Source organism: Achromobacter sp. PD1, assembly GCF_048541815.1.
GTDB classification, from domain to species: Bacteria; Pseudomonadota; Gammaproteobacteria; order Burkholderiales; family Burkholderiaceae_B; genus Achromobacter; species Achromobacter bronchisepticus_A.
Genome location: NZ_CP183349.1, coordinates 959118 through 1015555 on the forward strand (window position 1 = coordinate 959118; position 56438 = coordinate 1015555).

Here is a 56438-nt window from a genome sequence, read left to right on the forward strand (position 1 = left end):
GTCACTCGGGTGCAGGGTTCTGTGTCCAGCCAGTTCCTCACCGCCTTGCTGATGGCCGCGCCGCTGCAAGCCGGCCGCAGCGGCAAGCCGGTCACGATCGAAGTGCTGGGCGAGCTCATCTCCAAGCCCTACATCGAGATCACGCTGAACCTGATGGCGCGCTTCGGCGTGCAGGTGCGGCGCGACGGCTGGAGCCGTTTCGTCATCGACGGCGGGGCCGCCTATCGCAGCCCCGGGCGGATCGCGGTCGAAGGCGACGCCTCGACGGCTTCCTATTTCCTGGCGCTGGGCGCGATCGGCGGCGGGCCGCTGCGCGTGACCGGCGTGGGCGCGGACAGCATCCAGGGCGATGTCGCCTTTGCCGACACGCTGGCCGAGATGGGCGCCACCGTGACCTACGGCCCCGACTGGATCGAAGTGTCGGGCGCGCGCGTCGCCCAGGGCGAACGCCTGAAGGCCTTCGACACCGATTTCAACCTGATCCCGGATGCCGCCATGACCGCGGCGGCCCTGGCGCTGTATGCCGACGGCCCGTGCCGCCTGCGCAACATCGGCAGCTGGCGCGTCAAGGAAACCGACCGCATCCACGCCATGCAGACCGAGCTGGAAAAGCTGGGTGCGCGGGTGGAATCGGGGCCGGATTGGCTGCGCGTGACGCCGCCGGCGCAGGACGCCTGGCGCGACGCGCACATCGGCACCTGGGACGACCACCGCATGGCGATGTGCTTCTCGCTGGCGGCTTTCGGGCCGGCGGCCGTCCGTATCCTCGACCCGGGCTGCGTCAGCAAGACCTTCCCGGGTTACTTTGATGTTTACGCGGGCCTGGTAGCGGCCTAGCGAAGAATCGCCCATGACTTCGATTTCCCCTGCAACTTCTTCCACTGTCCCCGTCATCACGATCGACGGCCCCACCGCGTCCGGCAAGGGCACGGTGGCCCACCGCGTCGCCAAGGCCCTGGGCTGGGCCGTGCTCGACAGCGGCGCGCTCTATCGCCTGACCGCGCTGGCGGCGCTCAATCGCGGCTTGTCCCCCGAGGACGAACCCGCCGTCGCGCGCGTGGCTGAAACCCTGGACGTGCGTTTCGAGGGGCCTCATGTCTACCTCGAAGGCGTGGACGTCGGCCACGACATCCGCCGCGAGGAAGTCGGCAATTTCGCCTCGCGCGTGGCCGCCTTCCCGGGCGTGCGCCAGGCGTTGCTCGAGCGCCAGCGCGCCTTCCGGCTGGCTCCGGGCCTGGTTGCGGACGGGCGCGACATGGGTACGGTGGTGTTTCCCGATGCGCCCCTGAAGGTGTTCCTGGTCGCCGATGTGGTCGCGCGGGCGCAGAGGCGCTGTAAGCAGTTGATCGAAAAGGGAATTTCTGCTAATCTTGATGACCTCCTACGGGATATGCGCGAGCGGGACGCCCGCGATATGGGGCGGACTACCGCTCCCTTGGCTCCCGCAGCGGATGCACACGTACTGGATTCGTCTGATTTGACGATTGCGGAAACGGTGCAGGCAATACTGGATTTCTGGAAGAACGCCGCCGCGGATTGAAGTACCGGTCCCGGACTTTCCCCTCGAATCCTCCGCAGTTTTCTGTTTTTTTTATCGGCCCTGTTCAAGCCAGGCGCAGCCCCCACGGGACACCCCGCAAGGGTAAACCGGCAAGCAGGCATTTTGACTCCACTGTGGCGGGCAATCCGCTGCGGTGTGTTTTTAACGGCCATTTCGGCCCAATGGATTTCAACCCCATGTCTTCCGTTTCCACTACCGCCACCGGCGGCGAAAGCTTCGCCGACCTTTTCGCACAAAGCCTCAAGAGCCAGGACATGAAGTCCGGCGAGGTCATCAGCGCCGAAGTCGTGCGCGTCGACCACAACTTCGTCGTCGTCAACGCCGGCCTGAAGTCCGAAGCGCTGATCCCCCTGGAAGAGTTCCTGAACGACCAGGGCGAGCTCGAAGTGCAACCTGGCGATTTCGTCTCGGTGGCCATCGATTCCCTGGAAAACGGCTACGGCGACACCATCCTGTCGCGTGACCGCGCCAAGCGCCTGTCGGCCTGGCTGCAACTGGAAAAGGCCCTGGAAAACGGCGAACTGGTTACCGGCACCATCACCGGCAAGGTGAAGGGCGGCCTGACCGTCATGACCAACGGCATCCGCGCGTTCCTGCCGGGTTCGCTGGTGGACCTGCGTCCGGTCAAGGACACCACCCCGTACGAAGGCAAGACCCTCGAATTCAAGGTCATCAAGCTCGACCGCAAGCGCAACAACGTCGTTCTGTCGCGTCGCCAGGTGCTGGAAGCCAGCATGGGCGAAGAGCGCCAGAAGCTGCTCGAAACCCTGCACGAAGGTGCTGTGGTCAAGGGCGTGGTCAAGAACATCACCGACTACGGCGCGTTCGTGGACCTGGGCGGCATCGACGGCCTGCTGCACATCACCGACATGGCCTGGCGCCGTGTGCGTCACCCCTCCGAAGTCCTGCAAGTGGGTCAGGAAGTCGAAGCCAAGGTGCTCAAGTTCGACCAGGAAAAGAGCCGCGTCTCCCTGGGCGTCAAGCAGCTGGGCGAAGATCCGTGGGTGGGCCTGGCTCGCCGCTACCCGCAAGGCACCCGCCTGTTCGGCAAGGTCACCAACCTGACCGACTACGGCGCGTTCGTTGAAGTCGAAGCCGGCATCGAAGGCCTGGTGCACGTCTCCGAAATGGACTGGACCAACAAGAACGTCGATCCGCGCAAGGTCGTGACCCTGGGCGAAGAAGTCGAAGTCATGGTCCTGGAAATCGACGAAGACCGTCGTCGCATTTCGCTGGGCATGAAGCAGTGCCGCCAGAACCCGTGGGAAGAGTTCGCCACCAACTTCAAGCGTGGTGACAAGGTCCGCGGCGCCATCAAGTCGATCACCGACTTCGGCGTGTTCGTCGGCCTGCCCGGCGGCATCGATGGCCTGGTTCACCTGTCCGACCTGTCGTGGACGGAAACCGGCGAAGAAGCCGTGCGCAACTTCAAGAAGGGCGACGAGATCGAAGCCGTGGTTCTGGGCATCGATACCGACAAGGAACGCATCTCGCTGGGCATCAAGCAGCTGGAAGGCGACCCCTTCAACAACTTCGTTGCCACCTTCGACAAGGGCGCCGTTGTTCCGGGCACCATCAAGTCGGTCGAAGCCAAGGGCGCTGTTGTCACGCTGTCCGTGGACGTTGAAGGCTACCTGCGCGCTTCCGAGATCTCCTCGGGCCGCGTTGAAGACGCCACCACCGTTCTGACCGCCGGCGAGAACATCGAAGCCATGATCGTCAACATCGACCGCAAGACGCGTTCGATCCAGCTGTCGATCAAGGCCCGCGACAACGCCGAAACCGCCGAAACGATCCAGCGCATGTCCGACGCCAGCGCTTCGTCCGGCACCACCAACCTCGGCGCGCTGCTGAAGGCCAAGCTGGACCAACAGCGCAACGACGGTTAATTCGTGACCAAGTCGGAGCTGATCGCCGCCTTGGCGGCCCGCTATCCTCAGCTGGCCGCCCGCGACACCGATTACGCGGTCAAGACCGTGCTCGACGCAATGACCCAGGCCCTGGCCTCGGGTCAGCGCATCGAGATCCGCGGTTTTGGCAGCTTCTCGTTGTCGCAGCGGTCTCCCCGCATCGGTCGCAATCCGAAATCCGGCGAACAGGTGCTGGTGCCTGGCAAACAGGTGCCGCACTTCAAGGCGGGCAAGGAATTGCGCGAGCGGGTGGACTTGGCCGGCGGCAATGACGAGGACGCTCAATCCTCTGGATCGAGTGAACCGATGCCGTCGATGGTGAGTCTGCACGCCATGCATTGACGGCACGGCAGTAAGGCCGCCTTCGGGCGGATCGGACCGAGAACCTAGCCCCTTGAGCAATCAAGGGGCTTTGTTTTTTGGCGCCAGGAGGGATCCGTCGCTTACAATTGATAGTCTTGAATTCTTTGGAGCATGCGCCATGCGCTACCTAGTCTGGGCCCTGCGATTGCTCGTGTTTGTTGCAGTTCTGATGTTTGCGTTGAAAAACACGGATCCGGTCGCCGTGAAGTTCTACGCCGATTACGTGGTGCAGGATGTGCCCCTCATCGTCGTGATGCTGGTCGTGTTCGTCTTGGGCGCCTTGTTCGGCCTGTTGCTGACCGTGCCCGCCGCCATGCGCCGCCGCCGCGAAGCCATGCGCCTGCGCCGCGAGCTGGACCGTGTCCAGGCCGCCGTGGCCGGCACCACGCCCGCCGTGCCGCCGGAGGCCGTGGCCCCGATGTCGCCGCTGTGATGCCGTTGCGCCAGCACTGAATCCCTTTCCGCACTGAATTACCGCAAGAGCCCGCATAGTGGATTTTGAACCTTGGTGGTTGATTTTCGTGCCGGTATTGTTCGCGCTGGGCTGGCTGGCCGCGCGCTTCGATATCCGGCAAATGCTGCGGGAAACCCGCAGCCTGCCCGATTCCTATTTCCGCGGGCTGAACTTCCTGCTCAATGAAGAGCCGGACCGCGCCATCGACGCCTTCGTCGAAGTGGCCAAGCTGGACCCGGAAACCACCGAGCTGCACTTCGCGCTGGGCAGCCTGTTCCGCCGCCGGGGCGAAATGGAGCGCGCCATCCGCGTGCACCAAAGCCTCCTGAACCGTTCCGACCTGCCCGCCGCCGAACGCGAGCATGCGCAGCACGAGCTGGCGCAGGATTTTCTCAAGGCCGGCATGCTGGATCGCGCCGAAAACGGCTTCGAGCAGCTCAAGGACACCCGCTACGCCTTGCCCGCGCTGCGTTCGCTGATCCGGATCTACGAATCGGAACACGACTGGCCGCGCGCCATCGAAGCCGTGAAGACGCTGCAGGGCCTGGTCGACGAGCCGGTGCCGCAGCTTGTGCACTATTACTGCGAACAGGCGCAGACCGCGCTGTCGGCCAAGCCTGCCGATATCGACGCGGCCCACAAGGCGCTGGATGCCGCCGACCATGCCTTGTCGACCATCGATCCGGCGTCGAGCAAGGGCGCCATGGTGCGCACCGCGATGCTGCGCGCCCGTCTGGCCCTGATCGAACAGGACCCGAAGCGCGAACGCCTGTACCTGGAGTCGATCATGACCGACGCTCCCGAGTACGCCGGCCTGGTCGCCGAGCAGGTGCTGGCGAACTACCGTGCCGCCAATCAGGAAGCGGCCGGGCTCGACGTGCTGCAGAAGCAGTATGCGCGCCACGCGTCGCTGGACCTGTTCAACGTGCTGTTCCGCGAGCTGCGCGCCCAGCAGGGCGCAGCGACGTCATGGGCATTTGCCCGCAACGCGCTGCGCAGCCATCCGTCGCTGCTGGGGCTGGACCGACTGCTGGAGGCCGAGCTGGCCAATCCGGAAAGCGGCGCCGAGCAGGCGCCGGTGCCGGGCGCCGACCTGACGCTGTTGCGCAGCCTGATACACAAGCATACGCAGCGGCTGGACCGCTACGCCTGCCGCAGTTGCGGATTTCAGGCGCGTCGCTTTTACTGGCAATGTCCCGGCTGCAATGCCTGGGAAACCTACGCGCCGCGCCGCTTGGAAGAACTTGAATGAATGCATTTCCCGCCGAAGCCATTTCGCATAGCCGCGTCCTAGTGGTGGGCGATGTGATGCTGGACCGGTACTGGTTCGGCGAAGTCGAACGCATTTCGCCGGAAGCGCCGGTACCCGTGGTGCGCGTGGCGCGCCGCGAAGACCGCCTGGGCGGCGCGGCGAACGTCGCGCGCAACGTGGCGGCCCTGGGCGGCCACGTGACCTTGGTCGGCGTGCTGGGCGAAGACGAGGCCGGCGACAGCGTCCGGCGTTTGTCCGCCGAAGCCGGCATACAGGCCGAGCTGGTCGCCGATCCGTCCCTGCACACGACCTTGAAGATGCGCGTGTTGGGCCGCCAGCAGCAGCTCCTGCGCGTGGACTTCGAACAGCATCCGGCACAGCCCGCGCTGGATAACGTCGATGCCGCATTCGCGCGCCACCTGGCCAACCACGACATCGTCGTGTTGTCCGACTATGCCAAGGGCGTGCTGGCGCGGGTCGAATCGCTGATCGCCCTGGCCCGCAACGCCGGCGTGCCGGTGCTGGTGGACCCGAAGGGCCACGATTACACCCGTTACCGCGGGGCGACGCTCGTCACCCCCAACCGCTCGGAAATGCAGGAGGCCGTGGGCCGCTGGAGTTCCGAGGCCGAACTTACCGATCGCGCGCAGCGCCTGCGCGCCGACCTGGATCTGGAAGCCTTGCTCGTGACGCGTTCCGAGCAGGGCATGACTTTGTTTACCGACGCGGGACGCGACCACATCGACGCGCAGGCGCACGAAGTCTTCGACGTGTCCGGCGCGGGCGATACCGTGCTGGCGACGCTGGCCGTGTCGCGCGCCATCGATCTGCCGTGGGTCGACGCGATGGGCTGGGCCAACAAGGCCGGCGGCATCGCCGTGGGCAAGCTCGGCACGTCCATCGTCACCGCTGCGGAATTGGCAGGAGAACTCTCATGATCGTCGTTACCGGAGCCGCGGGCTTCATAGGCAGCAACCTGGTGCGCGGGCTCAACCGCCGCGGCATCAAGGACATCATCGCGGTCGATGACCTGACCGAAGGCGACAAGTTCGTCAACCTGGTCGATTGCCAGATCGCGGACTACATGGACAAGGACGACTTCCGCCGCCGCGTCCTCGACGGCAGCCTGCGCGAAGTGCGCGCCGTGCTGCACCAGGGCGCGTGCTCGGACACGACCGAGCGCAACGGCCGCTACATGCTCGACAACAACTACCGCGTCACGCTGGAGCTGTTCGAGTTCTGCCAGGAGCGCCGCATTCCGTTCCTCTACGCCTCGTCGGCGGCGGTCTACGGCGGTTCCTCGATCTACGTGGAAGACCCTGCCAATGAAGGCCCGCTCAACGTCTACGGCTATTCCAAGCTGCTGTTCGATCAGGTCCTGCGCCAGCGCATGGACAGCCTGACCGCACAGGTCGTGGGCCTGCGCTACTTCAACGTCTACGGTCCGCACGAACAGCACAAGGGCCGCATGGCCTCGGTGGCGTTCCACAACATGAACCAGTTCCTGGAGCATGGGCATGTGCGCCTGTTCGCGGGCTGGGACGGCTACGTGGATGGCGGCCAGAGCCGCGACTTCATTTCCGTCGAAGACGTGGTCGCGGTCAACCTGCATTTCCTGGATCACCCCGAGCAATCCGGAATCTTCAATTGCGGCACCGGCCGCGCGCAGCCCTTCAACGATGTGGCGGCCGGCGTGGTCAATGCGCTGCGCGCGGAGCGCGGCGAAGCCGAGCTGACGCTGGCGCAACTGGTGGAACTGGATCTGATCCGCTATATCCCGTTCCCGGACGACCTGAAAGGGCGCTATCAGAGCTACACGCAGGCCGACGTCACGCGCCTGCGCGCGGCAGGGTTCCAGGCGCCGATGCGCGATGTGCGGACCGGCGTTACCGAGTACGTGCGTTATTGGCGCGCCCGCAAGTAAGTCTGCACAGGCGCCGTGCATAGAAGAAAGCCACCGTCCGCGGTGGCTTTTTTTCGTCTGGCGGTTTGCCGGGGCGGATGTTTCCATTCACAGGGCCTCCGTGACAGAGCGCGCCGCCCGCATGATCTGAGCGTGCGTGACAGCCGTTGCGCCAGACTCCAGGGAGATCATCCATGAATCCATTCCTTCAATCCGCCGCCGCCCACCCGGCGCCCTTTGCCAGATGGCGCAGGGCGCGCGCCGCCCTTGCTTCCGGCGCCCGGCCGCGGCCTTTGCGGCAGGCCTTGGGCGCGCTGCTGGTAACGGCGGGCCTGGGCCTGGCCGCGCCGCTGGCGCACGCGGTGGACCTCAATCAGGCCAATGCCCAGCAGCTCGAAGGTGTCCGGGGCATCGGCCCGCGCATGGCGGAAATAATCATCAAGGAACGCGAGCGGGGCGGCAAGTTCGAATCCTTGAACGACCTGGCTGAACGAGTGCGCGGCATCGGCCCGAAGAAGGCGCAGGCCCTGCAAGAGGCAGGCCTGCAGGTGGGAGGGGCGGGTTCGCAGGCCGGGCAGGGCGAGACGGCGGCCAAGCCGGCGCAGGGCAAACCGGTTGCGGGCAAGGCCGAAGCCAAATCCGAAGCGAAACCGGCGGCGTCCCAGCCCGCCGCCCGCGCCCGGCCCTGAGCGCGTAGCGGCCTGCGCCGTTAGCCCTGGCGGGAGCGCGGCTTTTGGCGGCGCGCGCCGCCAGGCGGGGTTATCATCGTCCGCATGACTACTACCTATCCCACTATCGAGCAAACCGTCGGCAACACGCCGCTGGTGCGCCTGCAGCGCATTCCCGGGGCCGCGGGCGCCGCCCGGGGCAATGTCATCCTGGCCAAGCTGGAGGGCAACAACCCTGCCGGCTCCGTGAAGGACCGTCCGGCCCTGTCGATGATCGCTCGCGCGGAAGAGCGCGGCGACATCAAGCCGGGCGACACCCTCATCGAGGCGACCAGCGGCAATACCGGCATTGCGCTGGCCATGGCCGCCGCCATGCGCGGCTACCGCATGATTCTGATCATGCCGGACAATCTTTCGGTGGAGCGCCGCGCGGCCATGACGGCCTATGGCGCCGAGCTGATCCTGACGCCGGCGGACAAGGGCGGCATGGAATATGCCCGCGACCTGGCATCCGCCATGCAGGCGGACGGCCGCGGGCTGGTGCTGGACCAGTTCGCCAACCCCGACAATCCCCGCGCCCACATCGAAACCACCGGGCCGGAAATCTGGAACCAGACTGAAGGCCGCGTCACCCACTTCGTGAGCGCCATGGGCACCACCGGCACCATCATGGGCGTGTCGACCTACCTGAAATCGCGCAATCCCGCGGTGCAGGTGGTGGGCGCGCAGCCCGCCGAAGGATCGTCGATCCCGGGCATCCGCAAGTGGCCCGAAGCCTACCTGCCCAAGATCTTCGATCGCAGCCGGGTGGACGCCTACGAATCCATCGAACAGGCCGAGGCCGAACAGATGGCGCGCCGGCTGGCGGCGGAAGAGGGCATCTTCGGTGGAATTTCCTCGGCGGGCGCGCTGATCGCCGCCCTGCGCGTGGCCGAACGCGTCAACGACGCCACCATCGTGTTCATCGTATGCGACCGCGGCGACCGCTACCTGTCCACGGGCGTCTTCAACTGAACGCCTGATCGCCTTCGGGCAGAATAAAACCGCCATGCCGGGTTTGCCGGGCATGGCGGTTTTTCATTGGACGGGCGCGCCGGGCGCCCTCGTTTCTTGCGCGCTTATTCGGGCTGGATGCCGGCGTCCTGCATCACCTTGATCCAACGCTCGCTTTCCGCGAGGTTGAAGGCTTCGGCTTCCTGGTAGCTCATGGTGCTGGGCAGGGTGCCTTGCGACTTCAGCGCTTCAACCACCTTGGGCGATTGCGAGGCTTCGATCATGACCTTGTTCAGCTTGGCGATGATGGGCTGCGGCGTATCTTTCGGGGCCCACATGCCGTACCAGGTGACGATGTCGAAACCGGGCAGGACGCTTTCCGCGATGGTCGGCACGTCGGGCAGTTCGGCCAGGCGGGTCTTGGTCGTCACGGCGATCGGGCGGATCTTGCCGCTCTGGATCAGCGGCAAGGCCGGCGCCAGCGGCGCGTACATCAGGTCCACATGGCCGCCCGCGACGTCGGTCAGGGCCGGGCTGCTGCCGCGGTAGCCGACGTGGGTGATCTTGGCCTTGGTGGAGGTATTGATCAGCTCGCCCGCCAGGTGCGGCAAGGTGGCGACGCCGGGGGAGGCGAAGGTCAGCGAGCCGGGCTGGGCCTGGCCCTGCTTGATCAGTTCGCCGAAGGTCTTGAACTTGGAGTTGGGCGGGACGACGGCCACCATCGGCACCGTGCCCAGCACGCCCACCATCTTGAAGTCCTTGATCGGGTCGAAGCTCAGATTCTTGAATTGAGCCGGATAGATGCCCTGCACCGACGGGTTCATCAGCAAGGTGTAGCCGTCGGCCGGCGCCTTGGCAACCTGGGCCGTGCCTATGGTGCCGCTGGCCCCGGCGCGGGTTTCGATCACCAGCGGCTGACCCAGGATCTCGCCCATCTGGACCGCGATCAGGCGGCCGACCACGTCCGTCGGTCCTCCTGCCGCCCAAGGCATGATCACGCGGATGGGCTTGTCCGGATAGTCCGCCTGAGCATAGGCGGTCGCTGCCGGCAAGGCCGCCGTGGCGATGGCCGAGCAGGCCGCGGCGAGGAAGGTGCGTTTGTTCATCTACTGTCTACTCCTACAAAGGTGAGATTGGCCGAGGGCAGCGCTGCTTGCAGCATCGCCTTGACCTCGGCCAGCTGTTTCCCCGTGGTGGCTTCGTTCTTCAGCATCCGGCTCAGCGGGCCGGCCACCACGATGGCAAAGGGTTGTTCGTATGCCCGGAATCCGAGCGAAATGGACATCACGTCTTCCACGTTCTCGCCCACCGAGCGCTGCCAGCCGCGCGCCACGCCCGCTTCCAGGTCGCGGTCGAAGGCCTCCTGGCTGGTGAGCGTGCTGTCCGTATAGGCGGCAAAGCCGCTGTAGGCCTTGAACCATTTCTGCCGCTCTTCCTGCGACAGCACCGATAGCAGCGCCTTGCCGGAGCTGGTGGCGTGCACCGCCTTGAAGCCGCCCGGCTGGTGCGAGAAGCGGATGGTCTGCTTGGACTCGGCAACGATCAGGTACACGACCTTGTCGTCGGCCAGCTTGGCCAGCAAGGCCGTCTCGCCCGTCAGGTCCCGCACCCGGGCCAGCACCGGCTCGATCACCGCGTTCAGCGGGTCGCTATGGCAGATCAGGGTGGCCACGTGGATCAGTTTCTGGGTCGGGTAATAGCCGTGCTTCTTGCCGATTTCATAGAGATAGCCGCGCGCCACCATGGTCTTCAGCAGCCCATGACAGCTCGACAGCGGTATCCCCATCTGGGCAGCGATCTCGCTGTACAGCAGGGGCTTCTGCGCCTCGGCGAAGAGGTTCAGCACATCCAGCACTCGGCCAGCAGTTTTCACATCCATGATGTTAGTATCCTATACGTGATAAATTTATGTCAAACAGCATTCAATCGACCAGGAGTTGCAACGCATGAGATGGAAGAACCGTCCTGAGGGATCGAACTGGGGAGATTTCGGGCCTGACGACCAGCGAGGCTGCCTGAATTACATCACCCCCGCGAACGTGCTGAGCGGCATGCGGGAAGTCCGCGAAGGACTGAGCTTTTGCCTGTCGCTGCCGCTGGATTACCCGGGCGGCAACGGCGTGAACGTGCGGCGTCATCCGCCCAAGCTGCGGCCTACCGAGAGGGACGGCGACCAGTATCTGAATTTTCCGCTGGGGCGCCTGCGCCCCGGCTGCGTCGACGTGCTCAGCGATGACATCGTCGAAATGAGCCTGCAGTATTCGACGCAATGGGATTCGCTGGCTCACGTGGGCGCGCTGTTCGACGCCAACGGCGACGGCCTGCCCGAGCGCGTCTACTACAACGGCTACCGGCCCAACGAGCACGTGGTGGGGCCGGTGGACTACGACGTGGACAATGGCTACGCCAAGACCGACCTGGGTCAGGGGCCGGCCTCCAACGCCAAGAAGCTGGACATCACCCAACTGGCCGAATCCTGCCTTCAGACTCGGGGCGTGATGGTTGACCTGGCGCGCCATTACGGCCGGGAGCAGAAGTCGGTCGGCTACGACGATCTGATGCGCATCCTGGAAGCAGACCGGATCGAGATCGAGCAGGGCGATATCGTGCTGTTCCATACGGAATTCGGCGACGCCCTGCTGGAAAAGAACCGCGAGCCGGATCCCCATACGCTGCACGAGATCTGCGCCGGCCTGGACGGCAGCGACGAGAAGCTGCTGCAGTGGATCACCGACTCGAAGGTGGCGGCCATGGCTTCGGACAACCACGCGCTGGAAATCTATCCCACGCGGAAGCCCAATGCCTGCTGCGCGGCGCTGCCCTTGCACCACCACTGCATCTTCAAGCTGGGCCTGCCGATAGGCGAGATGTGGTACCTGGGGGCGCTTGCGCGCTGGCTCACGGCCAACGGCCGCAGCCGCTTCCTGCTGACGGCGCCGCCGCTGAACCTGCCTGGCGCCGTGGGTTCGCCCGTGACGCCCGTCGCGACGGTGTAAAGCAGACCGCGGCGCTTGGCGCCGCGGTCCCAGGGCCGTCAGCGGCCTACGCGCGCTTCGATCTCGCTTGCCAGATCCGCCACGGAGGTCGCGTAGAAGTAGCTGCGGTTGTACTTGGTGAGCGCGAAGAAGTTGGGCGTGCCGACGCGGTATTGCGCCGTGCCCCGGGCTTCCTCGACCAGGTCGACCACGCCCAGCGGCTGGCTGCCCCAGCCAGCGGCCGATGCGCCAGGCTGCAGGCGGGCGCCGGCCGCGGTGAGCGTGCCCCAGCTTTGCTTGGGTTCCAGTCCGCCGTCGACCAGGGGCGCGGGATCCGCGGGCAGCACCACCGGAGCGAACACCGGCAGGCCGCGCTGCCAGCCGTGCTGCGACAGGAAGCTGCCCACGGACATGATGGCGTCGCGGGTGTTGTTGCTCAGGTCGATGTGGCCGTTGTCGTCGCCGTCCACCGCGTAATGCATGACGCTGGTGGGCATGAACTGGGGCATGCCGATGGCGCCCGCGTACGAGCCGCGGGTTTCCAGGTCCAGCTTGTCTTTCATGACCAGGGTCAGGAAGTCGGCGAGTTGGCCGCGGAACATGGTGGCGCGTTCGGGTTTGGCGGGGTCCGGATAGTCGAAGGCCAGCGTGGTCAGCGCATCCAGCACGCGGAAATTGCCCATATTGCGGCCGTACAGCGTTTCCACGCCGATGATGGACGCGATCACCGGCGCCGGCACGCCGAAGCGCTGCGCCGCCTGATTGAGCAGGTCGCGGTTCTCGTTGTAGAACTCCACGCCCCAGCCGATGCGCTTGGGTTCGACAAAGCGCGAGCGGTAGGTCAGCCAACTGCGCCAGATCTTTTTGCCCGGGGGCGATGGCGCGATCAGGCGCGCGACGGTGGCGTTGTAGCGCGACCCGGCCAGCGCGGCGACCATGGGGTCCAGCGGCAGCTGGCGCTCGGTGGCCAGGTTTTCCACGAAAGTGCGGACTTCAGGCCGCAACGTGCCATTGGCGGCCAGCGCGGCGGGAGCGTCGTCCGCCAGTTCGGATCCAGGTGTCGGCGCACTGGGTCCGATGCGGATGGGGGCCGGGGTTGATTCGGCAGCCGGCTGGCCGGCGACGGTGTTGGGTGCAGAGGGGGCGGTGGTGGAGCAGCCCGCCAGCAGGGCGGAGAGCGTTCCGAGTTGCAGTAATCGCCGACAGATGAACATAATCTTCCTTATGGAGACCATGTATCTTACCCACCCGGCATGCCGCCTGCATGAAATGGGCAGTTGGCATCCCGAAAGCCCCCAGAGGCTGGACGCCATTTCAGACCAGTTGCTGGCCAGCGGCTTGATGCCTTACCTGGACGACCGCCAGGCGCCGCAGGCATCCCGCCATGACATATTGCGGGTGCACACTGTCCAGTATCTGAACAGTTTGCGCGAACATACACCGGAGCAAGGGTATTTCCCTATCGATCCGGATACGCTGATGAACCCCCACACCTACGAAGCCGCGCTTTACGCGGCTGGGGCAGGGGTGGCCGCGGTGGACGCGGTGATGGGCGGAGAGGCCCGCACGGCCTTCTGCGCGGTGAGGCCCCCAGGGCATCACGCCTGCCGTTCCCAGGCCATGGGATTCTGCTTTCTGAACAACGTCGCTATTGCGGCGCAGCATGCGCTGGACTTCCACGGCCTGTCGCGGGTCGCCATCGTCGATTTCGACGTGCACCACGGCAACGGCACCGAAGACATCTTCGCCGGCAACGACCGCGTGCTGATGTGCAGCTTCTTCCAGCACCCGTTCTTTCCCAATAGCGGCGCCGAGAATCCCGCTTCGAACATGCTGAACGTGCCCGTGGCCGCGTATACCGGCGGGGCCGCGGTCAGGGCCATCGTCACCGATACCTGGCTGCCGGCGCTGGAAGCGCACCGGCCCGAGCTGATCCTGGTATCGGCCGGTTTCGACGCGCACCGCGAGGACGACATGGGCCAGATGGGCCTGGTCGAGGCCGATTACGCCTGGATAACAGAACAGCTCGTGGAGGTGGCCGAGCGCCACTGCCAGGGGCGCATCGTCAGCACGCTGGAAGGCGGTTACAACTTGTCCGCCCTGGGCCGCAGCGTGGTCGCCCATATACGAGCGCTGGCGAAGCTGTAGAATCGAGAAAAAATTGTGCAATGCGATCCCGGCGCATGCCGGGTAATTATTTTCCATTTGGAGGCAGCGGGATGAAGGTTTTGGTACCTGTCAAACGCGTCGTTGACTACAACGTCAAGGTGCGCGTCAAGTCTGATCAAACCGGCGTGGATATCGCCAATGTGAAGATGTCCATGAACCCCTTTGACGAAATCGCCGTCGAAGAAGCGACCCGCCTGAAGGAAAAGGGCGCCGTGGCTGAAGTCGTGGCGGTTTCTTGCGGCGTTGCGCAATGCCAGGAAACGCTGCGCACGGCCATGGCCATCGGCGCCGACCGCGGCGTGCTGGTCCAGACCGATGCCGAACTGCAGCCGCTGGCCGTGGCCAAGCTGCTGAAGGCGCTGGTCGACAAGGAACAGCCGCAGCTGGTGATCCTGGGCAAGCAAGCCATCGACGACGATGCCAACCAGACCGGCCAGATGCTGGCCGCGCTGCTGGACTGGCCGCAAGCCACGTTCGCCAGCAAGGTCGAGCTGGCCGACGGCAAGGTCACGGTCACGCGCGAAGTCGACGGCGGCCTGGAAACGCTGACGCTCAAGCTGCCCGCCATCGTCACCACCGACCTGCGCCTGAATGAGCCGCGCTACGTCACGCTGCCCAACATCATGAAGGCCAAGAAGAAGCAGCTGGACACCGTCACGCCGGAAGAACTGGGTGTGGACGCCGCGCCGCGCCTGAAGACGCTGAAGGTCAGCGAGCCGCCCGCTCGCAAGGCCGGCATCAAGGTGGCCGATGTCGCGGCCCTGGTGGACAAACTCAAGAACGAAGCGAAGGTGGTCTGAACATGACGACGCTGGTTATTGCCGAACACGATAACGCCCAGCTCAAGGGCGCAACCCTGAACGCCGTCGCCGCCGCCGCCAAGATCGGAGGCGACGTGCACGTGCTGGTCGCCGGCGCCAACGCGCGCGCCGTGGCCGACCAGGCCGCCGCCGCCGCGGGCGTCGCCAAGGTCCTGCTGGCCGACGCGCCGCAACTGGCCGACGGCCTGGCCGAGAACGTCGCCGCCCAGGTGCTGGCCGTGGCCTCGGGCTACAGCCACATCCTGTTCCCCGCGACCGCCTCGGGCAAGAACGTGGCCCCGCGCGTGGCCGCCAAGCTGGACGTGGCGCAGATCTCCGACATCATCGGCGTGGAATCGGCCGATACCTTCCAGCGCCCGATCTACGCCGGCAACGCCATTGCCACCGTGCAGTCGGCCGACGCCGTCAAGGTCATCACCGTGCGCACCACCGGCTTTGACGCCGTGGCCGCGCAAGGTGGTTCGGGTGCGGTGGAAGAAGTCGCCGCCGTGGCCGATTCGGGCCTGTCCACTTTCGTGGGCCGCGAAGTCGCCAAGAGCGACCGTCCGGAACTGGCTGGCGCGCGCGTCGTCGTCTCCGGCGGCCGCGGCCTGGGCAGCGCCGAGAACTTCAAGATCCTGGATCCGCTGGCCGACAAGCTGGGCGCGGCGCTGGGCGCCTCGCGCGCCGCGGTCGACGCCGGCTACGCGCCTAACGACTGGCAAGTCGGTCAGACCGGCAAGATCGTCGCGCCGCAGCTGTATGTGGCGGTTGGTATCTCGGGTGCCATCCAGCACTTGGCCGGCATGAAGGATTCGAAGGTCATCGTGGCCATCAACAAGGATCCGGAAGCGCCGATCTTCGGCGTGGCCGATTATGGCCTGGTGGGCGATCTGTTCCAGGTCGTGCCCGAACTGACCGGCGCGCTGTAAGCCTTACGCGCTGTTGTATTTGAAGGGCCCGCCAGCTTTGCGCTGGCGGGCTTTTTTATTTTTCGACGCGAGGACTACACATCTTGTGATTTCAGTGTTCCAAATCTTTTGATTTCTCGAAAGATTCTGATAATGTGTTCCGCGCGCAGCTAGATACGCGCAAGTGCTTGACCTGTACAGAACGAAGGAGATTCGGGATGGAATGGTTCTTTGACACTCTGCGAAAATATCCGGAACTTGCGATATTCCTTACCCTCGGTCTCGGGTACTGGATAGGCGCCAAGAAGATTTTCGGATTCAATCTGGGAGCCGTGACCGGAACGCTGCTGGTAGGCGTGCTGGTGGGGCAGCTCAATATCACGATCGCTCCCGTCCTCAAGCAGGTCTTCTTCCTGCTCTTTCTCTTCGGTCTGGGTTACGGCGTCGGACCGCAGTTCTTCCGGGGTATGAAAAGCGATGGCCTTCCGCAGGTCATCTTCGCCGTCATTCTGTGCGTGATCTGCCTGCTGGTGACATGGGCGACAGCCGTAGGCTTCGGCTTCGATGCCGGCACTGGCGCAGGCTTGTTGTCCGGAGCCCAAACCATTTCCGCGGTCATGGGCGTGGCGACGGACACCATCAACGGCCTCGGCATAGACGCAGCCACCAAAAAGAAATGGATCGACAGCATTCCTGTCGCCTACGCGGTCTGCTACATCTTCGGCACGGTCGGAAGCGCCTGGCTGCTGGCCTCGCTGGGGCCGAAGCTGATGCGCGTGGACATCGTCAAGGAGTGCCGGGAATACGAAGCCAAGATGTCCGGCGGCGCCGACTCGATGGAGCTGTCCGGTTATCGCAAGTTCACCGCGCGCGCCTACAAGCTGGACAACGCCGAGTTCGCCGGCAAGACGGTGGGAGAGCTGGAGTCCCGCTTCGTCGAGGCCCGCGTGTTCGTGGAGCGCATCCGGCGCGGCGACCAGGTCATCGACAGCGATGGCAAGACGGTGTTGCAGCAGGGCGACGTGTTAGGCATTACCGGCCGGCATGACGCGCTGGTCACCCAGGCCGCCGGCATCATCGGCACCGAGGTCGAGGACCGCGACCTCATCAGCATGCCCGCCGAGGTCGTCGAGGTCGTGCTGACCAATAAGAACATTGCCGGCAAGACCATCAAGGAAATCGCGGACAGCGAAGTCGGCCGCGAACTGGGCCGCGGCGTGTTCCTGCGCAAGGTCGTGCGCGGCGGCCACGACATGCCGATCAACTGGGGGCTGAAGCTGGACCGCGGCGACCGCCTGTTCGTGCTGGGCGCCAAGCGCGACGTCGAGCGCGTGGTGGGCAAGCTGGGCTACGTCGACCGCGCCACCAGCCAGACCGACATGGTCTTCGTCGGTTTCGGCATCCTGCTCGGCGGCCTGTTCGGCTCGCTGGTGCTGACCGTGGGCGGCGTTCCCGTCACCTTGTCGACCTCCGGCGGCGCGCTGATTTCCGGCCTGATCTTCGGCTATCTGCGCTCGGTGCATCCGACCTTCGGCCGGGTGCCGGAACCGGTGCACTGGTTCCTGACATCGGTGGGGCTGACGACGTTCGTTGCGGTCGTGGGCATATCGTCAGGGCCGGGATTCGTGCTGGGCTTCCAGCAACTGGGCGCCAAGCTATTCATCGCGGGCATCATCGCCACCAGCGTGCCGATGATCGTGGGCGTATACATTGCGCGGTATGTATTCAAGTTCCATCCCGCCATTGCATTGGGAGTCTGCGCCGGAGCCCGGACCACCACCGCGGCCATCGGCCAGATCACCGAAACGGCGAAGAGCCAGGTGCCCGCCCTGGGCTACACGGTTCCTTACGCCATCGGCAATACCCTGCTCATCATTTGGGGGATTGTCATCGTCATGCTCATGTCCTAGCAAAACGCCCCGCAAGCCCCGTGCTTGCGGGGCGTTTTGCAAGCGCGCCGGCCCGGCCGGCGACGTCCAGCGCCTGTCACCATGCAAACCAGGAGTACTGAACAATGGCTTCCACCACGCCTCTTACCGTCAGCCTGGCTTCGGCCTTGAAAACCACCCGCTCGCGCCAGCGCGACCTCGAACAGCTTTCTCCGTTTGAACTCAAGGACTATCTGATCACGCTGGCCAAGGACAACCAGCACACCGCCGCCATCACCATGTTGAACGCGGGCCGCGGCAACCCGAACTGGATCGCCACCGAACCGCGCGACGCCTTCTTCCTGATGGGCCAGTTCGCAATGAAGGAAGCGCGCCGCGTGCGCGACGAATCCATCCTGGCAGGCATGCCGGCCAAGAAGGGCTGCGCCGACCGGATGCGCAAGTTCCTGGCCAAGCACAAAGGCATGGACGGCTACGATTTCCTGGTCGGCGTGCTGGAGTATGGCGTCAAGGTCAAGGGTTTCGACCCCGACGCGTGGGTCCATGAGCTGACGGACAGCATCATCGGCGACAACTATCCCGTGCCGCCGCGCGCGCTGGTCCATCTTGAACAGATCGTGCACGATTACCTGATCAAGGAAATGTGCGACGGCCGTCCGCCCAAGGGCAAGTTCGACCTGTTCCCGGTCGAAGGCGGCACGGCGGCCATGTGCTACATCTTCGATTCGCTGATGCAGAACGGCCTGCTCAAGCAGGGCGACACCATCGCGCTGTTCCTGCCGACCTTCACGCCCTATATCGAGATCTCGCATCTGGAGCGCTTCCAGTTCAAGATCGTGCCGATCAACGCCAGCAGCCTGCGGGCCGACGGCACCCATGATTGGCACTATCCGGCGTCTGAAATCGCCAAGCTGGAAAATCCCAAGATCAAGCTGGCGGTCACGGTCAACCCCAGCAATCCGCCGTCGGTGGCGTTCAGCCCGGTCGAGATGAAGCAGATCGTGCGCCTCATCCGCAAGAACCCGGATCTGGTGCTGGTGACGGACGACGTGTACGGCACCTTCGTGCCGAACTTCCGCTCGCTGATGGCTGAAGTGCCGCACAACACCATATGCGTGTACTCGTTCTCGAAGAACTTCGGCTGCACGGGATGGCGCCTGGGCGTGATCGCGACCCATGAAAAGAACACCATGGACCGCCGCATCGCCGAGCTGCCCGCGTCCTGGAAACAGCGCCTGAACAAGCGCTACGGCGCCATGACGATGGAGCCCGAAAAGCTCAAGTTCATCGACCGGCTGGTGGCCGACAGCCGCAACGTCGCGCTGAACCACACCGCGGGCCTGTCCTTGCCGCAGCAGGTGCAGATGGGGTTCTTCGCGCTGTCGCACCTGATGGATCTGAAGGACTCCTACAAGCACCTGACGATGAAGATCGTACGTGCGCGCCGCGATGCCTTGTGGCGCGGCCTGGGCATACCCATGCCGCCCGAAGATCCGATGCGCGCCTGGTACTACGTCGAGCTGGATTTCATGGTCTGGGCCAAGATCACGTACGGGGACGCGTTCTGCAAGTACATGATGTCCAACTACGAGCCGGTCGACTTCCTGTTCCGCCTGGCGGAAAAATCCGGCGTGGTGCTGATGGACGGCGGCGGCTTTGGCGGCCCGCCGTGGTCGATCCGCGTGTCGCTGGCGAACCTGGACGACGGCGACTACGCCAAGATCGGCAAGCACATGGTCGAAGCCGCGACCGAGTACGTCGAGGCCTGGAAGGCTGGCGAGCTGGTGCGTTCGGGCCCGAAGGCCGGTAAGGGCCAGACGGTGAAGGCATCCGCGGCCAAGCGCAGCGCAGGCAAGACCGCGGCGGCCAAGAAGGCGGTGAAGAAAGCGGTGAAGAAGGCCGGCACGGCGGCGAAATCCGCCAAGAAGGCCGCGGCGCGCAAGTAGGCGGGCCGGGCAGCAACCTCCAGGGCGACATGACGACATGACTTGCACGGTCGGGTTTTTCAATAGCGTTCCCATCGCAGTGCTGTTCGTGACGGTGGGCTTGGGATACCTGATCGGCAAGCTCAAAGTCGGGCCGATCCAGCTGGGCGGAGTGTGCGGAACACTCATCGTCGCCCTGCTGATCGGCCAGACCGGCTGCCAGATGCGCGGCGACCTGAAGGAAGTCGCCTTCGCCCTGTTCATATTCGCGATGGGGTACTCGGGCGGGCCGCAGTTCTTCGCCAACCTGAACCGCTCCAGCCTGCGGTATATCGCGCTGCCGCTGATCGAAGCCTTGCTGGTGCTGGCGATCGTGCTGACCGCGGTGCCGCTGTTCGGCCTGGATGCGGGAACGGCGGCGGGTCTTGCGGCAGGCGCGGCGACTGAATCGGCCGTGGTCGGGACGGCTGCCGAGGCGCTCAAGCACCTGGGCCTGGCGGACGCCGAGGTCCAGCGCCTGGAAGCCAACATCGCCACGGCCTATACGCTGACTTATCTGGTCGGCTTGATCAGCATCGTGTTCTTCACCAGCCAGATCGCCCCGGCGCTGCTGCGCATGAATCTGCGCGAAGCCTCCAAGGCGCTGGAGGAAAAGCTCGGCGTGGCGGCCGGCGAAGGCGAAGAATCGAACATGCCCACCTTGCCGCGGCTGGTGGGACGCTCGCACGTGGTCAAGGACGCTGATGGCAAAAGCGTGGCTGAAGTGGAGGCCGCGCTGGGCGGACGCACGGTCATCAGCCGCATCCTGCGCAATGGCGAGGCAGTCGACGCCACGCCCGGCGACACGCTGGCCACGGGCGACATCGTGGTGGTGCTGGGCCTGCGGCGCTTCGCGCTGCGCGCGGGTTCCGTCATCGGACCCGAAATCCAGCTGCCGGAGGCGCACGCCGACGACTTGCAGCTGAGCGAGCTGGCCGTCATCGTCAGCAAGAAGACCGTCAACGGCCATACCGTAGGCGAATTGGCGAAGCGGCCCAACGCCCAACGCGCGCGCGGCGTGTTCCTGCAGTCCATCGTACGCTCCGGCCATTCCTTGCCGATCACGCCAGCCACCGTGGTGCAGTATGGCGACCTGGTGACGCTGGTCGGCGCCGAGCCCGAACTGTCCCAGGCCGGCGCGGCGCTGGGCAACGAGTTGCGGCGCAGCGGCGTGACCGATCTGGTGTTCCTGGCTTTCGGCATTCTGGCCGGCTTGCTGATCGGCAGCCTGAGCGCGCGGCTCTGGGGCATCCCCGTGTCGCTGGGCAGCGGCGGCGGGGCGCTGGTCAGCGGCCTGGTCTGCGGCTGGATCAACGCCAAGCGGCCCTCGATAGGCCACATGCCGGACCATGCCGTGCAGTTGCTGAAGGATCTGGGGCTGGCGGTGTTCGTGGCTTGCGTGGGCTTGTCGGCGGGGCCGGAAGCCATCGCGCTGATCCGCGAGCATGGCGCGGTGCTGCCGCTCATCGGCCTGCTGGTGTCGTTGGGGCCGGCCTGCCTGTCGCTGTGGCTGGGCCACAAGATCCTGAAGATCGAAGGTCCCTTGCTGGTCGGCGCCATCGCCGGTCAGCACGTCAGCACGCCGGCCATCAGCGCCATCCTGACCTCCAGCGGCAGTTCAGTGCCGCTACTTGGCTACACGGTGACGTACGCCATCGCCAACGTGCTGCTGCCGGTGCTGGGTCCGATCATCGTGTCGCTGGCGCATCATCTGAACTAGGGGGCGTCGAGAGACCCTGGCGGGCATAGGGTTTAAGATAGGCCAAACAATATGAAGACGGCCTACCCTCGGAGACACCATGCCCTACGTAACCCCGCTGCAGGACTTCCGCTTTGCCTTGAAGCTGGCAGGACTTGATGACGTCCTGAAACTGCCCGGCTTCGAAGAAGTCACGCCGGATCTGGTAGACGCCATCCTGGAAGAGAACGGCCGCTTCGTCGAGCAGGCCGTGGCGCCATTGAACGTGCCAGGCGATACGCAGCCGCCGGTCTGGAACGACGGTAGCGTCACCACTACCCCGGGCTACGCGCAGGGATTCAAGGATTACGCCGCGGGCGGCTGGCAGGGCTTGCAGCATCCGGTGGAGTGGGGCGGGCAGGGCCTGCCCAAGCTGGTCGCGGCGGCACCGGGCGAGAATATCCAGGCGGCCAGCCTGGCGTTTTCCTTGTGCCCCATGCTGACGGACGGCGTGATCGAGGCCTTGCTGACGGTCGGGTCGGACGCGCAGCGCAAGCAATACGTGCCGCAGCTGATCGGCGGCAAGTGGACCGGCACGATGAACCTGACCGAACCGCAGGCCGGTTCGGACCTGGCCCAAGTCGCGACGCGGGCGGTGAAGCAGGAAGACGGCAGCTACCGGCTGACGGGCCAGAAGATCTTCATCACTTATGGCGACCATGACCTTGCCGAGAACATCATCCACCTGGTGCTGGCGCGTACGCCGGACGCGCCGGCCGGCGTGAAGGGGATTTCGCTTTTCATCGTGCCCAAGTTCCTGGTGCAGGCCGACGGCACACTGGGCAGGCGCAACGACGTCTGGTGCGCATCGCTGGAGCACAAGCTGGGCATCCATGGCAGTCCCACCGCCGTGCTCATGTACGGCTCGGGCAAGGGCGAGGTGGGCGAGGGCGCCATCGGCTATCTGGTCGGCGAGCAGAACCGCGGCCTGGAGTACATGTTCATCATGATGAATGCCGCCCGCTATTCGGTGGGGCAACAGGGCATAGGCGTGTCCGAACGCGCCTGCCAGCATGCCCTGGCCTATGCGCGCGAGCGCGTGCAGGGCCGCGCCGTGGAAGGGTCGCCCGGCCCCGTGGCCATCGTGCGCCATCCGGACGTGCAGCGCATGCTGATGACCATGAAGGCGCTGACCGAGGCGGCGCGCGCCGTGTCCTACGTGACCGCGGCCGCGCACGACAAGGGCACGCATCATCCCGATCCCGAGCAGCGCTCGCGCAACCGGGCTTTCTACGAATGCATGGTGCCCATCGTCAAAGGGTTCTCGACCGAGACCGCGGTCGAGGTCGCGTCCCTGGGCCTGCAGGTGCACGGAGGCATGGGCTACATCGAGGAAACCGGGGCCGCGCAGTACTACCGCGATGCGCGCATCCTGCCCATCTACGAAGGCACGACCGCGATCCAGGCCAATGACCTGGTCAGCCGCAAGACCCAGCGCGACGGCGGCGCCACCGCCCATGCCGCGATCGCGGCGATGCGGGAGACGCTGCGCGCGGTGGAGAACGAGGCCACGCGTGCGTCGGCGGACGATCGCGAGGGACTGCGCCTGCTGCGCGACAACCTGGACAGCGCCATCCAGGCCTACGAGGCCGGCGTGGCGTTCATCCTGGAGCAATCGCCGACCAACATCAGGGCGGTCTACGCCAGCAGCGTGCCCTATCTGATGCTGGCCGGAGTGGTGCACGGCGGCTGGCAGATGGCGCGCGCCGTGCTGGCCTGCCGGCGCCACCTGGCGGCCGGATCCACCGATCCGTTCTACGGGGCCAAGCTGGCGACTGGATTGTTCTATGGCGCCCACATCCTGCCGCGCGCGCTGGCCTTGTCGGCGGCGGTGCGGGCCGGGGTGGTGGCGGACGCCTGCGGCGCCAGCTTGAATATTGCATAAGGTTATATGACTTGCGTATTTCCCCAGCTACAGGTTTGATGGAAGAATCGTTTCACAGGCGCTGGCCTGCGCCATGAAACGCTTTTCCTGCGCCGCCCGCAGCGACGGGCGGCCAGCCCCCCCACCTGCATCCGCACACAGGAGACACCATGAGTCATCTACGCCTGGGCGACACCGCCCCTGATTTCGAACAGGAATCTTCGGCAGGGCCGATCCGCTTCCATGAGTATCTGGGCAACAGCTGGGGTGTACTTTTCTCGCACCCGGCCGATTTCACGCCCGTCTGCACCACCGAACTGGGCTACACCGCCAAGCTGGCCGACGAATTCGCCAAGCGCAACGTGAAGGTGCTGGCGCTGTCCGTGGACGGCACCGATTCGCATACCAAGTGGATCGAGGACATCAACGACACGCAGTCCACCAAGGTCAACTTCCCGATCCTGGCCGACAAGGACCGCAAGGTGTCCGAGCTCTACGACATGATCCATCCGAACGCCAACGCCACGCTGACCGTGCGCTCGGTGTTCATCATCGACCCCAACAAGAAGGTGCGCCTGACCATCACGTATCCGGCCAGCACCGGCCGCAACTTCAACGAGATCCTGCGCGTCATCGACTCCCTGCAGCTGACCGACAGCCACAGCGTGGCCACGCCGGTGAACTGGGAAGATGGCGACGACGTGATCATTGTTCCGTCCTTGCAGGACGAGGCCGTGATCAAGCAGAAATTCCCGAAGGGCTACAAGGCCGTGCGTCCCTATCTGCGCATTACGCCTCAGCCGAATAAGTAAATTCGGCAATCGAAGGGGCTGGACCCTCTTCGCAACCGCCGCCTGCCCCTTGGGGAGGCGGCGGTTTTTTATTGGGCGTGCCAGGGGGGGCAAGGGAGATTTCCATTGTTGGGACGCTGGTCCTATATGCCTGCGAGCGATGAGCAACCAAATAATGATTCGTTCCGTTCAGAACGCCCAGCCAGCACACTTGCTCCCACATTGCCGAACACAGGGAGCATGGGATGTCTTTCAGGAAAGCCGGTTGGTTGGCCGCCTTGGCCGCAGTGACGATGTCGTTTGCCGCGATTGCGCCGGCGCAGGCGCAGCAGAAGCAGACGCTCCTGAATGTCTCATATGACCCGACCCGCGAGCTGTATCGCGCCATCGACGATGCGTTCATCAAGCAATATAAGGAAAAGGCCAACGTCGACCTGACCATCCGCCAATCGCACGGCGGTTCGGGCCGTCAGGCGCGCTCCGTCATCGACGGGCTGGAGGCCGACGTGGTGACGCTGGCGCTGGCCTATGACATCGACGCGGTCGCCGACCGCGGGCTGCTGCCGGCCGATTGGCAGGCCCGCCTGCCGCAGAACAGCTCGCCATATACCTCCACCATCGTGTTCCTGGTGCGCAAGGGCAACCCCAAGCAGATCAAGGACTGGGACGACCTGGTCAAGGACGGCGTGCAGGTCATCACGCCCAACCCTAAGACCTCGGGCGGGGCGCGCTGGAACTACCTGGCTGCCTGGGCCTATGCGCTGGAGAAGAACGGCGGCAGCGAGGAAAAGGCGCGCGCCTTCGTGGGCGACCTGCTCAAGCACGTGCCGGTGCTGGACACCGGCGCGCGCGGCGCCACCACCACCTTCGTGGAGCGCGGCGTGGGCGACGTGTTGCTGGCCTGGGAAAACGAGGCTTTCCTGGCGCTGGAAGAGCTGGGTCCGGACAAGTTCGACATCGTGGTGCCGTCTCTGTCCATCCTGGCCGAGCCGCCGGTGGCCGTGGTCGACAAGGTCGTGGACAAGAAGGGCACCCGTGCGGCGGCGCAGGCATATCTGGAATTCCTCTACACGCCCGCTGCGCAGGAAATCATTGCCAAGAACTACTACCGGCCCATCGACAAGACCGTGGCCGCCAGGTACGAAAGCAAGTTTCCCAAGGTCAAGCTCGTGACCATCGACGACAAGATCTTCGGCGGCTGGCGCAAGGCGCAGAAGGATCACTTCAGCGACGGCGGCACCTTCGACCAGATCTATCTGCCGCAAAAGAAATAAGCACTTGATGATCGGACGACGGCCATGACGACAGCCTCGAACCCGGCGGCAAACGGCGCGCAAGCGCCTTTTGCCTTTCGGCGCAACAGCCCGGGCGTGCTGCCCGGATTCGGCATCTCGATGGGTTACGCGGTGCTGTACCTCAGCGTGCTCGTGCTCATTCCGCTGGCGGCCTTGCCGATCAAGAGCGCGAGCCTGGGCTGGCAAGGCTTCTGGGACGCGGTGACCGCGCCGCGGGTGCTGGCCTCGTACAAGCTGACCTTTGGCGCGTCGCTGATCGCGGCGCTGGTGAACCTGGTGTTCGGCACGGTGGTGGCCTGGGTGCTGGTGCGCTACCGCTTTCCGGGCAAGAAGATCCTGGATGCGCTGGTGGATCTGCCGTTCGCGCTGCCCACGGCGGTGGCGGGCATCGCGCTGACCTCGCTGTATTCGCAGAAGGGCTGGCTGGGCGGGCCGCTGGCCGACTGGTTCGGCTGGAAGGTGGCGTTCACGCCGCTGGGCATCGTGATCGCGTTGATCTTCATCGGCGTGCCGTTCGTGGTGCGCACGGTGCAGCCGGTGCTGGAAGACGTCGAGCGCGAAATCGAGGAGGCCGCGGCCAGCCTGGGCGCCAACCGCTGGCAGACCATACGCCGGGTGCTGCTGCCCATCATCATGCCGGCCTTGATGACCGGCTTCGCGCTGGCGTTTGCGCGCGCGGTGGGCGAGTACGGTTCGGTGGTGTTCATCGCCGGCAATATGCCCATGGTGTCCGAGATCACGCCGCTGCTGATCATCGCCAAGCTCGAGGAATTCGACTACGCGGGCGCCGCCGCCATCGCCACGGTGATGCTGGTGCTGTCCTTCGCGCTGTTGCTCGTCATCAATCTGCTGCAGGGCTGGCAGGCCCGCCGCAACCTCGGGAGGCTCGCATGAGCGCCGCGGACCGTCCCGCCCATCTGACCGAGCCGCGCTGGGTGCGCGGCGTGCTGCTCTTCATCGCGCTGGGATTCCTGGCGCTGTTCCTGCTGGTGCCGCTGGCGGCGGTATTTGCCGAAGCCTTCAAGAAGGGCTGGCAGTTGTACCTGGACGCCATCGTCGAGCCGGACGCGCTGTCCGCCATCCGCCTGACGCTGCTGGTGGCGGCCATTGCGCTGCCGGTGAACCTGGTGTTTGGCGTCGCCGCGGCCTGGGCGATCACCAAGTTCCAGTTCCGCGGCAAGCAGTTCCTGATCACCTTGATCGATCTGCCGTTCTCGGTGTCGCCGGTGGTGGCCGGCCTGGTATTCGTGCTGCTGTTCGGTACCCAGGGCTGGTTCGGCGGCTGGCTGCAGGCGCACGACATCAAGATCGTCTACGCGGTGCCGGGCATCGTGCTGGCCTCGCTCTTCGTGACCTTTCCGTTCGTGGCGCGCGAGCTGATCCCGCTGATGCAGGCGCAAGGCAGCGAAGAAGAGCAAGCCGCGTTGACCCTGGGCGCCAACGGCTGGCAGATCTTCTGGCGCGTCACGCTGCCGAACATCAAGTGGGGCCTGCTGTACGGCGCCATCCTGTGCAACGCGCGGGCCATGGGCGAGTTCGGCGCGGTGTCGGTGGTGTCCGGGCAGATCCGCGGCCTGACCAACACCATGACCCTGCACGTCGAGATTCTCTACAACGAGTACCAGTACTCCGCGGCGTTCGCCGTGGCGTCGTTGCTGGCCCTGCTGGCGCTGGTGACGCTGGTGGCCAAGAACATCGTCGAGTGGCGCAACGGGCGCTTTCAACAGGCCGCCGACCTGCCGGTCGAGTATCCCGGCCAGCCGGCCGCCATCAAGCCGGCGCTGGCCTGACGCGGCGGCCTGACAGGAGATAAGCATGAGCATCGAAGTCCGCAATCTATCCAAGCGCTTCGGCCAGTTCCGCGCGCTGAACGACGTCTCGCTGCATATCGAGACGGGAGAACTGGTCGCGCTGCTGGGTCCGTCGGGCTGCGGCAAGACCACGCTGCTGCGCATCATCGCGGGGCTGGAGTCGGCCGATTCCGGCAACGTGCTATTCGCGGGCGAAGACGCCACCGCGGTGGACGTGCGCCAGCGCCAGGTTGGTTTCGTGTTCCAGCACTACGCGTTGTTCAAGCACATGACGGTGTTCGAGAACGTGGCCTTCGGCCTGCGCGTCAAGCACCGTTCGCAACGTCCTTCGGAGGACGTGATCCAGCGCAAGGTGCATGACCTGCTGGGACTGGTGCAGCTGGACTGGCTGGCGGACCGCTATCCCGCGCAACTCTCCGGCGGCCAGCGCCAGCGTATCGCCCTGGCGCGCGCGCTGGCCGTGGAGCCGCGGGTGCTGCTGCTGGACGAACCTTTCGGCGCGCTGGACGCCAAGGTGCGCAAGGAATTGCGGCGCTGGCTGCGCCGCCTGCATGACGAGCTGAACGTGGCCAGCGTCTTCGTCACCCATGACCAGGAAGAAGCGCTGGAAGTGTCGGATCGCGTGGTGCTGATGAACTCGGGCCGCATCGAGCAGGTCGGCACGCCGCGCGAGGTCTGGGAAGAGCCGGCCACGCCCTTCGTCTACGGCTTCCTGGGCGACGTCAACCAGTTGCAGGGCTTTGCCACGCGCGGCATCTGGAACGGCGCCGGCCTGTCCTTGCCCGCGCCGGAGCTGGCGCAGGCCGAAGCGCAACGCGCCACCGCCTACGTGCGGCCGCACGAGTTCGAGGTCGAACGCTATCGCGCCGGCGCGGACGGCATCCCCGTGCGCCTGGCGCACGCCTTTCTTGCGGGTCCCAGCGCCTATCTGGAGCTGGCCAGCGAGGATTCCGACGCCATCATCGAAGCCGAGGTGCCCGAGTCGCTGTACCGGGAACTGGGCCTGCGCGATGGCGAAATACTGTTGGCGCGTCCGCGGCGGGCGCGCATTTTCGCGACGCAATCATGAGCACTACCGATCTTTTGCCTGAACTCGAACCGGGCCTGGCCGCGCGCTGGCGCGATCTGGGCGAGCGCCTGGCCGATGTGCAGCGGCGCTATCCGGACGCCGCGCTGGCGTCCTCGCTGGCGGCCGAGGACATGCTGCTGACGCACGCCATCTACGGTGCCGGCCTCGACCTGGAAGTCTTCACGCTGGACACGGGCCGGCTGCACGCCGAAACGCTGGGCGTGCTGGACGCCGTGCGCGAACGCTACGGCCGCGAGGTCACTGTGTACCGGCCGGTGGCGGCCGCGGTCGAGCAGCACGTCGCCGAACATGGCGCCTACGCGTTCTATGAAAGCGTGGAACTGCGCAAGGCCTGTTGCCAGATCCGCAAGGTCGAGCCGCTCAAGCGCGCGCTGGCCGGACGCGGCGCCTGGATCACAGGGCAGCGGCGGGCGCAATCCACCACCCGCGGCGAACTGCCGCTGGAAGAAGAGGACCAGGCTTTCGGCCTCTACAAGTTCAATCCGCTGGCCGAATGGAGCGAAGGCGAGGTCTGGTCCGCCATCCGCGCGCTGGGCATTCCATACAACCCGTTGCACGACCAGGGCTACCCGTCCATCGGCTGCGAACCCTGTACCCGAGCCATCCGCCCGGGCGAAGACCTGCGGGCAGGGCGCTGGTGGTGGGAGTCGTCGGATTCCAAGGAATGCGGCCTGCATGCGGGCAACCGGGTCATCAGCATCGCGGCGCGCGCCGATTGATGCGGCCCACGAATTCGAAATCTGTTTTAGGGGAAGTTCATATGTCTGCAGTGATCCAACGCAGCCACCTGGATTGGCTGGAATCGGAAGCAATATTCATCCTGCGCGAGGTGGCCGCCGAAAGCGAGAAGCCCGTGCTGCTGTTCTCGGGCGGCAAGGACTCCGTGGTGCTGTTGCGCCTGGCCGAGAAGGCCTTCCGGCCGGGGCGTTTTCCGTTCCCGCTGATGCACATCGATACCGGCCACAACTTCGACGAAGTGATCGCCTTCCGCGATGCGCGCGCGGCCGAGCTGGGCGAGACCCTGATCGTGCGCAGCGTCGAGGACTCCATCGCGCGCGGCAGCGTGGTGCTGCGCCGCGAGACCGACTCGCGCAATGCCGCCCAGGCGGTGACGCTGCTGGAGGCGATCGAGGAATTCGGCTTTGACGCCTGCATCGGCGGAGCGCGCCGCGACGAGGAAAAGGCCCGCGCCAAGGAACGCATCTTCTCGTTCCGCGACGAGTTCGGCCAATGGGATCCGAAGGCGCAGCGCCCGGAACTCTGGAACCTGTTCAATACCCGCGTGCATCGCGGCGAGAACATGCGCGTGTTCCCGATCTCGAATTGGACCGAGCTGGACGTCTGGCAGTACATCCAGCGCGAGCAGCTGGCGCTGCCGTCGATCTACTACAGCCACCAGCGCGAGGTCGTGCGCCGCAAGGGCCTGCTGGTGCCGGTCACGCGGCTGACCCCGCCGCAGGATGGCGAACAGGTCGAACGCCTGCAGGTTCGGTTTCGCACGGTGGGCGACATCTCCTGCACCTGCCCGGTGGCGTCGGATGCCGCCGACACCCGGGCCATCATTGCCGAAACCGCGGTGACCGACATTACCGAGCGCGGCGCCACGCGCATGGACGACCAGACTTCCGAGGCCTCGATGGAGCGCCGCAAGAAAGAAGGCTATTTCTGATCGCATGACACGCCGGCATTCGCCGGCGACCAGGAACGCACATGAACGCACTCAACGATTCTTTTCTTTCCGGCGCCGACACGGGCGTGCTGCGCCTGATTACCGCAGGCTCGGTGGACGACGGCAAATCGACGCTGATCGGCCGCCTGCTGTACGACAGCAAAGGCGTGTTCGCCGATCAGCTGGACGCGATCTCGCGCGCCAAGCACAAGCGCGTGGCGGGCGACGGCATCGACTTTTCGCTGCTGACCGACGGCCTGGAGGCCGAGCGCGAGCAGGGCATCACCATCGACGTGGCCTACCGCTATTTCTCGACGCCCGCGCGCAAGTTCATCATCGCCGACGCGCCGGGCCACGAGCAGTACACGCGCAACATGGTCACGGGCGCGTCGACCGCCGACGTGGCCGTCATCCTGATCGACGCCACCCGCGCGGCCGACGGCGTGCTGTTGCCGCAGACCAAGCGCCACAGCACCATCGCGCGCCTCTTGGGCATCCGTCACATCGTGGTGGCGGTCAACAAGATGGACCTGGTGGACTGGGACCGCACGGTGTTCGAGCGCATCCGCGAGGCCTACGCCGACCTGGCGGGCAAGCTGGGCATCGAGCACTTCGACGCGCTGCCGCTGTCGGCGCTCAACGGCGACAACGTCGTCACGCTGTCGCCGCAAACGCCCTGGTACGAAGGACAGCCCTTGCTGGCCTTGCTGGAGTCGCTGGACCTGGCAAGCGATGGCCGCGCCTTGCCGTTGCGCTTTCCGGTGCAATGGGTGGCACGCCATGACGGCAGCCGCAAGGATGACTTCCGCGGCTATGCCGGCCGCGTCGCAAGCGGCGTGCTGCGGCCGGGCGACGAGATCACGGTGCAACCCTCGGGCGTGACGGCAGTCGTGAGCGAAGTGCGCGCCTTCGACCGCGCGCTGGATGAAGCAGTGGCGGGCGACTCGATCACGCTGGTGCTGGACCGCGACGTGGACGTGTCGCGCGGCGATGTGATCGTGCATGCGTCGGCGCCGGCGCAGGTCGCGCGGGAATTCGAAGCCGAGCTGTGCTGGCTCGATGCGCAGGCCTTGAATCCCGCACGCAAGTATCTGCTGAAGTCGGGCACGCGCCTGACCTCGGCGAAGATACGCGCGGTGCTGTCGCATCGCGACATCCACGAACTGCAGGAAGTGGAGAACACCGAGGGCACGCTGCGCATGAACGATATCGGACGCGTCACGCTCACCACGCGCGAGTCGCTGGCGGTCGATCGCTATGCCGATGTGCCCGCGACCGGCGCATTCATTCTGATCGACGAAGCCACGCATCAGACCGCTGCGGCAGGTATGTTGCGCTAATCCGCAAGAGGCCGGAAAACAACGGGCTTCCAGCCCCCCGCCGAACCTGTTGTTTTTGTGCTAGATCCAGTATTGGTGCGGGTTTCCGGGCGATCCCGCCTGGTGAAAACGATTTGTCCGGACGGCGCCGGCGTCTTGCGGTAAAGTGGGGCTGTCTTACGAAAAGGCTTTTGGTGCTTGTCAAAACCACTGTGTTTTTGTACAGTAGTTTTCATGGCACGCACCGATCATTCTTTTCCCGCCGGTTCTGGGTCCCCGGCTGCCGCCCCCGCCGCCTTGCGCGGTCGGGGTGCGGTTACTAATGTTCGGCATCGCTTTCAGCGCGATGACCGCGTGCAGGTCGACGACGGCTGGTCTTCCTCCGGTCTGCCCGCCGACTTCGTAGACTCCGTCCCCGATAATTTCCCCGAAGCTGCCGCCGGCGAGCAAGCCGCCCGCGTCATTCCCATCGTGCCGGATGCGCGCATTGCGCCGCCCGCTCCCAAGACCACGGTCACCGCCGAAGAAGCGCGCAAGATGCTGTCGCGCAACGATTCGCCCGACATCCCCTTCGACGTGGCGGTAAATCCGTACCGCGGCTGCGAGCATGGCTGCGTCTATTGTTATGCCCGGCCCACTCATTCCTACCTGGGCCTGTCGCCCGGGCTGGACTTCGAAACCCGGCTGGTGGCCAAGGCCAATGCGGTAGAGGCCCTGCGCGCCGAACTCGCGCGGCCAGGCTACAAGCCGTCTCCCATCAACATCGGTTCCGCCACCGACGCCTACCAGCCCATCGAACGCGAATGGCGGCTTACCCGCGGCCTGCTGGAACTGATGCTGGAAACCCGCCATCCGCTCACCATCGTCACCAAGAACGCGCTGGTCGCCCGCGACCTGGACCTGCTGGCCGCCCTGGCCGAGCAGAAGCTGGTGGTGGTGTACATGAGCATCACCACGCTGGACGCCGGCATGGCCCGCACGCTGGAACCGCGCGCCGCCGCACCGTGGCGCCGGCTGGAAGCGGTACGCAGCCTGACCGACGCCGGCGTGCCGGTGGGCGTGCTGGTGGCGCCCATCATCCCGTTCATCAACGACGAGTCCATGGAGCACATCCTCCAGGAGTCCAAGGCGGCCGGCGCGCACTATGCCAGCTACACCGTCCTGCGTCTGCCCTGGGAGGTCAAGACCCTGTTCGAGGACTGGCTCAATGCCCATTTCCCGGACCGCGCCCAGCGCGTCCTGCATCGCATCGAAGACCTGCGCAACGGCCGCCGCAACGATCCCAATTTCGGGTCGCGCATGCGCGGGACCGGCGTCTGGGCCGATCTGCTGCGCCAGCGCTTCACCATCGCCACGCGCAAGCTGGGCTTGAACCGTCATCGCCTGGCGCTGGACTGCGACCGTTTCCTGCCTCCCGCCGCGGCGAAGGCTGCCGATTTCCTATCCCCGGCTGGCGCGCAAGCGTCTTCAGGGGTCCCTTTTCCCGCCGTATCGCCCGCAGCCGGCGGCGCGCACGGGCGCGTAGCGCGCCAGTTGCAAGCCATGGCCGCAGGCCAGTTGTCATTGTTCGATTGACCGCCGGCTGCCGCCGCGCATGCCTGCCGGGGGGCTATGCCCTGGCGCTGGACCGTCTTTCCTAGGAGTTCCCATGAACACCGCTGATATTTCCGTCTTGTCGGATGAACTCGTCGTCACCCTGAACCCGCTGCGCCGCGGCACGAACCGCGCCCGCGCCTGGTGCGCCAGGGTCGCCGGCATGGCGCTGCCCTGGAATACATCCGCAGCCGATGTCGAACCGCGCCGCCGCACGCGGCCCGGTTCCGCCCCGGCTCGCTGGCCGTTCCCGCCCGCGCCCGCCGAAGCCGGGGCGCTGGCTGGTCCGGCAGTCGCCGCGCCGATGTCCGCGCCCGCAGCGCCGGTCGCACCGGTCGAGGCCGCGGTTGCCGCCACGCCTGCCGTCGCGCGCGAGCGCAGCCTGGGCAACGCCACGGTGGAACCCGTTACGGCGCAGGTGACCATGAAGGCCATGGTGATCGATGTGGTGATGGTGCTGGCCTGGGGCGCGATCATCCCCGGCCTGATGTGGCTGGGCGCGGCCGCCGGATTCTGAGCGGCCCTATGCCCGGCGGTAGCCGGCAGGCCGGGCGTAAGCGGTAGGTACGCGCCAGCCCCGCCAGCCGCAGTGGCCAGGAGCGGTGCTCGTCAGCTTGAACCGAGCAGAATGACACCCGCCAGGATGGCCATACAACCCGCCAGCCGGCCCGGTCCGACTTTTTCGCGCAGCAGGAACATGCCGGCCAAGGTGCCGAGCATCATCGACATTTCCCGGGCAGGGGCGACCAGGCTCAGCGGCGCGCCGTTGCGCAGCGCATACAGCACCAGGATGTAGCCCAACGGCGACAGCAGGCCCACGGCCAACGCCAGATGCCAGTGCCCGCGCATGGCCTCCCAGGCCTGGGGGCGGCGGCGCAGCATGTGGGGGGCCATCATGGTCGTGCGGGTCACGCAGGTAAACCAGTCGAACAGCACCGGGCTGATCAACAACACTTTCACGCCATAGGCGTCGACGACGGTATAGGCCGCGATGAACAGGCCGATCACCACGCCCCAGCGCACGCCGACCCAGGCCTGGGCCTGCTTGAAAATGGCCAGGCGGCCCTGGGTCGCGATCAGCAGCACGCCGCCCACCACGCAAAGCATGCCGATGATGCCGGTGCTGGTGGCGGGTTCGCCCAGCAGCAAAAAGGCGCCGGTAGTGGACAGCAGCGGGCCGGTACCTCGGGCGATGGGGTAGACGACCGACAGGTCGGCCACCTGATAGCCGCGCTGCAGGCACAGGCTGTAGCCCAGATGCAACAGGCTGGAAGTCAGGATGGCGCCGACCACGGGCCAGGTCCAGGTCATGCCGTCATGCATCAGCACCCAGATGACCCAGGGCGCGTACAGCACGGAAGCGCACAGGCCATAGGCGAAGACAAAGGGAGCGCCCACCATGGCCGCGCGCTTGGCGAGGAGATTCCACGTGGCGTGGGCCATTGCCGCCAGGACGACCAATATCAGGGACGAATACGACATGAGGGAACAGCGTCAGATGACGTGTTTGTTACAGAAGACGGAAGGGTACTCCAAACCGCGAGAACCGGGGCCATGTTACCTGATGCCTGGAGCGATTTTTGGTGTAGAATCATTGGTTTGCCAAATCTCATCCTCTGCTTGCGGCACATGCAACGGGGGCTGGCCTTACCGCCATGGCCCGTGCAACACGCGACGGATGTGGGCTGCGTACTGCGCAGTCCTGCAGAAATCGCGTGAACAACATCGAACGGCAAAAGTTTTAGTCCGCAAAGACATGATGATCTAGGAGTTCTCATGAACCTTATCGCTATCCTGGAACAGGAAGAAATTGCCCGCCTGACCGGCGGTCAAGCCAAGCCTGAATTTGCTCCTGGTGACACCGTCATCGTGAGCGTGAACGTCGTTGAAGGCACCCGCAAGCGCGTGCAGGCTTTCGAAGGCGTCGTGATCGCCAAGCGCAACCGCGGCCTGAACTCCGCGTTCACCGTGCGCAAGATTTCGTCGGGTGAAGCCGTGGAACGTACGTTCCAGCTGTACTCGCCGCAAATCGCCGGCATCGAAGTCAAGCGCCGCGGCGACGTGCGCCGCGCCAAGCTGTACTACCTGCGCAACCGCTCGGGCAAGTCGGCGCGTATCAAGGAAAAGCTGGTCAGCAAGCAAGCCTCGGCGGCTTGATCGCTTATCGGCACACGGCCCTACCAGTGTCGGACGCTCACGCCATCCAGCGTTTTCGTTCGGCACGGGTTTCCGGGTTAAAAAGGCACCTGCGAGGGTGCCTTTTTCTTTTTGCAGAGCCTTTTGCAGAGCCGTATGTCTGATTCCTCGTCTTCTCCGCGGCCCCGGCGGCCGCTGGCGCGTCCCGGCTTCGATCCGGCGACGCAACCCTGGGTGGTCGCCAACGCGTCCTTGCCGGCCGTGCCTGCCAGCCTGTTGACCCCGGATTCGTTGCGGGGCACGCTCAGCCAGCCGTCCACCTGGACGCTGGAGCTGTCGCGCGACACCGACCTGCGCTATCCGGGCCGCGAAGGCGTGCCCGTGCCGGCGGCGGTGCTGATTCCGCTGGTGACGCGCGACAACGGCGTCCACATCATGCTGACGCAGCGCGCCGCCCACCTGCATGACCATGCCGGCCAGATCAGCTTTCCGGGCGGGCGCATCGAAACCAGCGATTCCACGCCCGAGGCCGCGGCCTTGCGTGAAGCGCAGGAAGAAACCGGGTTGCCCACCAACCACGTCGAAGTGCTGGGCAGCATGCCGCCGTATCTGACGGCGACGGGATTCTCCATCGTTCCGGTGGTGTCGCTGGTGCGTCCGGGCTTTGACCTGGCCCCCGATGCCTTCGAGGTGGCGGAAGTGTTCGAGGTGCCGCTGTCCTTCCTGATGGACCCCGCCAATCACAGGCTGTACGAAGCCCGTCTCGACGACGGCCGGGTGCGCCAGTACTACGGCATGCCTTACGGCAAGCATTTCATCTGGGGCGCGACCGCCGGCATGTTGCGCAACCTCTACCATCTGCTGCGCCACGGCTTTACGCCCCGTTGATCTTTGTTGCGCGCCGGCCTTGTCGGGTTTCTGGTTCGCGCCGCCAATGAATACGGCCCCTGTATGGGGCCGTATTCATTGCGGGACCGTTCGGAGGCGTCAGCGTCGGGCACCGGCGCAAGTGCCGAGGGGACTAGACGCTAGTAGCGTTGTTGCCCCGCCAGGTTCTCTTCCAGGATGCGCTGGTACAAGGCATAGCGCGCCGGGTCGATCGCGCCCGCCTGCAGGGCCGCGACCACGCCGCAGCCAGGCTCCTGGCGGTGGGTGCAGTTGTAGAAACGGCACTGTTCGATGGGTTTGGTGAACTCCGGGAAGCCGCGGATGATGTCCTCGCGGCTCAGGTGCTGCAGGCCGAAGGCCTGGAAGCCCGGGGAGTCGATCAGGTCGCCGCCGGGAGCGGGCAGGTGATAAAGCCGCGTGCTGGTGGTGGTGTGCTTGCCCATGTCCAGCGCCGTGGAGTGTTCGCGGGTGGGGGCGGCGGCGTCCGGCACCAGGGCGTTGAGCAGCGTGGACTTGCCCATGCCGCTCTGACCCAGCAGCAGGCTGGTGTGCCCGGCCAGGCGCGGCGCCAGCAGCGTATGCACTTTCTCGGGCTCCAGCGCGCTGAGTTCGATCACGTCCACACCCAGCGCGGCAATCGGCGCCAGCCGCGCGCGCGCCGCCGGCAGTTCGTCGGACAGGTCGGTCTTGTTGAGGATGATGATGGGCGCGATGTCCGCGCTCCAGGCGCCGGCCAGGGCGCGCCCGGTCAGGTCATCCGAAAACGTGGGCTGCACGGCGACGACGATCAGCAACTGGTCGACGTTGGAGGCGAACTGCTTGGAACGCATTTCGTCCGAGCGGTACAGCAGATTGCGCCGCGGCAGGATGGCGTCGATGGCGCCTTCGTCCTTGCCCTGGGGCGTGATGCGCACGCGGTCGCCCACGGCGGCGCCTGCCTTCTTGCCGCGCGGGAAGCACTTGCGCAGCGTGCCGTCGGCGAGCTCCACTGTGTAGTGGCGCCCGTGGGCGGCGATGATGCGGCCTTCGTTGGGCGGCGCGGTCATGCAGCGGCCGCCGTCAGGTGGCGGATGCGCACGGCGGCGGGGGGATGGCTGTCGTAGAAGGCGGAGTGCACGGGGTCGGGAGTCAAGGTGGCGGCGTTGTCGTCGTAAAGTTTGACCAGCGCGGACACCAGGCGTTCCGGCGAGCTCTGTTCGGCCGCGTAGCGGTCCGCTTCGAACTCGTCGCGGCGCGAGTACCAGCTGGCCACGGGCGTGAGCATGAAAGTGAAGACGGGGATGACCAGGAAGAACAGCAGCAGCGCCATGGCGTCGTTGCGCCCGCCCAGCTGCGGCATGACGCCCAGTCCCACGTAGAACCAGGGCTGTTGCGAGATCCAGCCCAGGATGGCGAAGAACGCCAGCGCGGCGGCGAAGCTGAAGACGATGCGCTTGATGATGTGGCGCTTGGCGAAGTGACCGAGTTCATGCGCCAGCACGGCTTCGATCTCGTCGCCGTTCAGGCGCGCCAGCAGGGTGTCGAAGAACACGATGCGGCGCGAGCGGCCGAAGCCCGTGAAATAGGCATTGCCGTGGGCCGAGCGGCGCGAGCCGTCCATCACGAACAGGCCGTTGAGCGCGAAGCCGCAGCGCTGGGCCAGGCGCTGGATGCGGCCGGCCAGTTCCGGATCGGATAGCGGCGTGAATTTATTGAAGAGCGGAGCGATGAACATCGGGTAGACGATCAGAAGCGCCAGGTTGAACGCGGTCCATAGCGCCCAGGCCCACACCCACCAGTAGGCGCCCGCGCTGCCCATCAGCCATAGCACCGCGGCCGCCAGCGGCAGGCCCAGCACCGCCGCGACCAGCAGGCCCTTGACGGCGTCGGCGATGAACAGGCCGGGCGTCATGCGGTTGAAGCCGAAGCGCGCTTCCAGCTTGAACTGCCGCCACAGCGTGAAAGGCAGGCCCAGCAGGCCCAGCAGCAGCGCCACCACGACCAGCAGCAGCATCTGGCGCAGGAAGTCGTTGCTGGTAAGCTGGGCCACCATCAGGTCGATGAGCTGCAGCCCGCCCATCAGCGTCAGGCACACCAGCAGGATGGCGTCGTAGGTGCGTTCCAGCATGCCCAGCTTGACCCGCGCCACCGTGTAATCCGCCGCGCGCTGATGGCTGGCCAAGCCGATACGGTGGGAGAATTCAGACGGCACCTGGTCGCGGTTGCGCGCGACGTGGCGGATCTGGCGCGTAGCCAGCCACAGGCGCACGGCGATATCGGTCAGCAGGAAGGCAACGAACAGCAGTGTGAACATGGGCGATGTGGCGTGCTCAAGTGTAGGTATGTGCGAAAATCGCACGTTTTATAGGCAAATTATATGGCTGTGAACGAAAACCGCCTGGTTTGGCTGGACATGGAAATGACCGGCCTGGACCCTGAGAAAGAACGCATCATCGAAGTCGCCGTGGTGGTGACGGAACCCGACCTGACCGTCGTGGCCGAAGGCCCCGTGCTGGTGGTGCACCAGCCCGACAGCCTGCTCGACGCCATGGACAGCTGGAACAAATCCACCCACGGCAAGAGCGGCCTGATCGACAAGGTCAAGGCGTCGACGATTTCCGAGGCGCAGGCCGAGGATACGCTGCTGGCGTTTCTGGCGCAGCACGTGCCGGCAGGCAAGTCGCCGCTTTGCGGCAACACCATCAGCCAGGACCGCCGCTTCATGTTTGCTTACATGCCGCGCCTGGAGCAGTTCTTCCATTACCGCAACCTGGACGTGAGCACGCTGAAGGAACTGGCGCGCCGCTGGGCGCCGGCCGTCTACAAGGGATTCGAGAAGAAGAGCCGCCACGAAGCGCTGGCTGACATCTACGAATCGATCGACGAGCTCAAGTACTACCGCGAACACTTCCTGAAGGTGTAAGCGGTCTTCGCCATGCCTGCCGTCCCGTCCGCCTGCGAGCCGCTCATCGGGGAGCACCCGTCGATGGCGGCGCTGCGCGATCTGGTCGGCCGGGTCGCGCGCAGCAAGGCCAGCATCGTTCTCATCTACGGCGAAACCGGCACGGGCAAGGGGCTGGTCGCCCGCAACCTGCATGCGCAGTCGGCGCGCGCGGCCAAGGGCTATACCGAGATCAACTGCGCCGCCATCCCGGGCAACCTGCTCGAATCCGAATTGTTTGGCCATGAGCGCGGTGCGTTCACCGGGGCGGTGGCGCGCAAGACCGGGCTGCTCGAAGCCGCCAACGGCGGCAGCGTGTTCCTGGACGAGATCCGCGAGCTGGATCCGGTCATGCAGGCCAAGATCCTGACCTTGCTGGACAGCCGGCGCTTCCGGCGCATCGGCGCGGTCCAGGAGGTTTCGGTCGATGCGCGTTTCATCGCCGCCACCAACAAGATCCTGCTGGGGGAAGTGCAGGCCGGCCGCTTTCGCGACGACCTGTATTACCGCCTGCAGGTGGTGTCGATCAACCTGCCGCCGCTGCGCGAGCGCGGCGATGACGTCATCGTGCTGGCGCAGCGTTTCCTGGAACGCTACAACGCCACCCACGGCAGCCGTTTTACCGTCATCGATCCCGAGGTGCGGCGCATTTTCAAGGCCTACGCCTGGCCGGGCAATGTGCGCGAACTCGGCAATCTGCTGGAACGGATCTGCATCCTGGAAGACGGCGACACGGTGCTGGCGCGGCACCTGCCGCAGCGCATCCTGCGCGAAGCCGGCAAGCCCGCGCCGGCGGCTTCGCCTGCCGCTGCCGGCACCTATGCCGAACTATCCGCGCAGTTCCAGCGCGGCCTGATCCGCGCGGCCTTGCAGGCCCAGGACGGCAACCTGGGGCGCGCCGCCGAGTCCCTGGGACTCACGCGGCACGCCCTGCGCCACCAGATGCTCAAGCTGGGGCTGGACGGTTAAAAGCTATTCCGCGCTGATGTTGTGCTTGCGCGCAATGCCTTGCCACAGGGCCAGTTCCTCGCGCACGCGCGTGCCGAATTCGGCGCTGTCCATGCGCGACGGCACGGTGCCGTCCAGATCCAGCAAGGCCTTCATTTCGGGCGACGCCGAAATCTCGACGAGCGCGGTGTTGAGCTTGTCGATATAAGGCTGCGGCGTGCCCGCTGGCGCGAACACACCCACCCAGATCTGCACCGAATACCCCGGCAGCGCCTGCGCGGCCGGCGGCAGGTCGGGGAACGCCGCGGAGGGCGCTTGCGCCGTGGTGGCCAGCAGCTTGACCTTCTTGCCCTGCACCACGGGGGCCAGCGTGCTGTAGTTGGACAGCATGACGTGGATCAGCCCGCCGGCCAGGTCGGAGGCGGCGTTGGCCGCACCCTTATAGGGGACGTGGGTCATGTCCGTACCCGCGGCGTCGTCCAGCATGACGGTGGCCAGGTGCGCCAGCGAGCCGACGCCGGCGCTGCCGTAGTTCAGGGCGCCCGGCTTGCTGCGCGCCGCTTCCAGCAGCTGCTTCAAGGAGGTGTAGGGCGTCTGCGCCGAGGCGGCGATGACCAGCGGACCCTGTCCTATCATCGCCACCGGCGCGAACTGCTTCAGCGGGTCGTAGGGCAGGTGCGGCTGGGTGGCGGCGGTGGTCAGGAAGGTCGACGAGGTCAGGAGCAGCACCGAGCCGTCCTTGGCCGAGCGGGCCACGTACTCGGAACCGATCGCGCCGGCCGCGCCGCCGCGGTTTTCCACGATCACCGTGTTGCCGAGGCGGGCCGCGAGTTGCGGCGCGATCGCGCGGGCGATCGCGTCATTGCTGGCGCCGGCGGTGAACGGCACTACGATCTTGACCTGCTTGGGCACTTCCGTCTGGGCCGCTGCCGCGCCGGCCAGCAGGGATGCCGCCAGGAACAACGTTGTTTGCATTAGCGCTTTCATGATCGATTCTCTAGGAGAGCGGAGGTTGGAGCGGGCGCCGGACGCGGCGCCCGCGGCGTTCAGTCCGGCATGGGAACTGCGACGTCCAGCAGCGGCGCATACTGCTGCGCGCCGAAGATGTCGCCGTCGCCCGCGGACCCGCTGGGAGCCAGCCGGTAGATCGTGAACTTGATGGCCAGGCCGGGATCGTAATGCACGAAGTCCGATATGCGGCTGTCGTCGATGCGGTACAGGGCGGCCATGCTGGCGCGCGTCAGCGCGCCGGAGCGCTTGACCGCCTCGTAGGTCGCCGGCTCGCGGAAGATGATGTCGAAGGTGATCTTGTTCACGCCCGCGTTCTTGCTGCGGATGGTCTTGGCCAGGGTGCTGAGTTTCTGGGTGCTCATGGTCTTGCCGGCTCAGGCGCCAGCCTCGGTGAGGTGGGTCGGGAAGAGTTCGCCGGCGTCTTCCACCGGCAGCGTGTGGTTCAGGGTCCAACGGTAGGCGGCGCTGGTGCGCACCACTTCGTCCAGCGGAAACGACACCGAGCCGGCCGTGCCTTTCACGTCGGGCAGGCGGGCGTAGAACATCTGGCGCAGGCCCGTGAGCGTCAGCTCCTCGGCCATTTCGGCGGTCGGCGCCACGCCCTGGACCATGACGCACAGCTCATGGCCGGGCTGGTCGCGCAGCGGCTCCAGGTCGCCCATGACGCCGTCGCGCCCGTAGACCTTGTAGTGCAGCTCGTAGCCCGAGTCGCCGAAGCGTTCGCGCACCTTGTCGCGCGCCCAGGCGATGACGCGGTCCACGTTGGCGATGGTGTAGGGATCGCGTATGCCGCAAAGCCCCATGTAGCGTTCGCCGACCTTGCCGGAGCCTTCGAGCTTCACGCGCACCTGGGCGGCGGGCTCGAAGCGCGAGCCGGTGATGCGGGTGGTCTTTTCGCTCAGCTGCTCGTAGCGGCATTCGGCCATGTCCAGCCGGCCGCCGGCGAAGAATTCTTCGTACGGATTGGAGCGCTCGTACATCGCGTGGCCCGCGACTGACGCGATGGTGCAGCGCTGGTCGGGATGCATGGCGGTGACGCGCACGTCCTCGGCCGAGATCTCGCCCATCACGGTTTCCTTGCCGCCGTAGGGCTCGGCGCAGAACGAGGCGCACTCCAGCACCTTGCCCAGGTAATAGGCGCGGTCGGCATCGTAGCCCTGGTGCAGGGCCGGAGCGGCGAACACGGCGGCGTCCGAGCTGCGGCCACCGATGACCACGTCCGCGCCGGCTTCCAGCAGCTTGATGTAGGGATGCACGCCGGCCACGGCCACGATGCGGTCGCTGGCATCCAGCTCGGCCTCGGTCAGGTCGGCGTAGCCGTCCAGGCCCGCCACCTGCTGGCCCGCGCGCAGCGCGCGGCGCACGCGCTCCTTGTCGACTTCGGAATAGAAGTAGCCGATCTTGAACGGCGCCAGCTTGTGCTCGGCGGCGATTTCCTTGATCAGGCGCACATACAGGTCGACGCGGCTGTTGGAGCCGGTGTCGCCGGCCGAGCCGATGACCATGGGCACACCCAGCTTGCGCGCGGCCAGCAGCATCTGTTCCAGGTCGTGGCGCTGCCAGGCTTGCGGGCTGGTGGAAGTATCGGAGCCCAGCGGCACGGGACCCACGTCGTCGCTGCCCGAGTCGGCGGCGATGCAGTCCGGCCCGGCGGCGACGCCGAGCTGGAAGCTCTCGGTGCGCAAGGGGGCGAATCCTAAGTGCCCGTTCGGGCAGATGATGCTCATGGAACGCATGGGTGTAGTCTCTTCAGTTGAGTCGTCCGGTCTCGCTCGTACCGGCAATGACTACAACGCAAGATGCGTGCCAACTGGCAGGAAGCGAAAATCCCGCGAATTCGCGGGGCCAGTGGCGCAATTCCTCCCGATCTGCGGGTAAATTTTCACGCAATGCGTTAATTTCACGCATAAATAGGCCATGCCATTCTCATACTCAGTCGCCAGCATCCGCGACGCCGAACGCCAGGCCCTGGCCGCCGGCAGAAGCTTGATGCCCCTGGCGGGGGCGGCCGCGGCCCGTTACGCGGCAGCGCGGATCCGGCCGGGGACGGTGGTGTTGGCGCTGGCGGGGCCTGGAAACAATGGCGGCGATGCGCTGGAAGCCGCGGCCGGCCTGCGCGCCATGGGGCATGACGTGCGCGTGCTGCTGCCATCGGGGGCGCAGCGCCTGCCGCCCGATGCCGCCCGCGCTTATGCCGGCTGGCAGGCCGCGGGCGGTGAAACCTGGTCAGCGCTGCAGCCGGGCTTCGTGCCGGAACTGGTCATCGACGGCCTGTTCGGCATCGGCTTGAATCGCCCGCTGGGCGCGGACTGGCAGGCGCTGGTGGACACGGTCAACGCCTGGAACGTGCCGGTGCTGGCGCTGGACGTGCCCAGCGGCATCGACGCCGATAGCGGCGAGGCCCTGGGGCGGCCGATCCGGGCGCGCTGGACCCTGTCTTTCATCGGCCGGGCGAGGGGGCTGGAACTGCCGGGGCCGGGACGCGACGCCTGCGGCGTGTCGGCTGTGGACACGCTGGGCGTGACCATCGCCCCGGCGGCCTGACCCGAAGGATTCGTCTTACGCGGGCTTGCCGCCGAAGCGCGAGGCGATGTCGGCTGCCAGCGGCGCGTAGCGCTCGTTGTCGCGGCCGGCCAGCGCATCCAGATGCGCTTCCGACGCGTCGAACACCTGCCAGTAGATGCGGCCGCAGATCTCGCGGGCGGCATGGCCGGGCCAGTCGTCGGGCAGCATGGGACCCGGCAGTTGCGGATCGTGCAGCACGATCCGGCGCCAGCTGTGCAGCAGCATGACGCGCACGATGAACGCCTCGGCAGGCGCGGGCGGGGTTTCCAGCAGCTTTTCCAGCGGACCGAAATTCTTGGCGAACTGGCGGTACTGCTCGGCCAGCTCGTCCAGGTTCCAGCATTGCGAGGCCAGGCTGGCTATCGGCAGACCGCCGGCGCCGGCCAGATCGCGCGCCGACAGCACCAGGGCGCGGTCGGGGATGCCCAGCTTTTCCAGGATGTCGTGCGCGGCGCTCGCCTCGGTGTGCGGGTGGGCAAACAGCCCGGGCGCGATCATGCCGAAGCCCTCCCAGACCAGCTCCCGGCGCAACTCAGCGCGTTCGGCCAGCCCGTTGCCGGTGCGCGGCAGGGCGACCAGCGTCCACTCGCCGTTCCATTCCTGGGGCGGGCCGACATAGATGCGCTGGGAGGCATGCGCGGTGTGGCGCAGGCCCTGCTCGGAAATCAGGTAGAGGCTGCGCCGTCCGTGGCGTTCGGATTGCAGCCAGTTCTGCGCCACCAGGCGGAACACGCTGGTGCGCAGCAGGCGTTCATTGATGCCTAGCGGGGCCAGCAGCTCGATCAGGTCGCCCAGCCAGATGGCGCCGCCATGCGGCGCCAATGCGTCCCCGAGCAGGCTGACGCAGAGCGATTTTGCGCGCGGCGGATCGTTCTTGATCAGGCGTGACAGAAAGCGGTCCAGGGGCGACTGAGGGTTTGCCATTAGAGGGGGCCGGGGCGGCCGATATCGGGATCCGCAATATGATACATAAATCCAATGTGATACAGATTTGAGTTTGACAATGAATTTTTTGTATTAAATAATCCGCCTATGACATGACGGCACTGCGGAACGTTTGCTTTGCGTTTTCGCAAACCGTCTTCAAGGAGACAGACATGTACGCTCAACTCGTCGAAACCGGCGTCAAGCAGGTCAAGACCGCGGACCAGCTCGAAGGCCGGGAACAGACGTTCCAACGCCGGATCGACGACGGCGTCCGCATCGAGGCCAAGGACTGGATGCCGGACGCCTACCGCAAGACGCTGGTGCGCCAGATTTCCCAGCACGCGCACTCTGAAATCGTGGGCATGCTGCCCGAAGGCAACTGGATCACCCGCGCGCCTTCGCTCAAGCGCAAGGCCATCCTGCTGGCCAAGGTCCAGGACGAAGCCGGCCATGGCCTCTACCTGTACAGCGCCGCGGAAACCCTGGGCGTGTCGCGCGACGACCTGATCGACGATCTGCACGCCGGCCGCGCCAAGTACTCCAGCATCTTCAATTACCCCACGCTCAGCTGGGCCGACATCGGCATGATCGGCTGGCTGGTCGACGGCTCGGCCATCATCAACCAGATCCCGCTGTGCCGCTGTTCCTACGGCCCCTATGCGCGGGCCATGGTGCGCGTCTGTAAGGAAGAGTCCTTCCACCAGCGCCAGGGCTACGACCTGCTGATGCAGATGTGCCTGCACGGCACGCCCGAGCAGAAGGCGATGGTGCAGGACTCGCTGAACCGCTGGTGGTGGCCGGCGCTGATGATGTTCGGTCCTTCGGATGCCGACTCGCCCAACAGCGCCCAGTCCATGGCCTGGAAGATCAAGCTCTTCTCCAACGACGAACTGCGCCAGAAAATGGTGGACCAGACCGTGCCGCAGGCCGAATACCTGGGCCTGACGGTGCCGGATCCCGATCTGAAGTGGAACGCCGAGCGCGGCCACTACGATTTCGGCGAAATCGATTGGTCCGAGTTCTACGCGGTGCTCAAGGGCAACGGCCCCTGCAACCGCGAACGCCTGGCCGCGCGCGTCAAGGCGCACGAGGACGGCGCCTGGGTACGCGACGCATTGGTCGCCTACGCCGACAAGCAGGCAGAGCGCAAAGCCGCGTGATGAAACCCACCCCCGAAGCGCTGCGCGCTTCCTCCTTAAGGGGGCGCCACTGCGGACCGGCAAAGCCGGCTCCGCGCGGCCGCGCTGCGGCTCCGGTGGCTGGGTTTCCGGACTCACTCTTTTAACCATTGCAGATCAGGGCGCGCCGCGCGCGCCCGGCATTCAAGGACATCCATCATGAGCAAAGACTGGCCCCTGTGGGAAGTGTTCATCCGCAGCCAGCACGGCCTGGCGCACAAGCACGTCGGCAGCCTGCACGCGCCCGACGCCGAAATGGCGATCAACCACGCCCGCGACGTCTACACGCGCCGCAACGAAGGCCTGAGCATCTGGGTGGTGCGCGCCTCCGACATTTCGGCCAGCAGCCCCGGCGACAAGGATCCGCTGTTCGAACCGGCCAACAGCAAGGTCTACCGGCATCCCACGTTCTTCCCGATGCCCGAAGAAATCAAGCACATGTAAGACGGCGGGGGAGACATGGACAAGACTCTGTTTGAATACCTGCTGCGCCTGGGCGATTCCTCGCTCATCCTGTCGCAGCGTCTGGGCGCCTGGACCGGCCACGGCCCGATCCTGGAAGAAGACCTGGCATTGACCAATACCGCGCTCGACCTGCTGGGCCAGGCCCGCATGTGGCTGACGCTGGCGGGCGAGGTCGAAGGCGCCGGACGCGACGAAGACGCGCTGGCCTACCTGCGCGACGCGCACCAGTTCCACAACGTGCTGCTGGCCGAACGCCCCAACGGCAACTACGCCGACACCATGGCGCGCCAGTTCCTGTTCGACGTCTGGCACTACTTCCTGCTGCAGCGCCTGGAAAAGTCGAGCGACGAACGCGTCGCCGGCATCGCGGCCAAGGCCATCAAGGAAGTGACCTACCACGTGCGCCGTTCCTCGGACATGGTGGTGCGCCTGGGCGACGGCACGGCGGAAAGCCATGCCAAGATGCAGGCGGCCATCGATGACGCGTGGCGTTTCACCGGCGAACTGTTCGCCGACGACGCCGTGGACCTGGACGTCGCCGCCCGCGGCATCGGCTGCGAGCTGTCGGCCTTGCGCGAGCCCTGGCTGGCGCACGTGCGCGAAGTGCTGGAAGAAGCCACGCTGACCGTGCCCGACGAAGCCGCCGCCAACCATCTGGCGCACCGCGGCGGACGCCAGGGCAAGCACACCGAGGAACTGGGCTACGTGCTCGCCGAAATGCAGTTCCTGCCGCGCGCCTATCCGGGAGCCACCTGGTGAACGCGCTGGCGCCCGTTTCCGCCGACCAGGTCTACGCCTGGCTGCAGGAGGTCCCCGATCCGGAGATCCCCGTGCTGTCCGTGGTGGATCTGGGCGTGGTGCGAGACGTGTCCTGGGACGGCGAGGCCTGTGTCGTGGTCATCACGCCCACGTACTCCGGCTGTCCGGCCATGCGCGAGATCACGCAGGATATCCAGCAGACGCTGGCCCGCCACGGCATCGCCGAGGTCCGCGTGGAAACCCGCCTGGCGCCAGCCTGGACCACCGACTGGATGAGCGAGAAGGGACGCGAGGCGCTCAAGGGCTATGGCATCGCCGCGCCCGCCGAACGCGCCGTCGACATCTCGGGCATCAGCCGGCGTGCGGCCGGCCCCGCCATCGCCTGCCCGCGCTGCGGCTCGAAAGACACGCGCCTGGTCAGCAACTTCGGGTCCACGTCGTGCAAGGCGCTGTATCGCTGCGTGTCTTGCCGCGAACCCTTCGATTATTTCAAGACTCACTGAGAGCGGTTTCGCAATGAGCCAGAACCAATTCCATTCCTTGACGGTGGCTTCGGTGGCGCGCAACACGCGCGACGCCGTGGTCGTGACCTTCGACCTGCCCGAGACGCTGGCGCAAGAGTTCGCCTTCCAGCCGGGCCAGTACCTGACGTTGCGCACCGAGCTCAACGGCCAGGAACAGCGCCGCTCCTATTCCATCTGTTCCGCGCCCGACGACAAGCTGCTGCGCGTGGCCATCAAGAAGGTGGAAGAGGGCGTCTTCTCCAGTTGGGCCAACCATGAGCTGCAGCCCGGCCAGACCCTGGAAGTCATGGCGCCGGCCGGCAACTTCACCGTCGATTTTTCCCCCGAGAACAAGCGCCACTATGTGGCGTTTGCCGTAGGCAGCGGCATCACGCCGGTGTTCTCCCTGGTCAAGACCGCGCTGTCGACCGAGCCCAACAGCAAGTTCACGCTGTTCTTCGGCAACCGCGCCTCGTCCGCGGTGCTGTTCCGCGAAGAGATCGAAGACCTGAAGAACCTCTACATGGAGCGCTTCTCGCTGGTCTACATCATGAGCCGCGAGACCCAGGACATCGAACTCTTCAACGGCCGCCTGGACGGCGACAAGGTCGACCAGCTGATGTCGGCCTGGATGAGTCCCGAGGATATCGATTACGCTTTTGTCTGTGGTCCGCAGACCATGACCGAAAGCGTGGTCGAGCGGCTGCAGGCCCGCGGCATTCCGAAGTCGAACATCAAGTTCGAACTCTTCGGCGCGCCCAAGGGGCCGCGCGCATTGCGCACCGGCCAGGACGCCCGCCAGGCGCCCGGCAAGGGCCAGTGCGAGGTGACCGTGGTGCAGGACGGCCACAGCCGTATGTTCGTGATTGAAAAGAATAAAGACAGCGTGCTGGATTCGGCGCTGGCGCAAGGTATCGAACTGCCGTATTCGTGCAAGGGCGGGGTGTGTTCCACCTGCCGCTGCAAGGTCATCGAAGGCGAGGTGGACATGGACGCCAACTTCGCCCTGGAAGACTACGAAGTGGCGCGCGGGTTCATCCTGAGCTGCCAGAGCTTTCCGGTCAGCGACCGCCTGGTCATCGACTTCGACCAGGAAACCTGACCCGGCCCGCGCCAGGCAGATAAAACCATATCCATTTGGAGAGACGCAGTGTCCCAACAATTCTTCGAACGCCATCAGCCCCTGCTGGAACAAGCCATGGCCGCCGCCTCCCTGCGCGGCTACTGGAGCCCCTTTGCCGAGTCGCCCAGCCCCCGCAACTATGGCGAAACCGCCAACGACGAGGGCCGCGCGGCTTTTGAGGCGCTGCAAGGCAAGCCTTTCCCGCTGAACCTGCACGACGCCGACGGTACCGTGGGCGGCGAAAAATCGCCGTTCGGCTTCGACCTGGGCATCACCTATCCGCACGTCCCCGCCGACAAGCTGATCGCCGCTTCCAAGCGCGCGCTGGAAGACTGGCGCCGCGCCGGCCCGCGCGCCTGGGTGGGCGTGTCGCTGGAAATCCTGGCCCGCCTGAACAAGCGCAGCTTCGAGATCGCCTACGCGGTCCAGCACACCACCGGCCAGGGCTTCATGATGGCCTTCCAGGCCGGCGGCCCGCACGCGCAGGACCGCGGCTTCGAAGCCGTGACCTACGCCTGGCAGGAAATGTCGCGCATCCCCGGCGTCGCCGTCTGGGAAAAGCCGCAAGGCAAGAATGACCCGATCCGCATGGAAAAGCAGTTCACCGTGGTGCCGCGCGGCGTCGCGCTGGTGATCGGCTGCTCCACCTTCCCGACCTGGAACGGCTACCCCGGCCTGTTCGCCAGCCTGGCCACCGGCAACACCGTCATCGTCAAGCCGCACCCCGGCGCCATCCTGCCCCTGGCCATCACCGTGAAGGTGGCGCGCGAAGTGCTGCAGGAAGCGGGCTTCGATCCGGACGTCGTCCTGCTGGCCGCGCATGCGGCCGGCGATGACACCGCGCAGAAGCTGGCGCTGGACCCGGCCGTCAAGATCGTCGACTTCACCGGCAGCACCGCCAATGGCGACTGGCTGGAGAACAACGCCCGCCAGGCGCTGGTCTACACCGAGAAGGCCGGCGTCAACCAGGTCATCATCGACTCCACCGACGACCTGAAGGGCGTGGCCCGCAACCTGGCGTTCTCGCTGGCCCTGTATTCGGGCCAGATGTGCACCGCGCCGCAGAACATCTACGTGCCGCGCGACGGCATCCAGACGCCGGAAGGCCGCGTCAGCTTCGACGAGGTCGCCGCCGCCCTGGGCGCCGCGGTCGAGAAGGTCGGCGCCGATGCGGCCAAGGCCGTCGAATTGACCGGCGCGATCCAGAACGAAGGCATCGTCGAGCGCATCGAGAAGGCCCGCGCGCTGGGCCTGCCGGTGGTGGCCGACAGCAAGGCGCTGACGCACCCGCAGTTCGAGAACGCCCGCGTCCGCACGCCGCTCCTGCTGCGCACGGAAGCCGGCAACGCCGCCATCAGCCAGGAATGGTTCGGTCCGATCGCCTTCGTGGTCGCCACCGACTCCACCACCCACAGCATCCAGCTGGCGCGCGACAGCGTGATCAAGCATGGCGCGCTGTCGCTGTCGGCCTACACCACCAGCGACGCCGTCGCCGACCAGGTGCAGGACGCTGCGGAAGTCTCGGGCGTGTCGCTGTCGCTGAACCTGACGGGCGGCGTGTTCGTCAACCAGACCGCCGCCTTCAGCGACTTCCACGGCACCGGCGCCAACCCGGCCGCCAACGCCGCGTTGTCCGACTCGGCCTTCGTGTCCAACCGTTTCCGCGTGGTGCAAACCCGCCGCCATGTCTGAACGGGGCCGCTGACATGAGCTACCAGGATATCCAATTCGACCTGTCGGGCGGCATCGCGCGCCTGACGCTGAACCGTCCCGACAAGCTGAACAGCTTCACCGCCAACATGCACGGCGAAGTGGCCGACGCGTTGACGCGCGTGGAGACCGAAGGCGCGCGCGTGCTGGTGCTGACCGGCGCGGGCCGCGGCTTCTGCGCCGGCCAGGACCTGAGCGAGCGCAAGCCCGCCGCCGACGGCACGCCGCCCGACCTCGGCGAGACCGTCGACAAGTTCTACGGGCCGCTGGTGCGCCGCGTGAACGCCCTGCCCATGCCCGTCGTGGTGGGCGTGAACGGCGTGGCCGCCGGCGCGGGTGCCAACCTGGCGTTTGCCGGCGATATCGTCATCGCCAAGGCTTCGGCCACGTTCATCCAGTCGTTCTGCCGCCTCGGGCTGATTCCCGATACCGGCGGCACCTTCGTGCTGCCGCGCCTGGTGGGCCGCGCCCGCGCCATGGGCCTGGCCATGCTGGGCGACAAGCTCAGCGCCAAGCAGGCCGAAGAGTGGGGCCTGATCTGGCAATGCGTGGCGGACGAGGAATTCGATGCGACGCTGGAACGCCTGGCGCAGCATTTTGCCAAGGCGCCGACCAAGGGCCTGGCGTTCACCAAGCGGGCCATGCAGGCCAGCCTGGGCAATGACCTGTCCACGCAGCTGGACCTGGAGCGCGACATGATGCGCGAACTCGGCCGCAGCGCGGACTATGCGGAAGGCGTGGCCGCCTTCCTGGGCAAGCGCGAACCGCAATTCAAGGGGCAATAAGAATGAACGCACACGTTCCCGAGGTCGAAGTGCCGGCCGATCCCCAGGAGCTGGCGCAAGCCGTCGGCACCGTCATGTACGCGGGCGACGCGGCGTCGCAGGGCCTGGACATGAAAGTCGAGGAAATGGCGCCGGGCTACGCGCGCCTGACCATGCGCGTGCGTCCCGACATGCTGAACGGCCACAAGACCTGCCACGGCGGATTCATCTTCGCCCTGGCGGACAGCGCGTTCGCCTTTTCGTGCAATTCGCGCAACGTCAGCACCGTCGCTTCGGGTTGCACCATCGACTATCTGGCCCCGGGCTTCGAAGGCGATCTGTTGACCGCGGTGGCGCAGGAGCGCTCGCTGGCCGGCCGCACCGGCGTCTATGACGTCACCGTCACCAACCAGGACGGACGCAACGTGGCGCTGTTCCGCGGCCGTTCCTACCGCATCAAGGGCCAGATCGTCGGCGTTCCCGCGGACGCTTGAGGCAGCCAGCCAACCAAAGCTATACGGGCGCGGGCCGGGCAGCGAGCGGGCAGGGCATATGCCCGCCGCGATCAGGCCCCGCGCAGAGAGAATTTCAGGAGAGAGATAACCATGTCCAACACCATGAGCAAGCCGGGGCTGGACCCCATCGAGCATGCCAGCCAGGATGAGCTGCGCGCGTTGCAGCTCGAGCGCCTGAAGTGGTCGCTCAAGCACGCCTACGACAACGTGCCGCACTACAAGAAGGCTTTCGATGAAGCCGGCGTACACCCTGACGACCTGAAGCAGCTGTCCGATATCTCGAAGTTCCCCTTCACCACGAAGAAGGAACTGCGCGAGAACTATCCCTTCGGCATGTTCGCCGTGCCGCGCGAGCGCATTTCGCGCATCCACGCGTCCAGCGGCACCACCGGCAAGCCGACCGTGGTGGGCTACACCAAGGGCGACCTGGACAACTGGGCCAACCTGGTGGCGCGCTCGATCCGCGCGGCGGGCGGCAAGCCCGGCGACACGGTGCACGTGGCCTACGGCTACGGCCTGTTCACGGGCGGCCTGGGTGCGCATTACGGCGCCGAACGCCTGGGCTGCACGGTCATTCCGATGTCGGGCGGACAGACCGAAAAACAGGTGCAGCTGATCAACGATTTCCGTCCGGACATCATCATGGTCACGCCCTCCTACTTCTGCAATATTCTGGAGGAACAGCGCCGCCAGGGGATTGATCCGCGTCAAAGCTCGCTGCGCATCGGCATCTTCGGCGCCGAACCCTGGACCGGGCAGATGCGCGCCGACATCGAGGCCGAAGCCGGCATCGACGCCGTCGACATCTACGGCCTGTCCGAAGTGATGGGGCCGGGCGTGGCCAGCGAATGCGTCGAGACCAAGGACGGTCCGGTGGTCTGGGAAGACCATTTCTACGCGGAAATCATCAATCCCGACACGGGCGAGCCCGTGGCTGACGGCGAGCCGGGCGAACTGGTGTTCACTTCGCTGACCAAGGAAGCGATGCCCATCATCCGCTACCGCACCCGCGACCTGACCCGCCTGCTGCCGCCCACCGCGCGCAGCATGCGCCGCATCGGCAAGATCACTGGCCGCAGCGACGACATGCTGATCGTGCGCGGCGTGAACATGTTCCCGACCCAGGTCGAGGAACTGGTCCTGAAGATCGCCCAGTTGGCGCCGCATTACCAGCTGGTGCTGTCGCGCACCGGCAATATGGACGAGCTGGAAATCCTGACCGAACTGCGCGCCGAATTCTCGACGCTGTCGGATGCGGACCGCACGAATCTGGGCAAGCAGCTGCAGCATGCCGTGAAGACGCACATCGGCGTGAGCGCGCGCATCCAGGTGTCGGACGCGGGCCATGTGGAACGCACGCTGACCGGCAAGGCGCGCCGCGTGATCGACAAGCGGCCGAAATAGTAGGAAGCCCCACGCCGCGCCCGCTTACGCGGGCTAACTGCCCCCGAGGGGGCGGCTCGTCGGCGGGGCGGCTGCTTCTTGTAGGTAGCAGTCAAAAAAAAGCAGCCGTAAGGCTGCTTTTTTTACTTGATCGTCCCACGCACGATGCGCCGGTACCAGTAGTGCAGCAAGGCCGCCGACAGTCCCAGGCCGACCATGGCCATCAGCCACATGCTGCCGGCGCCCTGGGGAGATCCAGGGACCAGGATGGCGCGCACGCCGTCCAGGCCGCCGCGGCCCGGGCCGAAGCCGAACCACCAGCCGCCGACCAGGCCCACGCCCGCCAGCGCCACCACTTGCAGCAGCAGCGGCACCACCGCGACCTTGTAGGCGCGTAGGAGGTAGGAGTTGATGCACTGCATCGAGTCGAACAGGTGGAACAGGGGCAGGACGGCCAGCAGCGTGGTCGCCACCGCGGCCACCTCGGGGTTGTCGGTGTAGGCGGCCAGGATCAGCGGGCGGCCGGCCAGCAGCACCGCCGCCGTCAACAGGGCGCCCAGTATGCCCAGCGTCAGGCCGGCCATGCCGGTGCGGTGTGCATGGGCGAGGTTGCCCGCGCCGATGGCCTGCGCGGTCAGGGCCGCCGTGGCCACGCCCAGCGCCATGGGCATCATGTAGCAGAGCGCGGCCAGGTTCGACATGATCTGATGGCCGCCGGTCACGTAGGTGCCTTCGCGCGCCACCAGCAGGGCCATGAAAGTGAAGGCCGACACTTCGACCAGGTAGGAGCCGCCCATGGGGATGCCCAGGCGCAGCAGTTCCTTGAGGGTCTTCCAGTCGGGCTTGCCGACGTGCAGCTTGAAGCGGCGGTAGTAGCGGTCGTGGGTGATGACCCACAAGCCGAGGCCCAGGCTCATCCACGACACCACGGCGGTGGCCAGTCCGGCGCCGGTGGCGCCCATGGCGGGCAATCCCAGCTTGCCGTAGATGAACAGCCAGTTGAAGAAGGCCTTGAAGCCAATGGCCGTCAGGTTGATCGCCATGACCAGCTTGGGCCGCGAGACCGACGTGCCCAGCGCGTAGATGGTGCGGAACACCAGCGCGGCGGGCAGGGCCAGCACCAGGGCCTGCAGATACGAGCCGATGCGTTCGCGCACGCCGGGAGCGACCTCGCCGGACATGGACAGCCACATGTTTGGGAACAGCATCAGCACGGCGCCCACCACGGACAAGCCCAGCGCCAGCCAGACGCCCTGGCCCCAGCTGCGGCCGACCTCGAGGTTGTTGCCTGCGCCGAAGTGCTGGGCCAGGATGGGAATCAGGGCGTGCACCACGCCCATCAGTCCGACGAAGATAGTGATGTAGATCGACGCGGACAGCGCCATTGCCGCCAGGTCGGCGGCGCTGGAATGGCCGGTCATGGCGGTGTCGAGCACGCCGAAGGAGATGCCGGCCCACTGGCTGACCAGCACCGGCCAGGCCTGCCTGGCGATGCCGCGCAGGGTGGCGCCGAAACTCATCGGCGCGGCGGGAGCGGGCGTCATCGGGGGGCGCCGACTCGCAGCAGGCGGAAGACTTCCTGGCGGTCGGCGCGCCGGCCGCCTTGCCACAGCACCTCGGCGCCGTCGCTGTAAGCGGCGGTGTTGTCGCGCAAGCTCTGATTGCTGGTCTGCTGCAGCACCAGCGTGCACTTGGAGTCGAACGTGAACGTCAGGTTATCGAAGATCAGGAACGAGGCGCGCTGCCCGCTGCCCAGGCTCAGCCCGCGCACGCACTCGCCGGGGCGCGCGTTCTCTTTCAGTGCATGGGCCAGCTGGCCCGACACGGTGCGGTAGCTGCGGGCGTAGTCCACGGCCGGTTGCCACAACAGCACCAGCAGGATCCAGGTCACGGTCAGGCCGCCGGCCGACAGCACCGTGCCGCGCCACAACGCCTGCGGCCGCACCCGCAGCCGCCACACCACCAGCGCGATCCAGCCCACGGTGAAGCCCACGGCCAGCGCGAACGCCACCCAGGAGATCTCGGGTTCGTAGCCGGTGGTCTGGCGGGCGATATTGCGGGAAATCTGCGCCGGCCAGCCGAAGTGCAGGGCGACCCAGCCCAGCCAGACCGTGGTGGCCGTCAGCGAAAAGCACATGACGGCGAACCAGTCCAGCGTGTTGACCACGCCGCGGCGCAGCGTGGGCAGCGAGAACGCGCCCAGCACCGCGCAGGGCACGGCCAGCAGCACATATTCGGAATCGGAAGCTTCTTCCAAGCCGAACAGCACGACCGCCGAGCACACCAGCAGGGCCAGGGGCAGCCAGATGTGCGGCGCATAGAGCCAGGCGCGCCAGCGCCAGATGGCCAGCAGGGCCAGCGGCCAGGTCGGCCACAGGTACCAGGGCAGATCGCGCAGGGTGCGCCCGATGTCATGCCAGGGCGGCACGGTGAAGGACGACAGGTTCCAGATCTTCCAGTTGCGGATCCAGTACTCGCTGCTTTGGCTGGCGGGTATCCACCAGGCCAGGATCAGAACGGCGGCCAGCAGCGCGGCCCACAGCAGCCAGCGGCGGCATTTCCACAGCCGGCTGCGCGGATAGAACGCCAGTGCCGCGCCCACCATGATGGGGATGGCGCCGACCCAGCCGCGGGTCAGGAAACTGGCCGCCAGGGCGATGCCCAGAGTGGTGCTGCCGGTGAACGGCCGGTCTATGCTGCGCGCCAGCGAATAGAAGGCAAGCGCCTGCCACGCCATGATGGCGGGTACGACGGTGGTTTCGTGGGTGCGCTGCAGGATGCCGACCGTGGCCAGCAACAACAGCAGCGCGGCGTCCGCCAGCATGCGTCCGTAGTCGCGCGGCTCGGGTTCGCCGCCGAAGGGCAGGGCCAGCGGTTGCGCCTCGGCGCGTCGGCCCAGCAGATAGGTGCCATACCAGACGCTGGTGGCGGTGATGCCGAACCACAGCAGATTGGGCAGGCGGCCGGCGGTGATGTCGCCGATGAAGGGGCCGAACAGCCAGATGCAGATCGCGCCCACCCAGGTGATCAGGGGGCCTTCCTCGGCGTGCGCCAGATGTCCCACCTGCGGCAGCAGCCAGGTGATGCCGCCTTCGCGGATCGCCGTGATCATGGTCGCCAGCCCCACGGCATCGTCTGTTTTCCACGGGTCGCGCATGAACAGGCCGGCCACGATATAGGCCAGCGACAAGCCCAGCAGTATCAGTCTGGGCAGTTTCGCGGTGGCCACGGACGTGAGCCGGGCCGGAGTGGAAATGGAAAGTGGGGACACGGGCGTTAATGTAACCGAGTGGTCTGGTTGCGCTAGTACCCAGCGTCAGAATCGGACGGCCAGGGAGAAAAAAAAGCAGCCCGGAGGCTGCCTTTTCGCTGCGGCTCCCGGGGGAGCGACAGATCAGGAAGCGGACTTGACCGTGCCTGCGGTGCGGGCGAAGCGGGCGCGGAATTTTTCCACGCGGCCGGTTTCGACGATGCGCGTCTGGGCGCCCGTGTAGAACGGATGCGATTCGGAGGTCACGTCGCACTTGAAGAGCGGGTACGTCTTGCCATCCAGTTCGATGCTTTCGCGCGTTTGGACGGTCGAACGGGTGATGAACTTGTTGCCCGTTTGCAGGTCGGCGAAGACGACTTCGCGGTATTCGGGGTGAATGCCTTCTTTCAT

Annotated in this window: 55 protein-coding genes (1 of these 55 only partly in view); 42 read left to right on the forward strand and 13 right to left on the reverse strand. The window is 66.0% G+C overall.

What is annotated here, in order from left to right; all coding sequences use genetic code 11:
- The 10 genes from aroA to cysM form a co-directional block, all read left to right on the forward strand.
- Positions 1-837, forward strand: partial view of a 3-phosphoshikimate 1-carboxyvinyltransferase gene (aroA, locus tag ACM1PE_RS04385; RefSeq protein WP_419342605.1) — the 3' portion only. It extends 486 nt beyond the left edge of the window; the window shows 837 of its 1323 coding nt (coding positions 487-1323); its start codon lies beyond the left edge, outside the window; the stop codon is at positions 835-837.
- 13 nt (positions 838-850) lie between these two features.
- Positions 851-1540, forward strand: coding sequence for a (d)CMP kinase (cmk, locus tag ACM1PE_RS04390; RefSeq protein ID WP_054450894.1), 690 nt, complete (start codon positions 851-853; stop codon positions 1538-1540).
- A gap of 197 nt (positions 1541-1737) precedes the next feature.
- Entirely contained in the window at positions 1738-3450 is a 1713-nt protein-coding gene (gene rpsA / locus ACM1PE_RS04395) for a 30S ribosomal protein S1 (protein ID WP_026382780.1), read from the forward strand.
- 3 nt (positions 3451-3453) lie between these two features.
- A complete protein-coding gene (locus ACM1PE_RS04400) occupies positions 3454-3813 on the forward strand; it encodes an integration host factor subunit beta (protein WP_013392394.1) in 360 nt (119 codons plus the stop codon).
- Between the two features lie 139 nt (positions 3814-3952).
- Positions 3953-4267, forward strand: coding sequence for a LapA family protein (locus tag ACM1PE_RS04405; RefSeq protein WP_013392395.1), 315 nt, complete (start codon positions 3953-3955; stop codon positions 4265-4267).
- A 58-nt stretch (positions 4268-4325) separates the two neighbouring features.
- Complete coding sequence (lapB, locus tag ACM1PE_RS04410) at positions 4326-5540, forward strand: lipopolysaccharide assembly protein LapB (protein ID WP_059379332.1); 1215 nt, start codon at positions 4326-4328, stop codon at positions 5538-5540.
- The gene (gene rfaE1 / locus ACM1PE_RS04415) at positions 5537-6478 is read left to right on the forward strand and encodes a D-glycero-beta-D-manno-heptose-7-phosphate kinase (protein ID WP_118933409.1); all 942 of its coding nucleotides are present in this window, start codon (positions 5537-5539) and stop codon (positions 6476-6478) included. The genes lapB and rfaE1 overlap by 4 nt, the downstream gene beginning before the upstream one ends.
- Positions 6475-7464: an ADP-glyceromanno-heptose 6-epimerase gene (gene rfaD, locus ACM1PE_RS04420; protein ID WP_054450903.1), complete on the forward strand. Its 990-nt coding sequence runs from the start codon at positions 6475-6477 to the stop codon at positions 7462-7464. The genes rfaE1 and rfaD overlap by 4 nt, the downstream gene beginning before the upstream one ends.
- Before the next feature lie 173 nt (positions 7465-7637).
- Positions 7638-8132, forward strand: coding sequence for a ComEA family DNA-binding protein (locus ACM1PE_RS04425; RefSeq protein WP_419342606.1), 495 nt, complete (start codon positions 7638-7640; stop codon positions 8130-8132).
- A gap of 84 nt (positions 8133-8216) precedes the next feature.
- Positions 8217-9125, forward strand: a complete 909-nt coding sequence (gene cysM / locus ACM1PE_RS04430) for a cysteine synthase CysM (RefSeq protein ID WP_059379329.1) — start codon at positions 8217-8219, stop codon at positions 9123-9125.
- A 104-nt stretch (positions 9126-9229) separates the two neighbouring features.
- On the opposite strand, the gene ACM1PE_RS04435 is transcribed toward cysM, so the two are convergent.
- Complete coding sequence (locus tag ACM1PE_RS04435) at positions 9230-10210, reverse strand: Bug family tripartite tricarboxylate transporter substrate binding protein (protein ID WP_118933407.1); 981 nt, start codon at positions 10208-10210, stop codon at positions 9230-9232.
- A complete protein-coding gene (locus ACM1PE_RS04440; protein ID WP_059379327.1) occupies positions 10207-10983 on the reverse strand; it encodes an IclR family transcriptional regulator in 777 nt (258 codons plus the stop codon). Before ACM1PE_RS04440 ends, ACM1PE_RS04435 begins: the two co-directional genes overlap by 4 nt.
- 67 nt (positions 10984-11050) lie before the next feature.
- Between ACM1PE_RS04440 and ACM1PE_RS04445 the strand changes: the two genes are divergently transcribed.
- The gene (locus tag ACM1PE_RS04445; protein WP_419342607.1) at positions 11051-12100 is read left to right on the forward strand and encodes a cyclase family protein; all 1050 of its coding nucleotides are present in this window, start codon (positions 11051-11053) and stop codon (positions 12098-12100) included.
- 38 nt (positions 12101-12138) lie between these two features.
- Here the strand turns inward: ACM1PE_RS04445 and mltB are convergent, their stop codons facing one another.
- Positions 12139-13293 carry a lytic murein transglycosylase B gene (gene mltB / locus ACM1PE_RS04450; RefSeq protein WP_059379325.1) on the reverse strand — a complete coding sequence of 385 codons (1155 nt, stop codon included), beginning with the start codon at positions 13291-13293 and terminating at the stop codon, positions 12139-12141.
- A gap of 10 nt (positions 13294-13303) precedes the next feature.
- On the opposite strand from mltB, the gene ACM1PE_RS04455 reads away from it, so the two are divergent.
- From ACM1PE_RS04455 to ACM1PE_RS04535, 17 genes are all read left to right on the forward strand, one after another.
- Positions 13304-14227, forward strand: a complete 924-nt coding sequence (locus ACM1PE_RS04455; RefSeq protein WP_187524001.1) for a histone deacetylase family protein — start codon at positions 13304-13306, stop codon at positions 14225-14227.
- 71 nt (positions 14228-14298) lie between these two features.
- Positions 14299-15048, forward strand: a complete 750-nt coding sequence (locus ACM1PE_RS04460) for an electron transfer flavoprotein subunit beta/FixA family protein (protein ID WP_013392406.1) — start codon at positions 14299-14301, stop codon at positions 15046-15048.
- 2 nt (positions 15049-15050) lie between these two features.
- Positions 15051-15980, forward strand: a complete 930-nt coding sequence (locus ACM1PE_RS04465) for an electron transfer flavoprotein subunit alpha/FixB family protein (protein WP_054450918.1) — start codon at positions 15051-15053, stop codon at positions 15978-15980.
- A 197-nt stretch (positions 15981-16177) separates the two neighbouring features.
- On the forward strand, positions 16178-17869 hold the full coding sequence (gene aspT, locus ACM1PE_RS04470) for an aspartate-alanine antiporter (RefSeq protein WP_419342608.1): 1692 nt from the start codon (positions 16178-16180) through the stop codon (positions 17867-17869).
- 104 nt (positions 17870-17973) lie between these two features.
- Positions 17974-19794 (forward strand): bifunctional aspartate transaminase/aspartate 4-decarboxylase, encoded by a 1821-nt coding sequence (locus ACM1PE_RS04475; RefSeq protein ID WP_059379323.1) that lies wholly within the window; start codon positions 17974-17976, stop codon positions 19792-19794.
- Between the two features lie 37 nt (positions 19795-19831).
- Positions 19832-21532, forward strand: a complete 1701-nt coding sequence (aspT, locus tag ACM1PE_RS04480; RefSeq protein WP_059379322.1) for an aspartate-alanine antiporter — start codon at positions 19832-19834, stop codon at positions 21530-21532.
- A 79-nt stretch (positions 21533-21611) separates the two neighbouring features.
- Complete coding sequence (locus tag ACM1PE_RS04485; RefSeq protein ID WP_419342609.1) at positions 21612-23435, forward strand: acyl-CoA dehydrogenase; 1824 nt, start codon at positions 21612-21614, stop codon at positions 23433-23435.
- 149 nt (positions 23436-23584) lie between these two features.
- Positions 23585-24226, forward strand: coding sequence for a peroxiredoxin (locus ACM1PE_RS04490; RefSeq protein ID WP_042792543.1), 642 nt, complete (start codon positions 23585-23587; stop codon positions 24224-24226).
- A gap of 272 nt (positions 24227-24498) precedes the next feature.
- Positions 24499-25479 carry a sulfate ABC transporter substrate-binding protein gene (locus ACM1PE_RS04495; protein WP_223283434.1) on the forward strand — a complete coding sequence of 327 codons (981 nt, stop codon included), beginning with the start codon at positions 24499-24501 and terminating at the stop codon, positions 25477-25479.
- A 24-nt stretch (positions 25480-25503) separates the two neighbouring features.
- The gene (gene cysT / locus ACM1PE_RS04500; RefSeq protein ID WP_059379319.1) at positions 25504-26394 is read left to right on the forward strand and encodes a sulfate ABC transporter permease subunit CysT; all 891 of its coding nucleotides are present in this window, start codon (positions 25504-25506) and stop codon (positions 26392-26394) included.
- The gene (gene cysW / locus ACM1PE_RS04505; protein WP_419342610.1) at positions 26391-27290 is read left to right on the forward strand and encodes a sulfate ABC transporter permease subunit CysW; all 900 of its coding nucleotides are present in this window, start codon (positions 26391-26393) and stop codon (positions 27288-27290) included. Before cysT ends, cysW begins: the two co-directional genes overlap by 4 nt.
- A 25-nt stretch (positions 27291-27315) precedes the next feature.
- Entirely contained in the window at positions 27316-28380 is a 1065-nt protein-coding gene (locus tag ACM1PE_RS04510) for a sulfate/molybdate ABC transporter ATP-binding protein (protein ID WP_419342611.1), read from the forward strand.
- The gene (locus ACM1PE_RS04515; RefSeq protein WP_118933401.1) at positions 28377-29120 is read left to right on the forward strand and encodes a phosphoadenylyl-sulfate reductase; all 744 of its coding nucleotides are present in this window, start codon (positions 28377-28379) and stop codon (positions 29118-29120) included. The genes ACM1PE_RS04510 and ACM1PE_RS04515 overlap by 4 nt, the downstream gene beginning before the upstream one ends.
- Positions 29121-29161: 41 nt before the next feature.
- The gene (gene cysD / locus ACM1PE_RS04520) at positions 29162-30070 is read left to right on the forward strand and encodes a sulfate adenylyltransferase subunit CysD (protein WP_059379315.1); all 909 of its coding nucleotides are present in this window, start codon (positions 29162-29164) and stop codon (positions 30068-30070) included.
- Positions 30071-30111: 41 nt separating this feature from the next.
- A complete protein-coding gene (locus tag ACM1PE_RS04525) occupies positions 30112-31410 on the forward strand; it encodes a sulfate adenylyltransferase subunit 1 (protein WP_306633585.1) in 1299 nt (432 codons plus the stop codon).
- Positions 31411-31623: 213 nt separating this feature from the next.
- Positions 31624-32964, forward strand: a complete 1341-nt coding sequence (locus ACM1PE_RS04530) for a PA0069 family radical SAM protein (protein WP_419342612.1) — start codon at positions 31624-31626, stop codon at positions 32962-32964.
- A gap of 73 nt (positions 32965-33037) precedes the next feature.
- On the forward strand, positions 33038-33499 hold the full coding sequence (locus ACM1PE_RS04535; protein ID WP_419342613.1) for a hypothetical protein: 462 nt from the start codon (positions 33038-33040) through the stop codon (positions 33497-33499).
- 92 nt (positions 33500-33591) lie between these two features.
- Here ACM1PE_RS04535 and ACM1PE_RS04540 read toward each other — a convergent pair whose 3' ends face one another.
- On the reverse strand, positions 33592-34464 hold the full coding sequence (locus tag ACM1PE_RS04540; protein WP_059379311.1) for a DMT family transporter: 873 nt from the start codon (positions 34462-34464) through the stop codon (positions 33592-33594).
- A 294-nt stretch (positions 34465-34758) separates the two neighbouring features.
- Between ACM1PE_RS04540 and rplS the strand changes: the two genes are divergently transcribed.
- Complete coding sequence (gene rplS / locus ACM1PE_RS04545) at positions 34759-35139, forward strand: 50S ribosomal protein L19 (protein ID WP_006218237.1); 381 nt, start codon at positions 34759-34761, stop codon at positions 35137-35139.
- A gap of 135 nt (positions 35140-35274) precedes the next feature.
- Positions 35275-36006 (forward strand): CoA pyrophosphatase, encoded by a 732-nt coding sequence (locus tag ACM1PE_RS04550; protein ID WP_419342614.1) that lies wholly within the window; start codon positions 35275-35277, stop codon positions 36004-36006.
- A 140-nt stretch (positions 36007-36146) separates the two neighbouring features.
- Here ACM1PE_RS04550 and rsgA read toward each other — a convergent pair whose 3' ends face one another.
- Both rsgA and ACM1PE_RS04560 read right to left on the reverse strand, forming a co-directional pair.
- Positions 36147-37052 carry a ribosome small subunit-dependent GTPase A gene (rsgA, locus tag ACM1PE_RS04555; RefSeq protein WP_280016355.1) on the reverse strand — a complete coding sequence of 302 codons (906 nt, stop codon included), beginning with the start codon at positions 37050-37052 and terminating at the stop codon, positions 36147-36149.
- Complete coding sequence (locus ACM1PE_RS04560) at positions 37049-38299, reverse strand: M48 family metallopeptidase (protein ID WP_059379308.1); 1251 nt, start codon at positions 38297-38299, stop codon at positions 37049-37051. Before ACM1PE_RS04560 ends, rsgA begins: the two co-directional genes overlap by 4 nt.
- A 63-nt stretch (positions 38300-38362) precedes the next feature.
- Here ACM1PE_RS04560 and orn point away from each other — a divergent pair, with 63 nt between their 5' ends.
- Both orn and ACM1PE_RS04570 read left to right on the forward strand, forming a co-directional pair.
- The gene (orn, locus tag ACM1PE_RS04565; protein ID WP_042792554.1) at positions 38363-38908 is read left to right on the forward strand and encodes an oligoribonuclease; all 546 of its coding nucleotides are present in this window, start codon (positions 38363-38365) and stop codon (positions 38906-38908) included.
- 12 nt (positions 38909-38920) lie between these two features.
- Positions 38921-39895 carry a sigma-54 interaction domain-containing protein gene (locus ACM1PE_RS04570; protein WP_059379307.1) on the forward strand — a complete coding sequence of 325 codons (975 nt, stop codon included), beginning with the start codon at positions 38921-38923 and terminating at the stop codon, positions 39893-39895.
- A 3-nt stretch (positions 39896-39898) separates the two neighbouring features.
- Here the strand turns inward: ACM1PE_RS04570 and ACM1PE_RS04575 are convergent, their stop codons facing one another.
- The 3 genes from ACM1PE_RS04575 to ACM1PE_RS04585 form a co-directional block, all read right to left on the reverse strand.
- Positions 39899-40849: a tripartite tricarboxylate transporter substrate-binding protein gene (locus ACM1PE_RS04575; RefSeq protein WP_419342615.1), complete on the reverse strand. Its 951-nt coding sequence runs from the start codon at positions 40847-40849 to the stop codon at positions 39899-39901.
- A 71-nt stretch (positions 40850-40920) separates the two neighbouring features.
- Positions 40921-41247, reverse strand: a complete 327-nt coding sequence (locus ACM1PE_RS04580; RefSeq protein WP_013392433.1) for a DUF4387 domain-containing protein — start codon at positions 41245-41247, stop codon at positions 40921-40923.
- A gap of 12 nt (positions 41248-41259) precedes the next feature.
- On the reverse strand, positions 41260-42621 hold the full coding sequence (locus ACM1PE_RS04585) for an acyclic terpene utilization AtuA family protein (RefSeq protein WP_118934208.1): 1362 nt from the start codon (positions 42619-42621) through the stop codon (positions 41260-41262).
- A gap of 181 nt (positions 42622-42802) precedes the next feature.
- Between ACM1PE_RS04585 and ACM1PE_RS04590 the strand changes: the two genes are divergently transcribed.
- A complete protein-coding gene (locus ACM1PE_RS04590; protein WP_118934211.1) occupies positions 42803-43429 on the forward strand; it encodes an NAD(P)H-hydrate epimerase in 627 nt (208 codons plus the stop codon).
- A gap of 15 nt (positions 43430-43444) precedes the next feature.
- Here the strand turns inward: ACM1PE_RS04590 and paaX are convergent, their stop codons facing one another.
- A complete protein-coding gene (gene paaX, locus ACM1PE_RS04595; protein ID WP_059379303.1) occupies positions 43445-44374 on the reverse strand; it encodes a phenylacetic acid degradation operon negative regulatory protein PaaX in 930 nt (309 codons plus the stop codon).
- A 173-nt stretch (positions 44375-44547) separates the two neighbouring features.
- Here paaX and paaA point away from each other — a divergent pair, with 173 nt between their 5' ends.
- From paaA to paaK, 9 genes are all read left to right on the forward strand, one after another.
- Complete coding sequence (paaA, locus tag ACM1PE_RS04600; protein ID WP_059379302.1) at positions 44548-45537, forward strand: 1,2-phenylacetyl-CoA epoxidase subunit PaaA; 990 nt, start codon at positions 44548-44550, stop codon at positions 45535-45537.
- 177 nt (positions 45538-45714) lie between these two features.
- Positions 45715-45999, forward strand: coding sequence for a 1,2-phenylacetyl-CoA epoxidase subunit PaaB (gene paaB / locus ACM1PE_RS04605; protein WP_006388300.1), 285 nt, complete (start codon positions 45715-45717; stop codon positions 45997-45999).
- Positions 46000-46014: 15 nt separating this feature from the next.
- Positions 46015-46779: a 1,2-phenylacetyl-CoA epoxidase subunit PaaC gene (paaC, locus tag ACM1PE_RS04610; protein ID WP_059379301.1), complete on the forward strand. Its 765-nt coding sequence runs from the start codon at positions 46015-46017 to the stop codon at positions 46777-46779.
- Positions 46776-47282, forward strand: a complete 507-nt coding sequence (gene paaD, locus ACM1PE_RS04615) for a 1,2-phenylacetyl-CoA epoxidase subunit PaaD (protein WP_059379300.1) — start codon at positions 46776-46778, stop codon at positions 47280-47282. Before paaC ends, paaD begins: the two co-directional genes overlap by 4 nt.
- Before the next feature lie 13 nt (positions 47283-47295).
- Entirely contained in the window at positions 47296-48384 is a 1089-nt protein-coding gene (paaE, locus tag ACM1PE_RS04620; protein WP_419342616.1) for a 1,2-phenylacetyl-CoA epoxidase subunit PaaE, read from the forward strand.
- 48 nt (positions 48385-48432) lie between these two features.
- On the forward strand, positions 48433-50097 hold the full coding sequence (paaN, locus tag ACM1PE_RS04625) for a phenylacetic acid degradation protein PaaN (protein WP_059379298.1): 1665 nt from the start codon (positions 48433-48435) through the stop codon (positions 50095-50097).
- Between the two features lie 14 nt (positions 50098-50111).
- Positions 50112-50900 (forward strand): 2-(1,2-epoxy-1,2-dihydrophenyl)acetyl-CoA isomerase PaaG, encoded by a 789-nt coding sequence (gene paaG, locus ACM1PE_RS04630; protein ID WP_059379297.1) that lies wholly within the window; start codon positions 50112-50114, stop codon positions 50898-50900.
- Between the two features lie 2 nt (positions 50901-50902).
- Positions 50903-51373 carry a hydroxyphenylacetyl-CoA thioesterase PaaI gene (gene paaI / locus ACM1PE_RS04635; protein ID WP_059379296.1) on the forward strand — a complete coding sequence of 157 codons (471 nt, stop codon included), beginning with the start codon at positions 50903-50905 and terminating at the stop codon, positions 51371-51373.
- A gap of 111 nt (positions 51374-51484) precedes the next feature.
- Positions 51485-52798 (forward strand): phenylacetate--CoA ligase PaaK, encoded by a 1314-nt coding sequence (gene paaK / locus ACM1PE_RS04640; protein ID WP_059379295.1) that lies wholly within the window; start codon positions 51485-51487, stop codon positions 52796-52798.
- Positions 52799-52920: 122 nt separating this feature from the next.
- Here paaK and ACM1PE_RS04645 read toward each other — a convergent pair whose 3' ends face one another.
- The 3 genes from ACM1PE_RS04645 to ACM1PE_RS04655 form a co-directional block, all read right to left on the reverse strand.
- A complete protein-coding gene (locus ACM1PE_RS04645) occupies positions 52921-54321 on the reverse strand; it encodes an MATE family efflux transporter (protein WP_059379294.1) in 1401 nt (466 codons plus the stop codon).
- Complete coding sequence (locus tag ACM1PE_RS04650; protein ID WP_059379293.1) at positions 54318-56048, reverse strand: ArnT family glycosyltransferase; 1731 nt, start codon at positions 56046-56048, stop codon at positions 54318-54320. The genes ACM1PE_RS04645 and ACM1PE_RS04650 overlap by 4 nt, the downstream gene beginning before the upstream one ends.
- 123 nt (positions 56049-56171) lie before the next feature.
- Positions 56172-56438 (reverse strand): type B 50S ribosomal protein L31, encoded by a 267-nt coding sequence (locus ACM1PE_RS04655; RefSeq protein ID WP_054450976.1) that lies wholly within the window; start codon positions 56436-56438, stop codon positions 56172-56174.

Bases quoted from the DNA above. Each gene is read 5' to 3' on its own strand.
- cmk (WP_054450894.1), top strand. From the start codon at position 851: ATGACTTCGATTTCCCCTGCAACTTCTTCCACTGTCCCCGTCATCACG.
- rpsA (WP_026382780.1), top strand. From the start codon at position 1,738: ATGTCTTCCGTTTCCACTACCGCCACCGGCGGCGAAAGCTTCGCCGAC.
- ACM1PE_RS04405 (WP_013392395.1), top strand. From the start codon at position 3,953: ATGCGCTACCTAGTCTGGGCCCTGCGATTGCTCGTGTTTGTTGCAGTT.
- rfaE1 (WP_118933409.1), top strand. From the start codon at position 5,537: ATGAATGCATTTCCCGCCGAAGCCATTTCGCATAGCCGCGTCCTAGTG.
- rfaD (WP_054450903.1), top strand. From the start codon at position 6,475: ATGATCGTCGTTACCGGAGCCGCGGGCTTCATAGGCAGCAACCTGGTG.
- ACM1PE_RS04425 (WP_419342606.1), top strand. From the start codon at position 7,638: ATGAATCCATTCCTTCAATCCGCCGCCGCCCACCCGGCGCCCTTTGCC.
- cysM (WP_059379329.1), top strand. From the start codon at position 8,217: ATGACTACTACCTATCCCACTATCGAGCAAACCGTCGGCAACACGCCG.
- ACM1PE_RS04435 (WP_118933407.1), bottom strand. From the start codon at position 10,210: ATGAACAAACGCACCTTCCTCGCCGCGGCCTGCTCGGCCATCGCCACG.
- ACM1PE_RS04440 (WP_059379327.1), bottom strand. From the start codon at position 10,983: ATGGATGTGAAAACTGCTGGCCGAGTGCTGGATGTGCTGAACCTCTTC.
- ACM1PE_RS04445 (WP_419342607.1), top strand. From the start codon at position 11,051: ATGAGATGGAAGAACCGTCCTGAGGGATCGAACTGGGGAGATTTCGGG.
- mltB (WP_059379325.1), bottom strand. From the start codon at position 13,293: ATGTTCATCTGTCGGCGATTACTGCAACTCGGAACGCTCTCCGCCCTG.
- ACM1PE_RS04455 (WP_187524001.1), top strand. From the start codon at position 13,304: ATGGAGACCATGTATCTTACCCACCCGGCATGCCGCCTGCATGAAATG.
- ACM1PE_RS04460 (WP_013392406.1), top strand. From the start codon at position 14,299: ATGAAGGTTTTGGTACCTGTCAAACGCGTCGTTGACTACAACGTCAAG.
- ACM1PE_RS04465 (WP_054450918.1), top strand. From the start codon at position 15,051: ATGACGACGCTGGTTATTGCCGAACACGATAACGCCCAGCTCAAGGGC.
- aspT (WP_419342608.1), top strand. From the start codon at position 16,178: ATGGAATGGTTCTTTGACACTCTGCGAAAATATCCGGAACTTGCGATA.
- ACM1PE_RS04475 (WP_059379323.1), top strand. From the start codon at position 17,974: ATGGCTTCCACCACGCCTCTTACCGTCAGCCTGGCTTCGGCCTTGAAA.
- aspT (WP_059379322.1), top strand. From the start codon at position 19,832: ATGACTTGCACGGTCGGGTTTTTCAATAGCGTTCCCATCGCAGTGCTG.
- ACM1PE_RS04485 (WP_419342609.1), top strand. From the start codon at position 21,612: ATGCCCTACGTAACCCCGCTGCAGGACTTCCGCTTTGCCTTGAAGCTG.
- ACM1PE_RS04490 (WP_042792543.1), top strand. From the start codon at position 23,585: ATGAGTCATCTACGCCTGGGCGACACCGCCCCTGATTTCGAACAGGAA.
- ACM1PE_RS04495 (WP_223283434.1), top strand. From the start codon at position 24,499: ATGTCGTTTGCCGCGATTGCGCCGGCGCAGGCGCAGCAGAAGCAGACG.
- cysT (WP_059379319.1), top strand. From the start codon at position 25,504: ATGACGACAGCCTCGAACCCGGCGGCAAACGGCGCGCAAGCGCCTTTT.
- cysW (WP_419342610.1), top strand. From the start codon at position 26,391: ATGAGCGCCGCGGACCGTCCCGCCCATCTGACCGAGCCGCGCTGGGTG.
- ACM1PE_RS04510 (WP_419342611.1), top strand. From the start codon at position 27,316: ATGAGCATCGAAGTCCGCAATCTATCCAAGCGCTTCGGCCAGTTCCGC.
- ACM1PE_RS04515 (WP_118933401.1), top strand. From the start codon at position 28,377: ATGAGCACTACCGATCTTTTGCCTGAACTCGAACCGGGCCTGGCCGCG.
- cysD (WP_059379315.1), top strand. From the start codon at position 29,162: ATGTCTGCAGTGATCCAACGCAGCCACCTGGATTGGCTGGAATCGGAA.
- ACM1PE_RS04525 (WP_306633585.1), top strand. From the start codon at position 30,112: ATGAACGCACTCAACGATTCTTTTCTTTCCGGCGCCGACACGGGCGTG.
- ACM1PE_RS04530 (WP_419342612.1), top strand. From the start codon at position 31,624: ATGGCACGCACCGATCATTCTTTTCCCGCCGGTTCTGGGTCCCCGGCT.
- ACM1PE_RS04535 (WP_419342613.1), top strand. From the start codon at position 33,038: ATGAACACCGCTGATATTTCCGTCTTGTCGGATGAACTCGTCGTCACC.
- ACM1PE_RS04540 (WP_059379311.1), bottom strand. From the start codon at position 34,464: ATGTCGTATTCGTCCCTGATATTGGTCGTCCTGGCGGCAATGGCCCAC.
- rplS (WP_006218237.1), top strand. From the start codon at position 34,759: ATGAACCTTATCGCTATCCTGGAACAGGAAGAAATTGCCCGCCTGACC.
- ACM1PE_RS04550 (WP_419342614.1), top strand. From the start codon at position 35,275: ATGTCTGATTCCTCGTCTTCTCCGCGGCCCCGGCGGCCGCTGGCGCGT.
- rsgA (WP_280016355.1), bottom strand. From the start codon at position 37,052: ATGACCGCGCCGCCCAACGAAGGCCGCATCATCGCCGCCCACGGGCGC.
- ACM1PE_RS04560 (WP_059379308.1), bottom strand. From the start codon at position 38,299: ATGTTCACACTGCTGTTCGTTGCCTTCCTGCTGACCGATATCGCCGTG.
- orn (WP_042792554.1), top strand. From the start codon at position 38,363: ATGGCTGTGAACGAAAACCGCCTGGTTTGGCTGGACATGGAAATGACC.
- ACM1PE_RS04570 (WP_059379307.1), top strand. From the start codon at position 38,921: ATGCCTGCCGTCCCGTCCGCCTGCGAGCCGCTCATCGGGGAGCACCCG.
- ACM1PE_RS04575 (WP_419342615.1), bottom strand. From the start codon at position 40,849: ATGCAAACAACGTTGTTCCTGGCGGCATCCCTGCTGGCCGGCGCGGCA.
- ACM1PE_RS04580 (WP_013392433.1), bottom strand. From the start codon at position 41,247: ATGAGCACCCAGAAACTCAGCACCCTGGCCAAGACCATCCGCAGCAAG.
- ACM1PE_RS04585 (WP_118934208.1), bottom strand. From the start codon at position 42,621: ATGCGTTCCATGAGCATCATCTGCCCGAACGGGCACTTAGGATTCGCC.
- ACM1PE_RS04590 (WP_118934211.1), top strand. From the start codon at position 42,803: ATGCCATTCTCATACTCAGTCGCCAGCATCCGCGACGCCGAACGCCAG.
- paaX (WP_059379303.1), bottom strand. From the start codon at position 44,374: ATGGCAAACCCTCAGTCGCCCCTGGACCGCTTTCTGTCACGCCTGATC.
- paaA (WP_059379302.1), top strand. From the start codon at position 44,548: ATGTACGCTCAACTCGTCGAAACCGGCGTCAAGCAGGTCAAGACCGCG.
- paaB (WP_006388300.1), top strand. From the start codon at position 45,715: ATGAGCAAAGACTGGCCCCTGTGGGAAGTGTTCATCCGCAGCCAGCAC.
- paaC (WP_059379301.1), top strand. From the start codon at position 46,015: ATGGACAAGACTCTGTTTGAATACCTGCTGCGCCTGGGCGATTCCTCG.
- paaE (WP_419342616.1), top strand. From the start codon at position 47,296: ATGAGCCAGAACCAATTCCATTCCTTGACGGTGGCTTCGGTGGCGCGC.
- paaG (WP_059379297.1), top strand. From the start codon at position 50,112: ATGAGCTACCAGGATATCCAATTCGACCTGTCGGGCGGCATCGCGCGC.
- paaI (WP_059379296.1), top strand. From the start codon at position 50,903: ATGAACGCACACGTTCCCGAGGTCGAAGTGCCGGCCGATCCCCAGGAG.
- paaK (WP_059379295.1), top strand. From the start codon at position 51,485: ATGTCCAACACCATGAGCAAGCCGGGGCTGGACCCCATCGAGCATGCC.
- ACM1PE_RS04645 (WP_059379294.1), bottom strand. From the start codon at position 54,321: ATGACGCCCGCTCCCGCCGCGCCGATGAGTTTCGGCGCCACCCTGCGC.
- ACM1PE_RS04655 (WP_054450976.1), bottom strand. From the start codon at position 56,438: ATGAAAGAAGGCATTCACCCCGAATACCGCGAAGTCGTCTTCGCCGAC.